Source organism: Nonomuraea spiralis (genome assembly GCF_014648435.1).
GTDB lineage: Bacteria > Actinomycetota > Actinomycetes > Streptosporangiales > Streptosporangiaceae > Nonomuraea > Nonomuraea spiralis.
Genome location: NZ_BMRC01000026.1, coordinates 1 through 57,135, shown reverse-complemented (window position 1 = coordinate 57,135; position 57,135 = coordinate 1). Strand labels below are relative to the sequence as shown.

At 71.4% G+C, this 57,135-nt stretch carries 52 protein-coding genes (1 of these 52 only partly in view); 25 read left to right on the top strand and 27 right to left on the bottom strand.

The annotated features are described in order from the left end of the window. A protein-coding gene (locus IEZ27_RS41535) for an MFS transporter (RefSeq protein WP_189652284.1) crosses the window boundary here: on the top strand, positions 1-268 show its 3' end. Its footprint begins 971 nt before the window's first position; the window shows 268 of its 1,239 coding nt (coding positions 972-1,239); the start codon falls outside the window, past its left edge; its stop codon occupies positions 266-268. On the opposite strand, the gene IEZ27_RS41530 is transcribed toward IEZ27_RS41535, so the two are convergent. From IEZ27_RS41530 to IEZ27_RS41520, 3 genes are read right to left on the bottom strand one after another with little or no spacing between them, the layout of a single operon-like run. Continuing rightward, positions 260-736, bottom strand: coding sequence for a hypothetical protein (locus tag IEZ27_RS41530; RefSeq protein ID WP_189652283.1), 477 nt, complete (start codon positions 734-736; stop codon positions 260-262). The two genes, IEZ27_RS41535 and IEZ27_RS41530, sit on opposite strands and share 9 nt — an antisense overlap. Positions 737-793: 57 nt before the next feature. After that, positions 794-1,948: an NAD(P)/FAD-dependent oxidoreductase gene (locus IEZ27_RS41525; protein ID WP_189652282.1), complete on the bottom strand. Its 1,155-nt coding sequence runs from the start codon at positions 1,946-1,948 to the stop codon at positions 794-796. A gap of 40 nt (positions 1,949-1,988) precedes the next feature. After that, entirely contained in the window at positions 1,989-2,630 is a 642-nt protein-coding gene (locus IEZ27_RS41520) for a hypothetical protein (RefSeq protein WP_189652281.1), read from the bottom strand. Between the two features lie 80 nt (positions 2,631-2,710). Here IEZ27_RS41520 and IEZ27_RS41515 point away from each other — a divergent pair, with 80 nt between their 5' ends. From IEZ27_RS41515 to IEZ27_RS41485, 7 genes are all read left to right on the top strand, one after another. After that, positions 2,711-3,340, top strand: coding sequence for a helix-turn-helix domain-containing protein (locus IEZ27_RS41515; protein ID WP_125647530.1), 630 nt, complete (start codon positions 2,711-2,713; stop codon positions 3,338-3,340). A gap of 77 nt (positions 3,341-3,417) precedes the next feature. Beyond that, positions 3,418-4,590, top strand: a complete 1,173-nt coding sequence (locus tag IEZ27_RS41510; RefSeq protein ID WP_189652280.1) for a homogentisate 1,2-dioxygenase — start codon at positions 3,418-3,420, stop codon at positions 4,588-4,590. Then, complete coding sequence (locus IEZ27_RS41505; protein ID WP_229824808.1) at positions 4,572-5,345, top strand: hypothetical protein; 774 nt, start codon at positions 4,572-4,574, stop codon at positions 5,343-5,345. The genes IEZ27_RS41510 and IEZ27_RS41505 overlap by 19 nt, the downstream gene beginning before the upstream one ends. Continuing rightward, entirely contained in the window at positions 5,342-6,445 is a 1,104-nt protein-coding gene (gene fahA / locus IEZ27_RS41500) for a fumarylacetoacetase (RefSeq protein WP_189652279.1), read from the top strand. The genes IEZ27_RS41505 and fahA overlap by 4 nt, the downstream gene beginning before the upstream one ends. Before the next feature lie 78 nt (positions 6,446-6,523). Further along, positions 6,524-7,663 carry a L,D-transpeptidase gene (locus IEZ27_RS41495; protein ID WP_189652278.1) on the top strand — a complete coding sequence of 380 codons (1,140 nt, stop codon included), beginning with the start codon at positions 6,524-6,526 and terminating at the stop codon, positions 7,661-7,663. 100 nt (positions 7,664-7,763) lie between these two features. After that, a complete protein-coding gene (locus IEZ27_RS41490) occupies positions 7,764-8,195 on the top strand; it encodes an NfeD family protein (RefSeq protein ID WP_125647518.1) in 432 nt (143 codons plus the stop codon). Between the two features lie 4 nt (positions 8,196-8,199). Beyond that, positions 8,200-9,285: an SPFH domain-containing protein gene (locus IEZ27_RS41485; protein WP_189652277.1), complete on the top strand. Its 1,086-nt coding sequence runs from the start codon at positions 8,200-8,202 to the stop codon at positions 9,283-9,285. A gap of 43 nt (positions 9,286-9,328) precedes the next feature. Here the strand turns inward: IEZ27_RS41485 and IEZ27_RS41480 are convergent, their stop codons facing one another. The 5 genes from IEZ27_RS41480 to IEZ27_RS41460 all read right to left on the bottom strand — a co-directional run bounded on the left by IEZ27_RS41480 (position 9,329) and on the right by IEZ27_RS41460 (position 15,244). After that, positions 9,329-10,498 (bottom strand): Gfo/Idh/MocA family protein, encoded by a 1,170-nt coding sequence (locus tag IEZ27_RS41480; RefSeq protein WP_189652276.1) that lies wholly within the window; start codon positions 10,496-10,498, stop codon positions 9,329-9,331. Positions 10,499-10,524: 26 nt separating this feature from the next. Next, positions 10,525-12,150: a type 2 periplasmic-binding domain-containing protein gene (locus IEZ27_RS41475; protein WP_189652275.1), complete on the bottom strand. Its 1,626-nt coding sequence runs from the start codon at positions 12,148-12,150 to the stop codon at positions 10,525-10,527. A gap of 17 nt (positions 12,151-12,167) precedes the next feature. Continuing rightward, positions 12,168-13,049, bottom strand: a complete 882-nt coding sequence (locus IEZ27_RS41470; protein WP_189652274.1) for a carbohydrate ABC transporter permease — start codon at positions 13,047-13,049, stop codon at positions 12,168-12,170. Further along, the gene (locus IEZ27_RS41465; RefSeq protein ID WP_229824807.1) at positions 13,046-13,957 is read right to left on the bottom strand and encodes an ABC transporter permease; all 912 of its coding nucleotides are present in this window, start codon (positions 13,955-13,957) and stop codon (positions 13,046-13,048) included. Before IEZ27_RS41465 ends, IEZ27_RS41470 begins: the two co-directional genes overlap by 4 nt. Before the next feature lie 153 nt (positions 13,958-14,110). Continuing rightward, positions 14,111-15,244 carry an ROK family protein gene (locus tag IEZ27_RS41460; protein ID WP_189652273.1) on the bottom strand — a complete coding sequence of 378 codons (1,134 nt, stop codon included), beginning with the start codon at positions 15,242-15,244 and terminating at the stop codon, positions 14,111-14,113. 169 nt (positions 15,245-15,413) lie between these two features. On the opposite strand from IEZ27_RS41460, the gene tdh reads away from it, so the two are divergent. The 4 genes from tdh to IEZ27_RS41440 all read left to right on the top strand — a co-directional run bounded on the left by tdh (position 15,414) and on the right by IEZ27_RS41440 (position 19,916). After that, a complete protein-coding gene (gene tdh, locus IEZ27_RS41455; RefSeq protein WP_189652272.1) occupies positions 15,414-16,442 on the top strand; it encodes an L-threonine 3-dehydrogenase in 1,029 nt (342 codons plus the stop codon). Beyond that, complete coding sequence (locus tag IEZ27_RS41450) at positions 16,442-17,614, top strand: glycine C-acetyltransferase (RefSeq protein WP_189652271.1); 1,173 nt, start codon at positions 16,442-16,444, stop codon at positions 17,612-17,614. Before tdh ends, IEZ27_RS41450 begins: the two co-directional genes overlap by 1 nt. A gap of 117 nt (positions 17,615-17,731) precedes the next feature. After that, positions 17,732-18,634: a LysR family transcriptional regulator gene (locus tag IEZ27_RS41445; RefSeq protein ID WP_189652270.1), complete on the top strand. Its 903-nt coding sequence runs from the start codon at positions 17,732-17,734 to the stop codon at positions 18,632-18,634. Between the two features lie 121 nt (positions 18,635-18,755). Next, complete coding sequence (locus IEZ27_RS41440) at positions 18,756-19,916, top strand: MFS transporter (RefSeq protein WP_189652269.1); 1,161 nt, start codon at positions 18,756-18,758, stop codon at positions 19,914-19,916. 65 nt (positions 19,917-19,981) lie between these two features. On the opposite strand, the gene IEZ27_RS41435 is transcribed toward IEZ27_RS41440, so the two are convergent. The 6 genes from IEZ27_RS41435 to lhgO all read right to left on the bottom strand — a co-directional run bounded on the left by IEZ27_RS41435 (position 19,982) and on the right by lhgO (position 27,562). Continuing rightward, complete coding sequence (locus IEZ27_RS41435) at positions 19,982-21,586, bottom strand: YfjP family GTPase (protein WP_189652268.1); 1,605 nt, start codon at positions 21,584-21,586, stop codon at positions 19,982-19,984. Beyond that, positions 21,583-23,340 carry a GTPase family protein gene (locus IEZ27_RS41430; RefSeq protein WP_229824806.1) on the bottom strand — a complete coding sequence of 586 codons (1,758 nt, stop codon included), beginning with the start codon at positions 23,338-23,340 and terminating at the stop codon, positions 21,583-21,585. The genes IEZ27_RS41435 and IEZ27_RS41430 overlap by 4 nt, the downstream gene beginning before the upstream one ends. A 109-nt stretch (positions 23,341-23,449) precedes the next feature. After that, on the bottom strand, positions 23,450-24,109 hold the full coding sequence (locus IEZ27_RS41425; RefSeq protein WP_189652351.1) for a response regulator transcription factor: 660 nt from the start codon (positions 24,107-24,109) through the stop codon (positions 23,450-23,452). Positions 24,110-24,192: 83 nt separating this feature from the next. Beyond that, entirely contained in the window at positions 24,193-25,605 is a 1,413-nt protein-coding gene (locus IEZ27_RS41420; RefSeq protein WP_189652267.1) for a sensor histidine kinase, read from the bottom strand. After that, the gene (locus IEZ27_RS41415) at positions 25,605-26,297 is read right to left on the bottom strand and encodes a response regulator transcription factor (RefSeq protein ID WP_125647483.1); all 693 of its coding nucleotides are present in this window, start codon (positions 26,295-26,297) and stop codon (positions 25,605-25,607) included. The genes IEZ27_RS41420 and IEZ27_RS41415 overlap by 1 nt, the downstream gene beginning before the upstream one ends. A gap of 17 nt (positions 26,298-26,314) precedes the next feature. Then, entirely contained in the window at positions 26,315-27,562 is a 1,248-nt protein-coding gene (gene lhgO / locus IEZ27_RS41410; RefSeq protein WP_189652266.1) for an L-2-hydroxyglutarate oxidase, read from the bottom strand. A gap of 15 nt (positions 27,563-27,577) precedes the next feature. Between lhgO and IEZ27_RS41405 the strand changes: the two genes are divergently transcribed. Beyond that, positions 27,578-27,949, top strand: a complete 372-nt coding sequence (locus IEZ27_RS41405; RefSeq protein ID WP_189652265.1) for a hypothetical protein — start codon at positions 27,578-27,580, stop codon at positions 27,947-27,949. A gap of 9 nt (positions 27,950-27,958) precedes the next feature. Here the strand turns inward: IEZ27_RS41405 and IEZ27_RS41400 are convergent, their stop codons facing one another. Both IEZ27_RS41400 and IEZ27_RS41395 read right to left on the bottom strand, forming a co-directional pair. After that, positions 27,959-28,966, bottom strand: coding sequence for a hypothetical protein (locus IEZ27_RS41400; protein WP_189652264.1), 1,008 nt, complete (start codon positions 28,964-28,966; stop codon positions 27,959-27,961). Between the two features lie 35 nt (positions 28,967-29,001). Further along, positions 29,002-30,273 carry an MATE family efflux transporter gene (locus IEZ27_RS41395; protein WP_189652263.1) on the bottom strand — a complete coding sequence of 424 codons (1,272 nt, stop codon included), beginning with the start codon at positions 30,271-30,273 and terminating at the stop codon, positions 29,002-29,004. A gap of 70 nt (positions 30,274-30,343) precedes the next feature. Between IEZ27_RS41395 and IEZ27_RS41390 the strand changes: the two genes are divergently transcribed. Next, positions 30,344-31,312, top strand: coding sequence for an aldo/keto reductase (locus IEZ27_RS41390; protein WP_189652262.1), 969 nt, complete (start codon positions 30,344-30,346; stop codon positions 31,310-31,312). Positions 31,313-31,421: 109 nt separating this feature from the next. Here the strand turns inward: IEZ27_RS41390 and thpR are convergent, their stop codons facing one another. The 4 genes from thpR to IEZ27_RS41370 all read right to left on the bottom strand — a co-directional run bounded on the left by thpR (position 31,422) and on the right by IEZ27_RS41370 (position 35,319). Then, the gene (gene thpR / locus IEZ27_RS41385; RefSeq protein ID WP_189652261.1) at positions 31,422-31,979 is read right to left on the bottom strand and encodes an RNA 2',3'-cyclic phosphodiesterase; all 558 of its coding nucleotides are present in this window, start codon (positions 31,977-31,979) and stop codon (positions 31,422-31,424) included. A gap of 66 nt (positions 31,980-32,045) precedes the next feature. After that, positions 32,046-33,287: an MFS transporter gene (locus tag IEZ27_RS41380; protein WP_189652260.1), complete on the bottom strand. Its 1,242-nt coding sequence runs from the start codon at positions 33,285-33,287 to the stop codon at positions 32,046-32,048. A 23-nt stretch (positions 33,288-33,310) separates the two neighbouring features. Next, positions 33,311-33,757 carry a MarR family winged helix-turn-helix transcriptional regulator gene (locus IEZ27_RS41375; protein WP_221762696.1) on the bottom strand — a complete coding sequence of 149 codons (447 nt, stop codon included), beginning with the start codon at positions 33,755-33,757 and terminating at the stop codon, positions 33,311-33,313. Between the two features lie 125 nt (positions 33,758-33,882). Then, a complete protein-coding gene (locus tag IEZ27_RS41370; protein ID WP_189652350.1) occupies positions 33,883-35,319 on the bottom strand; it encodes an NCS2 family permease in 1,437 nt (478 codons plus the stop codon). 90 nt (positions 35,320-35,409) lie between these two features. Here IEZ27_RS41370 and IEZ27_RS41365 point away from each other — a divergent pair, with 90 nt between their 5' ends. Further along, entirely contained in the window at positions 35,410-35,622 is a 213-nt protein-coding gene (locus IEZ27_RS41365) for a DUF2530 domain-containing protein (protein ID WP_189652259.1), read from the top strand. Positions 35,623-35,714: 92 nt separating this feature from the next. Next, a complete protein-coding gene (locus IEZ27_RS41360; RefSeq protein ID WP_189652258.1) occupies positions 35,715-37,175 on the top strand; it encodes an alpha/beta hydrolase in 1,461 nt (486 codons plus the stop codon). A 38-nt stretch (positions 37,176-37,213) separates the two neighbouring features. Here IEZ27_RS41360 and IEZ27_RS41355 read toward each other — a convergent pair whose 3' ends face one another. Both IEZ27_RS41355 and IEZ27_RS41350 read right to left on the bottom strand, forming a co-directional pair. Beyond that, positions 37,214-40,246, bottom strand: coding sequence for a sacsin N-terminal ATP-binding-like domain-containing protein (locus tag IEZ27_RS41355; RefSeq protein WP_189652257.1), 3,033 nt, complete (start codon positions 40,244-40,246; stop codon positions 37,214-37,216). Between the two features lie 86 nt (positions 40,247-40,332). After that, complete coding sequence (locus IEZ27_RS41350) at positions 40,333-41,145, bottom strand: DUF3027 domain-containing protein (protein ID WP_189652256.1); 813 nt, start codon at positions 41,143-41,145, stop codon at positions 40,333-40,335. 125 nt (positions 41,146-41,270) lie between these two features. On the opposite strand from IEZ27_RS41350, the gene IEZ27_RS41345 reads away from it, so the two are divergent. Continuing rightward, on the top strand, positions 41,271-42,779 hold the full coding sequence (locus tag IEZ27_RS41345) for an MFS transporter (protein WP_189652255.1): 1,509 nt from the start codon (positions 41,271-41,273) through the stop codon (positions 42,777-42,779). Here IEZ27_RS41345 and IEZ27_RS41340 read toward each other — a convergent pair. Together IEZ27_RS41340 and IEZ27_RS41335 are read right to left on the bottom strand one after the other, a co-directional pair. Continuing rightward, positions 42,776-43,171 carry a cold-shock protein gene (locus IEZ27_RS41340; RefSeq protein WP_125647446.1) on the bottom strand — a complete coding sequence of 132 codons (396 nt, stop codon included), beginning with the start codon at positions 43,169-43,171 and terminating at the stop codon, positions 42,776-42,778. The two genes, IEZ27_RS41345 and IEZ27_RS41340, sit on opposite strands and share 4 nt — an antisense overlap. Before the next feature lie 89 nt (positions 43,172-43,260). Then, entirely contained in the window at positions 43,261-43,869 is a 609-nt protein-coding gene (locus IEZ27_RS41335) for an HAD family hydrolase (RefSeq protein WP_229824803.1), read from the bottom strand. A gap of 112 nt (positions 43,870-43,981) precedes the next feature. On the opposite strand from IEZ27_RS41335, the gene IEZ27_RS41330 reads away from it, so the two are divergent. The 3 genes from IEZ27_RS41330 to IEZ27_RS41320 all read left to right on the top strand — a co-directional run bounded on the left by IEZ27_RS41330 (position 43,982) and on the right by IEZ27_RS41320 (position 47,678). Next, positions 43,982-44,371, top strand: a complete 390-nt coding sequence (locus IEZ27_RS41330; RefSeq protein ID WP_189652254.1) for a hypothetical protein — start codon at positions 43,982-43,984, stop codon at positions 44,369-44,371. Positions 44,372-44,405: 34 nt separating this feature from the next. Next, positions 44,406-45,056, top strand: coding sequence for a TetR/AcrR family transcriptional regulator (locus IEZ27_RS41325; protein ID WP_189652253.1), 651 nt, complete (start codon positions 44,406-44,408; stop codon positions 45,054-45,056). A 291-nt stretch (positions 45,057-45,347) separates the two neighbouring features. Continuing rightward, entirely contained in the window at positions 45,348-47,678 is a 2,331-nt protein-coding gene (locus IEZ27_RS41320; RefSeq protein ID WP_189652252.1) for a helicase-associated domain-containing protein, read from the top strand. Positions 47,679-47,703: 25 nt separating this feature from the next. On the opposite strand, the gene IEZ27_RS41315 is transcribed toward IEZ27_RS41320, so the two are convergent. Then, a complete protein-coding gene (locus IEZ27_RS41315) occupies positions 47,704-49,119 on the bottom strand; it encodes a hypothetical protein (RefSeq protein ID WP_189652251.1) in 1,416 nt (471 codons plus the stop codon). Between the two features lie 419 nt (positions 49,120-49,538). Here IEZ27_RS41315 and IEZ27_RS41310 point away from each other — a divergent pair, with 419 nt between their 5' ends. From IEZ27_RS41310 to IEZ27_RS41300, 3 genes are all read left to right on the top strand, one after another. After that, on the top strand, positions 49,539-51,014 hold the full coding sequence (locus tag IEZ27_RS41310) for an AMP-binding protein (RefSeq protein WP_229824802.1): 1,476 nt from the start codon (positions 49,539-49,541) through the stop codon (positions 51,012-51,014). An 88-nt stretch (positions 51,015-51,102) separates the two neighbouring features. Next, a complete protein-coding gene (locus tag IEZ27_RS41305; protein ID WP_189652249.1) occupies positions 51,103-51,456 on the top strand; it encodes a hypothetical protein in 354 nt (117 codons plus the stop codon). Between the two features lie 67 nt (positions 51,457-51,523). Further along, positions 51,524-53,176, top strand: a complete 1,653-nt coding sequence (locus tag IEZ27_RS41300) for a DNA repair helicase XPB (RefSeq protein ID WP_189652248.1) — start codon at positions 51,524-51,526, stop codon at positions 53,174-53,176. A gap of 222 nt (positions 53,177-53,398) precedes the next feature. On the opposite strand, the gene IEZ27_RS41295 is transcribed toward IEZ27_RS41300, so the two are convergent. Next, positions 53,399-53,734 carry a hypothetical protein gene (locus IEZ27_RS41295; protein WP_189652247.1) on the bottom strand — a complete coding sequence of 112 codons (336 nt, stop codon included), beginning with the start codon at positions 53,732-53,734 and terminating at the stop codon, positions 53,399-53,401. Positions 53,735-53,854: 120 nt separating this feature from the next. Between IEZ27_RS41295 and IEZ27_RS41290 the strand changes: the two genes are divergently transcribed. Together IEZ27_RS41290 and IEZ27_RS41285 are read left to right on the top strand one after the other, a co-directional pair. Further along, a complete protein-coding gene (locus IEZ27_RS41290; RefSeq protein ID WP_189652246.1) occupies positions 53,855-55,855 on the top strand; it encodes a HelD family protein in 2,001 nt (666 codons plus the stop codon). A 62-nt stretch (positions 55,856-55,917) separates the two neighbouring features. Further along, the gene (locus IEZ27_RS41285; protein WP_229824801.1) at positions 55,918-56,448 is read left to right on the top strand and encodes a YbhB/YbcL family Raf kinase inhibitor-like protein; all 531 of its coding nucleotides are present in this window, start codon (positions 55,918-55,920) and stop codon (positions 56,446-56,448) included. Positions 56,449-56,550: 102 nt separating this feature from the next. On the opposite strand, the gene IEZ27_RS41280 is transcribed toward IEZ27_RS41285, so the two are convergent. Beyond that, positions 56,551-56,877: a hypothetical protein gene (locus IEZ27_RS41280; RefSeq protein WP_189652245.1), complete on the bottom strand. Its 327-nt coding sequence runs from the start codon at positions 56,875-56,877 to the stop codon at positions 56,551-56,553. Positions 56,878-57,135: the final 258 nt, after the last annotated feature.

Below are 57,135 nucleotides of genomic sequence, written 5' to 3'. Positions count from 1 at the left end.
GTGCTTCGACGTGTTCGGCGTGTTGTGGCAGACGACGATGCAGCGGGAGGTGCCGCCGGAGTCGCTGTCGCGGGTCAGCTCGTACGACATGCTCGGGTCCCTGATGTTCGGGCCGATCGGGCTGATGCTGGCCGGTCCCGCGGCGAAGGTCTTCGGCACCGAGGGGGCGTTGCTCGGCTGCGCCGCCCTCGTCGTGCTGTCCACGCTCGCCGCGCTGCTCGCGCCCGGGGTGCGCAACCTGCGCGCGCCCGAGCCGGTCTCACGCTGACCGGAACCAGGCGTTCGCCCTCGGCTGGAACATCAGCGTCACGGCCCCGAGCACGGCCGTCAGATGCAGGACGCGGCTGATCGTGAAGAGCCAGGCCACCGCGTCGGCCCCGGCCGCGGCCTCCGCGATCGAGCCGCCGTGCAGCAGCCACTGGACGGGCCCCACGACCAGCGACAACGTGCCGAACACGCCGAGCGTGACGGCCAGCGTCAGCCTGGCCCAATTGCTGCCCCCGCGCATCCGCAGCGCCAGGAGGACCGCCGCGGTGAAGACGGCCACCCGGAGACCGGCGCCGGGCAGCAGGTCGATGACAGAGGCGCCCTCGCTCAGCTCCCTGCCGACCGCGAGCACGGTCTCGAACACCCCCGCCGCGACGGCGGACAACCACAGCAGTGCGGCGGCGTGCACGACGGGCGGCGGGCCGGACGGCTGAGGCCGGCGGGATTTCTGGTCGAGTGCGGTGGTCATGGCGGGCTCCCTGTTCGTTCGGTTACAGGGGAAGTCTGCGCCGCGCGACCGCGCGGATCACGCCCGCCGTCCCCCGAATCCTGGTGAGGCCGGCCCTACCCCGAGATCACCGCTCGTGCGCAGGCCGCGGGCGACGGCGCGCTCGTGGCCGAGCCCGAAGCGCGGCTCGGGCACGCGCTCGCCGTCGAGGATCGCGGCCACGTACGCGGCCAGGGCGGGGGCGTGCTTGAACCCGTGCCCGGAGTCGCCGCCGAGCAGCCACACGCCGGGCGACTCCTCGGCGATGATCCATTCGGCGTCGGGCGTGAGCGTGTACTGGCAGACCTGGCTGAACAACACCGGCGCGTCGGCCAGCGAGGGGAACCTGCGCCGCAGGTAGCCCCGGGCCTGCTCGACGGAGGAGGCGTCCACCACGCGGCTGCCGCCCTCCGGCTCGTACGGCCCCCCTTCCGCGTCGGACGTGGCCTTCATGCCCACCCCGTCCACGTCGCCGTGCCCGTAGGCGGAGGCACCGTAGTCCACCCAGGCGGGCGTCTCGGGGACCGACCACGCGGCGGGCACCGCGAAGTGCAAAGTGTCCTGCTTGGTCACCGCGACCGGTACGTCGAACAGGCCCGGCAACCAGGCCCCGCACGCCCACACGACCCGGTCGGCCCGCCGGACCTCGCCGTCCACCTCGACCGCGCTCTCCCCGGGCACGGGCACGGCCCGCCCCCTGACCAGGCGTACGCCGGCCGCGAGGGCCAGCCCGGCGGTCACCTGCGTGGCCCGCCTGGCCCTGAGCACGCCGGCGTGCGGCTCCCAGAGCAGGAAGCTCAGGTCGTCGCCGCGGTAGTCGGGGAAGAAGCGCCGGCCGTCGGCCGGGTCGAGCACCTCGCCGGGGATGTCCAGGTTCTTCAGCACCCGGGCGCTGGCGTGCTCCCATCCGTCCGGCCGGCCCGCGAACCACACCATGCCCGACTCCAGGAACAGCTCCTCGCCGGCCCGTTCGCCCAGCCGCCGCCAGCCCTCCCGCGCTTCCCAGGCCAGCCGCGCGTACCACTCGTCGTCGCCGTGCGCGCAGCGCAGGAGTCGCGTCTCGCCCGCGCTGGCCTGCCGTACGTGTCCGGGTTTGTGCTGTTCGACCAGGGTCACCTGCCAGCCGGTTTCGGCCAGCCGCAACGCCAAGGACGACCCCCATATCCCGGCTCCGACCACAATGACCGATTTCATGGAACCACCGTGACCGCAGAACCCGCGCCCGCGCAAGGGCTCAAATGATGATCAACCGCACCACGACGCCCGCGCAGTTGCCCGCCACGCAGATACGCACCGGCACCTCGGAGATGCCGGCCGCCTCGGGCACCCCGCCCACGTGACCGTCGGGGCCGATCGACACGCCCCCGGGCAGCTTGGCGTGGTCGGTCACGGTGAAGGTCGGGGTCACGCCCTGCGGGCCGCCGTTGACGCCGATCTCACCGTTGATCGTCGCGCCGACCCGGCCGGGGAAGGTCAGCGCGCGCGGCTCCCACGGCACGTTGCCGAACACGACAAGGGTGATGAGCTGCTCCTCGCACGACTCCCCGGCGCAGATCCGGACCGGGGCGATGAACGTGCCCACGCGCGAGGGTGTGCCGGTCAGGTGCCCGCCCGCGTCGATCCTGACCCCCACGGCGACGTAGCCGGCCCGGAAGGTCACCCCCTTGGCGACGGGCAGCAGCCACTGGCTCACCGAGATGCCCTGGGTGAGGTAGAAGGTGCCCTCGACCAGCCGCTCGCCCGCCGGGTCGGCCGGCGGGTCGATAAGGGTCTCCCTCGCCATGTACGCGAGTGGCGTCGTGAGCGACGGCACGGCCGGCGGCAGGGCGCACAGGGCCAGCCCGGCAACCAGGAACAGCCACCTTTGCCGCATCATTACCCCCCGACGCTTCTCGTCCCTACGTACCCCCTCACCGTGCTCTTTCACTGGCCGCCCGCCACTCCATAATCGATGCCATGGCCGCCGAATCCGCCCAGACCCTCGAACGCGGGCTCCGCCTGCTCCGCCTGCTCGCCGACGGCAAGGGCGGGCGCACCCCGACCGAGCTGAGCACCGAGTTGTCACTGAGCCGGCCGGTGGTCTACCGGCTGCTGACGACGCTGCTGAACGAGGGGTTCGTCCGCCGGGACGCCGAAGGGCGGGTGCATCTGGGGTTCGGGCTGCTCGTGCTGGCCCAGGCCGTACAGCCGTTGTTGCGGGCGGCGGCGGTGCCGACGCTGCGGCGGCTGGCCGAGCAGGTGGGGGCGACCGCGCACCTGACGGTGGCCGAGGGCGACGACGGGCTGGCGGTGGCGGTGGTGGAGCCGTCCTGGACCGACATGCACGTGGCCTATCGCGAGGGGTCGCGCCATCCGCTGGCGAAAGGCGCGGCGGGCCGGGCGATCCTGGCCCTGCGCGAGGGGCGCGACGAATACCTCGTGACGGAGGGGCAGTTGCAGGAGGGGGCGCGGGGCATCGCCGCGCCCGTGACCGGACTGCCGTGGCTGGAGGCCTCGGTGGGGGTGGTGACGTTCGGACCGCTGGAGGAGGAGACGGGACCGCTCGTGGTGGCGGCCGCCGCCGAGCTGAGCGCGGCCCTGGGTTGACATCTCCACACCGATGGCAGACGGTAGGTACGTATAGAGGACACATTCGTCCGTTAATCGGACACCATGGAGGGCGGATGCCGTACTACCGCGTCGTTGGAGAAGTGCCCCGCAAGCGGCACACGCAGTTCAGGCGGCCGGACGGCGGCCTCTACGCCGAGGAGCTGATGGGCGAGGAGGGGTTCTCGTCGGACTCCTCGCTGCTCTACCACCGCTACCTGCCCACCGCGATCATCAAGGCCGAGGCGGTCACGCCGCCTGCGTCCGGCACCCGGCTGGAGCCCAACCTGCCGCTGTCCCCGCGCCACTTCCGCACCCAGGAGCTGGCCGGCGCGGGTGACCTGGTGAACGGCCGCATCCTGCTCGCCGGCAACGGCGACGTCCGGTTGTCGTACGCGACCAGCGACCGGCCCAGCGAGCTCTACCGCAACTCCATGGGCGACGAATGCGTCTACGTGCAGCGCGGCTCGGTCCGCTTCGAGTCCACGTACGGGGTCATCGAGGCCGGCGAGGGCGACTACGTCGTCGTCCCGACCGGCACGATCCACCGCTGGGTGCCCGACGGGCAGGTCAACGTGCTGGCCATCGAGGCGTCCGGGCACATCAGGCCGCCCAAGCGCTACCTGTCCCAGTACGGGCAGCTCCTGGAGCACGCGCCGTACTGCGAACGCGACCTGCGCGGCCCGTCGCAGACCCTGCTCGTCGAGGGCGAGGAGGTGCCGGTCCTGGTCCGTACGCGGGGCGGCCTGACCAGGCTCGTCTACCGCAACCACCCGTTCGACGTGGTCGGCTGGGACGGCTACCTCTATCCGTACGCCTTCAACATCAACGACTTCGAGCCGATCGTGAAGAAGACGCACGCGCCGCCGCCGGTGCACCAGACGTTCGAAGGGCCCGGGTTCGTGGTCTGCTCGTTCTGCCCGCGGCCGCTCGACTACCACCCCGAGGCCATCCCGATCCCGTACAACCACCACAACGTGGACTCCGACGAGTTCATGTTCTACGTGGGCGGCGACTACACCGCGCGCCAGGGCTCGGGCATCGACGTCGGCTCGGTCTCGCTGCACCCGGCCGGTTTCACGCACGGGCCGCAGCCCGGCGCGGTCGAGGCGGTGATCGACGCGGTCTCGCGCGGGGTCACCACCACGAGCGAGATGGCCGTGATGGTCGACACCTTCCGCCCGCTCGACCTCGCACCGGGCGCCCTGTCCTGCGAGGATCCCGGCTACGCATGGACCTGGGCACGATGACCCTCTACACCGAACTGGTCGACGACGCCGGGCTGTTCCCGCCGACCTCGCTGCACATGGACGAGGCGCTGGACCGCAACCAGCGCGACCTGGAGCGCGGCGACGACGTGCTCACCCACCGGTTCCTCTGCCCGACCGGCCGGCTCGACCGGCTGCGCGCGCACGCCTACCGGCCGCGGCGCATCGGGCTGATCGTGGACACGCCGCAGCTCCCCGAGTTCGGCGACCTGCCGGTGGACTTCGTGGAGATCCGGCTCGACGACGACGAGTCCGTCGCCGACCTGGCCCGGCGCCTCGACCTGCCCGCCCACGTACGGCTGTTCGTCGAGGTCTCGCCGCAGAAGCGGATCACCGGGGTGCCCGACGGCGTGGGGCTGAAGGTGCGCTGCGGCGGGCTGAAGGCCGAGGCGTTCCCGGCGGTGGAGCACCTGGCGGCGTTCATCCGGTCCTGCGTCGAAGGCGACATCCCGTTCAAGGCCACGGCCGGACTGCACCACGCGGTACGCCACTTCGACCCGACCCTCGGCGTCGACCGGCACGGCTTCCTCAACCTGCTGCTGGCGGTCTGCGAGGCGGTCGAGGGCCGCGACCCCGCGCCCGTGCTGCGCACCACCGACGTCGGCCACCTGGTACGCCTGGCCGAGGCCGTGACGGAGGAGACCGCCAAGCGGGCACGGCGGCTGCTGGTCAGCTACGGCTCGTGCAGCACCAGCACGCCCATCGAGGACCTGCGGACACTAGGAGTGATTCAGTGAGCTGGGGAGTGGACAACCTGCCCTACGGAGTGTTCTCCCGCCAGGGCGAGCCGCCGAGAGTGGGCGTCAGGTACGGCGACAAGGTGCTCGACCTGGCCGCCGCGCTGCACGACGAGGTGTTCGCCGCCCCCTCGCTCAACCCGTTCATGGCCAGGGGCCGTACGGCCTGGCACGACACCAGGGTGCTCATCCAGAACAAGCTGACCGGCGACTCCTCGGTCACCGAGAGCCACCTGATCCCGCTCGACCAGGTGCGGCTGCACATGCCGTTCGAGGTGGCCGACTACGTCGACTTCTACTGCTCGCTGGACCACGCGAGCAACATCGGCCGCATCTTCCGCCCCGACTCCGAACCGCTGCTGCCCAACTGGCGTCACCTGCCCGTCGGCTACCACGGCAGGTCGGGCACGGTCGTCGTGTCGGGCACGCCGGTCCGCCGCCCCCACGGGCAGCTCAGAGCCGGTGTCTACGGGCCGTGCGCCAAGCTCGACATCGAGGCCGAGCTGGGGTTCGTGGTCGGCGTGCCGTCCGAGCTCGGCTCGCCGGCCGGGGCGTTCGAGGACCACGTGTTCGGGGTGACGCTGGTCAACGACTGGAGCGCGCGCGACATCCAGGCGTGGGAGTACGTGCCGCTCGGCCCGTTCCTGGGCAAGTCGTTCGCCACCTCGGTCTCACCGTGGGTCACGCCGCTGGAGGCGCTGCCGAGGATCCCCGGCCGTCCGCAGGACCCGGCGCCGCTCGACTACCTGCGCAGGCAGAGCGACTGGGGGCTGGACATCGCCGTCGAGGTCGTGCTCAACGGCGAGGTGATCTCGCGTCCGCCGTACCCGAGCATGTACTGGACGCCCGACCAGATGCTCGCCCACATGACCGTGAACGGCGCCTCGCTGCGCACCGGCGACCTGTTCGCCAGCGGCACGATCTCCGGCCCCGAGAGCGACGAACGCGGCTCGCTCATCGAGCTGACCTGGAACGGCGCCGACCCGATCAAGCTGCCGGGCGGCGACACCCGCACCTTCCTCCAGGACGGCGACACGGTGACGATCCGAGCCACCGCCGGCACCCTGACATTGGGCGAGGTGACCGGAAAAATCGTATAGGTAACTCAAGGTGCTCAAGCCGTCGCTCACCGCTACCCTGGGAACTCCCCTTCCCTCGGAAAGCCCTCGGAGAGTGACATGCGGCGGGCCGCGATCGTATGTGTCGCCTTTCTCCTGGCCTGCTGCGGTTGCGGTCCCGTCTCGGAGTCACCGGGCGCGCCCGCCGTCGTGCACGTCTCCCCCGCCCTCGACTCCAAGCACGCCCGTCCCGACAAGGGCCTGGTCATCACGGCGCAGGGCGGGCGGCTGACCCAGGTCCTGGTCTACGCGGGAGGCGAGCACGTCCCGGGCCGGCTCGACGCCTCCCACACCACCTGGCGCTCCGACTGGGCGCTCAAGCCCGCGACCGAGTACACGGTGACCGCCACGGCCGCGGGCGAGAACGGCCCGTCCACGGTCGCCATGGGCCGCCTGCGCACCCGCGCCGCCGAGCACACGTTCGGGGTGGCCTCCTTCGCGCCGCTGCCCGGCGAGACCGTCGGCGTGGGCATGCCGGTCGTCCTCGACTTCGACAGCCCGATCCAGGACAAGGCGGCCGTCGAACGCGCGCTGGAGGTCACCACGAAGGCCCCGGCCGAGGGCGCGTGGCGGTGGACCAGCGACACCCAGGTGGTCTACCGCACCCGGCGGTTCTGGGCCTCCGGCCAGCAGGTGATGGTCAGCGCCCACCTGGCCGGCGTGCACCCCGCGCCGGGCGTCTACGGCACCCTCGACTCCACCTTCGCCTTCACCGTGGGCCGCAGGCAGACCAGCACCGTCGACACCAGGTCACACCAGATGGTCGTGCGCCGCGACGGCAAGGTCGTGCAGCAGATGGCCATCAGCGCCGGCATGGCCACCACCCGCGAATACACCACGACCAGCGGCATGCACCTGACCATGGACAAGGGAAACCCGGTCCGCATGATCTCGCCAGGCCGTTCCAAGGGCGACCCCGGCTACTACGACCTGCTGATCGAGCACGCCGTACGCATCTCCAACAGCGGCGAATACGTGCACGCCAAGGACAACGTCTGGGCACAGGGCAGGGAAAACGTCAGCCATGGCTGCATCAACGCCCGTCCCGACCAGGCGACCTGGTTCTACGCCGGTTCGCTGCGCGGCGACCCCGTCCTGATCACCGGCACGTCCCGCGAGCTGGAATGGGACAACGGATGGGGTTACTGGCAGCTCCCGTGGGACAAATGGCTCCTGGGAAGCGCGTTGCGCGCCCCCTGAGAGGGGGTGACGGGTGCCGTGACCGAGATTCCGGGATTACGGTGGTAAGGGGGAACCAGGCCCGTACACAGGCCCGTTATACCTTCAGGAGGGCCGGAGCATGGATGAATGGATCATCTGGGTAATCCTCGCAGTCGTCCTCGGCGTGGCCGAACTGTTCACTCTCACGGCGGCGCTGGGGCTCCTGGGCGTGGCCGCTCTCCTGACCGCCGTGACCGCCGCCATCGGGCTGCCCGTTCCTCTGCAGATCCTCGTGTTCGCCCTGTCGTCGGCGGCCGGCATGGTAGTGCTCCGCCCGCTCGCCATCCGCCACCTCCAGCAGCCTCAGTTGCCGCGCTTCGGCGTGGAGGCCCTCGTCGGCAAGCCCGCGTACGTGGTCTCGGAGGTCACGGGCCGCGACGGGCGGGTCCGCATCGGGGGTGAGGAGTGGTCAGCACGCGCATATGACGAGACCCTGGTGATCCCCGCCGGGGCGACCGTCGACATCATCGAGATCGAGGGCGCCACGGCCCTCGTGTATCCACGGGAGTGACCACATGGACCCGTTGCTGATAGTCGGACTGCTGATCATCCTTTTCGCCGCGTTCACCGTGCTCAAGGCGGTGCGGATCGTGCCGCAGGCCCGTGCTCGCAACGTGGAGCGGCTCGGCCGCTACCACCGTACGCTCAAGCCGGGTCTCAACTTCGTCATCCCGTACGTCGACCGCGTCTACCCGATGATCGACCTGCGCGAACAGGTGGTGACGTTCCGCCCGCAGCCGGTCATCACCGAGGACAACCTGGTCGTCGAGATCGACAACGTCCTGTACTTCCAGGTCACCGACCCCCGGGCGGCGGCGTACGAGATCGCCAACTACATCCAGGCAATAGAGCAGCTCACGGTCACCACCATGCGTAACGTGATCGGCTCGATGGACCTGGAGAAGACGCTCACCTCGCGCGACACCATCAACAGCCAGTTGCGCGGCGTGCTCGACGAGGCCACCGGCAAGTGGGGCATCCGCGTCAACCGCGTCGAGGTCAAGGCCATCGACCCGCCCAAGACCATCAAGGACGCGATGGAGAAGCAGATGCGGGCCGAGCGCGACAAGCGGGCCGCGATCCTCAACGCCGAGGGCCAGCGCCAGTCGCAGATCCTCACCGCCGAGGGTGACAAGCAGAGCCGCATCCTGCGTGCCGAGGGCCAGCGTTCGGCCGCCATCCTGGAGGCCGAGGGCCAGTCGCGCGCCATCGACCAGGTCTTCCAGGCCGTCCACCGCAACGACCCCGACCCCAAGCTGCTGGCCTACCAATACCTCCAGGTGCTGCCGCAGCTCGCCCAGGGCAGCGGCAACACGTTCTGGGTCATCCCGAGCGAGGTCACCTCGGCGCTCCAGGGCGTCTCGAAGGCGTTCACCGAGGCCCTGCCCAAGTCGGCCGCCACCCGCGAGGAGGAGCCGCGGCCGTCGGAGGAGCTCGACAAGGAGATCGCGGCGGCCTCGGAGGCGGCGGCCGAGGCGGTCGCCGACGCGCAGGACGCCGAGGGCCACAAGGGCCCGCGCCAGCTCACCCAGGCCGTCGACGAGCCGTCCCCGTTCCCGGGCATGGACCGCGAGCGCGACCGCAAGGACGCCGAGCGCTGATCCCGCCGGGCCGCGCGGGTTCCCCCGCGCGGCCCGCGGCGGCTCAGCGCTGGCCGTTGTCGAAGTACGCGGCCAGCTCCGGGTCGAGCGGCGGCACGTCGTACGGCATGCCGCCGTCGCGCAGCGACATCGTGGCCATGTACCCGGCGGCCACGCTCATCCTGGCCGCCACGGGTGAGGTGTCGGTCGCGCCGCCGTCCCTGACGAACCTGCAGAACTCGTCCATGACCTGCGTGTCGGCGCCGCCGTGCGAGCCCTGCGCGGCCGGCACCCGGTAGGCGATGTCGCAGTCGTCCCGGTAGGAGGTGGGGCCGGTGTTCCACACCTTGACCGTGTCCCCCGGGCCGTCGCCGAAGTTCTCCAGGCGCCCCTCCGTGCCGATGACCGTGTAGTTGCGCACGTAGTCGGGGCTGAAGTGGCACTGCTGGTAGGCGGCGATGACGCCGTTGTCCAGGCGCATGTTCATGACCGACACGTCCTCGACGTCGATCACGTGGTGCAGGTTCTCCCGCTTGGTGGGCGGCCACTCGAACTCCTGCAACCAGCCCTCCGGCCGGGGCGTCCCGGGCGCGCGGCGCGGCAGGTCGCCGTAGAGCATCAGGTCGCCGAGGGCGTTCACGCGGGTGGTGTAGCCGCCGGCCAGCCAGTGGATCACGTCGAGGTCGTGCGCCGCCTTCTGCAGCAGCAGGCCCGTGGTACGGGTGCGGTCGGCGTGCCAGTCCTTGAAGTAGTAGTCACCGCCGTAGGACACGAAGTGGCGCACCCAGACGGTCTTCGGCTCGCCGATGACGCCCTTGGTGATGATGTCGCGCATCAGCCGTACGACGCCCATGTGGCGCATGTTGTGCCCCACGTACAGGCGGGTGCCGCTGTCGCGGGCGGCGCGCAGGATGTTGTCGCAGCCCTCGACGGTGATGGCCATCGGCTTCTCCAGGTAGACGGCCTTGCCGGCCTGGAGTGCGTCGATCGCGAGGCGCTCGTGCGTGTCGTCGGGGGTGTTGACGACGATCGCGTCGAGATCCGGCCGGTCGAGCAGTTCGCGGTAGTCCCCGGTCAGGAACTCCGCCTCGAACCGCCCTGCCTGCTTCTTGAGCGCTGCCGGGTCGGAGTCGCACAGCGCGGTCACGACCGAGCCCTTGCCGGGCCGGTTCGCGGCTACGGCGAGACTCGTCCGCAGCCCCAGGCCGATGACTCCGATGCGCAGGTCTTCCACAAGTGTCCTTTCAAACGGTAGATCGGTCAGCCCTTGGCGATGGAGGCCTCGTACTCGGCCCGCATCGCCTCGCCGCCCTTGCTCAGCCACTTCTTGACGAACGCCGGCCAGTCCGACATCGACTTGCGGCCGGTCACGATGTCGTCGACCATGTCCTTGCCCATGGTGCTCAGCTCGCCGTTCTTCTGGGTGTAGGCGTCCGAGAAGTGGCCGGTGGTGACGCGCTCCTGAAGCATCGGTGCGACCTTGGTCTCGAACTCGTGGATGAGCTTCGTACGCTCCGGCTGGCCGGGCAGGAAGAGCGCGGACGGCGACCCGATCACGAACGAGAGCGGCTGCTGCGTGGTCGGCACCTCGGCCGTGCCCTTGTCGGTGAAGGCGAGGTCGCCGTCCTTCTTGGTGAAGTGGGTGCCCTCGACGCCGAAGTTGACGAGCTGGTACTCCTCCGTGCCGAACGGCGCGGTCAGGTAGTTGAGCACGCCGAGCAGGGTCTCGATGCGCTTGGGGTCCACCTTCTTGCTGATGGAGGTGAAGCCGACCGAGCCCAGTCCGGCGTTGTAGACGGGCTTGGACGACGGCGTGGCCGCGAAGGGCACGATCGCGCCCAGGTTGTACTTCTGGGTCTTGGCGTCGTTGAGGAAGCCGGGGAACGACTCGACGTACGCGCCGATCTGGCCGTTGGCGACCTTGTCCTTGATGGTGGACAGGGCCGGGTCGGGCCAGAACAGGTTCGCCTTGAAGCACTTGACCGCGAGCTCCAGCGCGGCCTGGTACTCCGGCGTCTCGAACTGGTGGGTCAGCTTGCCGCCGGCCAGCCGCCAGGTGTTGGGGGCGCCGTACCAGTGGCTGAACATGTGCACGTGGTTGTAGTAGGACGGTTCGAGCGGGTAGTTGTTCTTCTTCACGTCGAGCAGTTGCTTGGCCTTGTCCAGGAAGTCGTCGGCGCCGGTGAACGCCGTGCCGCCGACCGGCTGCCAGTAGTCCTGGTTGACCAGGAACACCTGCCCGAACCTGCTGTACGCCACCGCGACGCCGTACAACTTCCCGTCGGTGACCGCGGACTTCCAGGTCACGTCGCCCAGGTTCGCCAGGTTCGGATACTTCTTGATCGCGTCGCCGCTCAGGTACGAGGTCAGGTCGTGGAACTTGGCCTCCAGCAGCTCGGGCACCCGCTGCAGGCCCTGGTTCGGCGGGAACCAGACCAGGTCGGGCAGGTCGTCGCTGGCGATGATGGCGTTGAACTTGTCGGGGTAGCCGTCGCCGACCACGATGTTCATGCTCCACTCGGAGCCGAGGGCCTTGCCCAGCTCCTGGAGGTAGGTGTTCTGGCCGGGCGCGGGCGGCGCGACGTCCCAGGTCTGGGTGAGCGAGGTGATCTTCTTGCCGTCGCCCGGCGCGGCGGCGACGGACTTGACCAGCTCGTTCGGGTACTTCAGGTACGCCGGGTCCTGGCCCGCGTCGATCGGCAGGTCGGGCGTGGGGATCTTGGCAGCCGTGTACGTCGGCAGCACCAGCTTCTTGGACAGCTCGGCGCCGCCCTTCTTCACGCCTGCGGCGCCGCCGCCTTCACCTCCGCAGGCCGACAGCCCGGCGACCGTGACGCCGGCGAGCGCGAGTCCGAGGAATCCACGACGGGACATGATGGATGACATTTGGTGCTCCCGGGTTCTCAGCCCTTGATGGCGCCGGTGAGGACGCCCTTGGTGAAGTACTTCTGGAGGAAGGGGTAGGCGAGCAGGATCGGTACGAGCGCGATGATGAGCACCGCCATCTGCACCGACGAGGCGGGCAGGTCGCGCACGATCGCGACGTCGGAGCCCGTGGCCGAGGTGCCGCGGAAGATGAACTGCCGCAACACGACCTGGATCGGATGCTTGGTCTGGTCGTTGATGTAGAGGATCGCGTTGAAGAAGGTGTTCCAGTACGAGACCGCGTAGAACAGGCCGACGACGGCGATCACCGCCTTGGACAGCGGGATCGCGATGCGCCACATCATCCGGAACTCGCCGCACCCGTCCATGCGGGCGGCCTCGAACAGCTCCTCGGGCAGGTTCTGGAAGAACGACCTGACGACGACCACGTTGAACGCGTTGACCAGCACCGGGACGATGAGCGACTGGTAGGTGTCGATCATCCCGAGTTCCTTGACCATGAGGTAGCTCGGGATCATGCCCGGCGTGAACAGGAACGTGGCCAGCACCATGAGCAGGATCGGCTTGCCGCCGAGCATGCCGCGCCGGGACAGCGCGTAGCCGAGGAAGACCGTGCAGATCAGGCTGAGCGCGGTGCCGGTGAGCGTGATGCCGATGCTGATCAGCACCGACCGGGTGACCGCGCCGCCGGACAGGATCAGCGAGTACGCCTCGAACGTGGGGTGCGTGGGCCAGAGCACGTAGCTGCCGCCGTTGGCGATGCTCTCCGCGCGTCCCATCAGGCTCGTGCCCACGGCCAGCCCGAACGGGTACAACACGACCACGGTGATCGTGGTCAGCACGACGAACTTGAGCGTGCGCCCGGCCACGGTCGGGCGCTCCATCCACGGCGGCCTCATCGATAGATCCCCTGCTCTCCGAAGCGGTGCGCGAGCTTGTTCGCCGCGTAGATGAGGGCCGCGCCGATGAGGCCCTTCATGAGGCCGGCCGCGGTGCTCATGCCCCAGTCACCGTCACGGATGCCGTGGTAGTAGACGTAGGTGTCGATGACCTCGGCCGCTCCGGCGCCGACGGCCTCCCGTTGCAGGACCATCTGCTCGAAGCCGACGGACAGGATGTCGCCCAGGCGCAGGATGAGCATCATGAGGATGACCGAGCGGATGCCGGGCAGCGTGACGTGCCACAGGCGGCGCTTCCAGTCGGCGCCGTCGATCGCGGCGGCCTCGTACTGGCTCATGTCGATCGCGGTGATCGCGGCCAGGAAGATGATCGTGCCCCAGCCGCAGTCCTTCCAGATCACCTGGGCGGTCACGAGCAGCTTGAACGTGTCCGCGTTCGACATCAGGTTGCCGATGGTGATCCCGTGCGAGTTCAGGAACGAGCTGACCGTGCCGGCGCCACCGATGACCTGCTGGAACATCGCGACCACGACCACCCACGACAGGAAGTGCGGCAGGTAGACGACGGTCTGGATGAACCGCTTGATGCGATGGCCGATCAGGGAGTTCAGCAGGAGCGCGAGCGCGATCGGGGCCGGGAAGTAGAGGACGAGCTGGAGCGCCGTGATCTGCAGGGTGTTGCCGACCGCGCTCCAGAACTCGGGCTCCTCCAGCAGCATCACGAAGTTGTCCAGGCCCACCCAGGGGCTGCCCGCGATGCCGAGGAACGGCGCGTAGTCCTTGAACGCGATGACGTTGCCCAGCAGGGGCACGTAGAAGAAGGCCACGAAGTACAGGACGCCGGGCAGGCACAGCGCCAGCAGGGTCCAGTCGCGCTTCAGCCGCTCAAGCAGGGTGACAGCCGCCACACGCTCACCTCCAGTCGGGTCGGGATGGCTGGAGGCTAGTACCGATTTATGCAAATAACTAGCTTAAAGCGATCAGATCTGAGCATGACTGCTGGATCGATGTCGCTCAGCGACATGGCCGTGACAGAACGGTTACCTAATTAACCAAGTCGTCTACGTAAAAAGCAGGCGATCGGCCTGGTCGAGGGCGAAGCGGACCGCGCCCAGGGTGATGCACTCGCTGCCCAGCCCCGACGCCACCACCTCCGGCGGGTAGAGGCAGTACTCCTCGAACAGCTCGCGTACCGGCTCGACCAGCAGGTCTCCGGCCGAGGACAGGCTGCCGCCGATGACCACCATGTCCGGGTCGAGCGGGTTGACCACCGTGATCAGGCCGGCCGCCAGGCCGCGGGCGAACTCCCTGACCGCCTGGCCCGCCCGCTCGTCCCCGGCGCGGGCCCGGGCGATCGCGAACTCGGCGCTCTGCCGGCTGGAACGCAGCTCCCCCGGCTCGACGGCCATCGCGTACTCCAGGACGTGCCGGAAGGCGATCCAGTTGTTGTGCGGCTGGGCGCCGATCTCGCCCCCGGCCGCGTGCGCCCCCCGGTACGGCCGCCCGCCGATGAGCAGGCCCATGCCGATGCGGTCGCCGGTGAACAGGTAGACGACGTCGTCACGGCCCCGGGCCGCGCCGCGCCAGTGCTCGGCCAGGACGGCGAGGCGCATGTCGTTCTCGACGAGGACCGGCACCGGGATACGCGCCGACAACTCGCCCTGGAGGTCGAGGCCCGTCCAGTCGGACAGGGCGATGCTCTTCACCACGCGCCCCGAGCCGTCGACCGTGCCGGTCGTGCCCACGCCGACGGCGGTGACGTCCGCGAGGGCCAGCCCGGCCTGGGCGGCGGTGGCCTCGGCCAGCGCGACGACCGCGTCGAGCCGCTCGGAGGCCGGCATGTCACGGTGGTTGGGCGCGCGGCGGGTGGCCGTGATCGTGCCGTTCAGGTCGGCGACCATCGCGCGCAGGCTGGACCCGCCGATGCCGACGCCCAGCACGTGGCCGGACGAGGCCCGGAACCTGAACCGCTTGGCCGGACGCCCCCGCTGGCGGTCGCCGGCCTCCTCCTCGCACTCCTCGGCCCAGCCCTCGGTGACCAGGTCGTCGACGATGACCTCGGCCGTCGGCCTGGACACGCGGGCCGCCCTGGCCAGCTCGGACAGCGTGGCCACGTCGGCCCCGCGCAGCACGCGCAGGACGGCCGCCGAGTTGAGCTTGCGCAGAAGGGAGGCGTCGCCGCTCTGCTGTCGCACCAATACCTCCGAGTCGACTGCCAGGTCATCTTCAAGCTTATTTCGTAATTGTGCCTGGTCCCGCTGTCGCGTGAAGCTGAGCTGTGGGGGCACTTAAGAATCCCTCGATGGACAGGTCCGGAGGGGAGCGGGCACAGTGCGTTAGGTTCGGAACAGGGGGAATTGAACGATGAAAGCGCTGGTCAAGCAGAAGGCCGAGCCCGGCCTTTGGCTGGTGGACGTGCCGGAGCCCGAGATCGGTCCGGGCGAGGTGAAGATCCGGGTGCTGCGTACCGGCATCTGTGGCACCGACCTGCACATCCGCAAATATGACGACTGGGCGCGGCACACGCTGAAGCTCCCGCTCGTCGTCGGGCACGAGTTCTGCGGCCACGTGGTCGAGGTCGCGCCCGGCGTGGAGGACATCTCCGTCGGCGACCTGGTGAGCGGCGAAGGCCACATCGTCTGCGGCAAGTGCCGCAACTGCATGGCCGGACGCCGGCACCTGTGCCGTAACACGGTCGGCCTCGGCGTGAACCGGGACGGCGCGTTCGCCGAGTTCGTCACGCTGCCCGCCTCGAACGTCTGGGTGCACCGGGTTCCCGTTCATCCCGACGTGGCGGCCATCTTCGACCCGTTCGGCAACGCCGTGCACACCGCGCTGTCGTTCCCGCTGGTCGGCGAGGACGTGCTGATCACCGGCGCCGGCCCGATCGGGCTGATGGCGGCGGCCGTGGCCGCGCACGTCGGCGCCCGCAACGTGATGATCACCGACGTCAGCGACGAACGCCTCGCCCTGGCCGGCAAGCTCGGCGTCTCGCTCGCGCTCAACATCTCCAGGTCCTCGATCGGCGAGGGCATGAGCCAGCTCCGCATGCGCGAGGGCTTCGACGTGGGCCTGGAGATGTCGGGTAACCCTGATGCCATGCGCTCCATGATCGCGAACATGACGCACGGAGGGAAGATCGCGATGCTCGGCCTTCCCGCCGAGGAGTTCCCGATCGACTGGGCGACCGTCGTGACCTCGATGCTCACCATCAAGGGCGTATACGGGCGCGAGATGTTCGAGACCTGGTACAACATGTCCGTCCTGCTGGAGAAGGGCCTCGACCTCTCCCCGGTGATCACGGACCGGTTCCCGTACCACGACTTCGACGCCGCCTTCGACACGGCCGCCAGCGGCCGTACGGGCAAGGTCATCCTGGATTGGAGCGCTTGATGTTCACGAACGTGCGCGAGCAGCTGCGTACGACGCTCGACGAGATCACCGAGGCCGGGCTGCTCAAGCCCGAGCGGGTGATCACCACCCCCCAGAGCTCGCAGGTCGGCGTGGCCGGCCACGAGGTGCTGAACTTCTGCGCCAACAACTACCTGGGCCTGGCCGACAACCCCGAGGTGGTCGAGGCGGCCAAGCAGGCGCTCGACCGCTGGGGCTTCGGCATGGCCTCCGTACGGTTCATCTGCGGCACCCAGGAGGTGCACAAGGAGCTGGAGTCGCGCCTTTCGGACTTCCTGGGCATGGAGGACACCGTCCTCTACAGCTCGTGCTTCGACGCCAACGGCGGCGTGTTCGAGACCCTGCTCGACGCCCAGGACGCGGTGATCTCCGACGCGCTCAACCACGCGAGCATCATCGACGGCATCAGGCTCTCCAAGGCCCAGCGCTTCCGCTACGCCAACCGCGACATGGCCGAGCTGGAGGCCAGGCTCAAGGAGGCGTCCGACGCCCGCCGCCGGCTGATCGTCACCGACGGCGTCTTCTCCATGGACGGCTACCTCGCCCCGCTGCGCGAGATCTGCGACCTGGCCGACCGGTACGACGCCATGGTCATGGTGGACGACTCCCACGCCGTCGGCTTCGTCGGCCCCACCGGCCGCGGCACGCCCGAGCTGCACGGCGTGACCGACCGGGTCGACATCATCACCGGCACCCTCGGCAAGGCGCTCGGCGGCGCCAGCGGCGGTTACGTCGCGGCCCGCAAGGAGATCTGCGAGCTGCTGCGCCAGCGCTCGCGGCCGTACCTGTTCTCCAACTCCCTGGCCCCCGTCATCGCCGCCGCCTCGCTGCGCATCCTCGACCTGCTGGAGACCTCCAGCGAGGCCCGCGAGCAGCTTCGCGCGAACACCGCGCGGTTCCGGAGCGCGATGACCGAGGCCGGGTTCGACATCCTGCCGGGCGAGCACCCGATCGTGCCCGTGATGATCGGCGACGCCGCCGAGGCCGGGGCCATGGCCGAACGCCTCCTCGGCCTGGGCGTCTACGTGGTCGGCTTCTCCTACCCCGTCGTGCCGCACGGCCAGGCCCGGATCCGGGTGCAGCTCTCGGCCGCCCACTCGGCCGAGGACGTCGACCGGGCCGTGGCGGCGTTCGTGCAGGCCCGCCGAGGTTGAGTATTCTCCCCCGAGAAGGTGCCGTCGCCTGAAGCAGCGGCGGTGGCGAGGCGCCCTGAGCGGGGGAAGGCGGCGGCGGATGGCGAGCGAGGCCGCCTCACGCGGTGAGGGACGCGCGTGATCGACCCGCGGCGGTTGCGGACCCTGCGGGCGGTGGCCGACCACGGCACGGTCACCGCCGCCGCGGCCGCGCTGCACCTGACCCCGTCGGCGGTCTCCCAGCAGCTCGTGGCGCTGGAGCACGAGGTGGGCCACCGGCTGTTCACCCGCGACGGCCGCGGCGTGCACCTCACCGCCGTGGGCAAGATCATGCTGGGCCACGCCAACGAGGTGCTGGCCCAGCTCGAACGCGCCGAGGCCGAGGTGGCCGCGTACACGACGGGCGAGGCCGGCGAGGTGACCGTGGCCTGCTTCGCCACCGCGATCAGCGCCGTGCTCTCCCCCGCCATCGCCGTCCTGCGGGCCACCTCGCCCCGCCTCCAGGTCCGGGTGCTCGACGCCGAGGGCGACCACAGCCTCGCCATGTTGCTCGACGGCAGGGTCGACCTGGCCGTGACGGTCGAGTACCGGGGCGGCCCCGACGTCGCCGACCAGCGGCTGTCGCGCATCCCGCTCTACGCCGAACCGTTCGACCTCGTCCTGCCCGAGGGGCATCCGGGGGCGGAGTCGGCCACGCTGGTGTCGCTCGCCGCCGACACCTGGATCGGTCCCTACCCGGGCAATCCCGTGCATGACGTCATCACGTTCGCCTGTCAGCAGGTGGGCTTCACGCCCAACGTCGTCCACTGCTCCGACGACTTCCGCGCGGTGGTGGCGCTGGTGGGGGCGGGCGCGGGGGTGGCGCTCGTACCTCGGCTCGCGCTTCGGGACATGGCGCTGCCGGGCGTCGTGGTACGCCACACGCAGGGGCCCGACCGCCGCGTCTTCGCCGCGACCCGCCGAGGCTCCGAAGCCCACCCGCTGCTCCGCCCACTGCTCGCGACCCTGCGCACAGTGGCCACCACCCTCGCCCCCACCTGACCTCGGCACCTCCGCGCACATAAGCGGTCCCCCTCGCCCCCGCCTGACCTCGGCAGCCCTGCGTGTGTGAGCGGGGTCGAGGGTGGGATCTTGGGGTAAGCGTGGGGTTATGGGATGGAATGTGCCATATCGTGCGCTGGTTCGGCTGCCCGGCGTGGGCCCGCAGGCCGTGTTCGGCTTTCTGTCCCAGCTCACCCAGCAGGTCGCGCCCGTGGGAATGGTGCTGGTCGTCCAGGCGGCGACCGGGTCGCTGGCGCTCGCGGGCACGTGCGCGGCGGCGTTCTCGGTCGGCGCGGGTGCGGCCAGGCCCGTGCAGGGGCGGCTCATCGACCGGCGCGGCGCTCGGGCGGTGCTCGCGACGACGGCGTTCCTGCACGTCGCCGCACTGATCGCGCTGGTCGCCGGGGCGGCGGCCGGGTGGCCGGTGTGGGCGTACGTGGTGCTGGCCGGGGTCGCGGGGGCGGGGTTGCCGCCGATCTCGGTGAGCATGCGCGTCGAGTGGGGGCGGCGGGCGGCCGACGCCGGTCGCACCGCCGTCTACAGCCTGGTCTACCTGGTGCAGGAGCTGGCCATGCTGGTCGGGCCGCTGCTGTTCGGGCTGGTGATCGCGGTGGCCTCGTCCTCGCTGGCGCTGGGAGTGGTGGCGGTGGCCACCGGGGCGGGCACGCTGGCCTTCTCCCGGGCGCTGCGGGTGGGCGGGGCGGCTCCCGTACGGGAGGGCGGTCGGGTGTTCGGGGACCGCGGGATGTTCGTGTTGCTGGCCGTGGTGTTCCTGCTCGGCGGGACCATCGGCGCGCTCCAGGTGGGGGCGCCCGCGCTGGCCGCGGCCCGGGATGTGCCCGCCGCCGCCGGGCTGCTGGTGGCGGCGCTCTCGCTGGGCGGCATCGCGGGGGCGGCCGGGTACGGGGCGCGTACGTGGGCGTCCTCGCCTGGGGCGCGGCTGGTGGGATTGATGCTGGTGCTCGGGGTCGTCCTGGCGCCGCTGGCGGTGGCCGGGTCGTTACCGGTGTTCTGGATGGTGCTCTTCGCCGGCGGGCTGGTGCTGAACCCGGCGCTGACCACGTCGTCGCTGCTGGTGGACCGGTTCGCGCCGGGGGCGCAGGGGGAGGCGTTCGGGTGGTTGTCCACGGCCGTGGGGATGGGCGCCGCGGCCGGGTCGGGGGTGGCGGGGGTGGCCGGGCAGCGGTTCGGGGAGTCGGCGCCGTTCCTGGTGGGCGCGGGGTCCGCCCTGCTGGGGGCGCTGCTCGCGGCCCTGCTGCTCACCCGCGACCGGGCGCGGTAAGGCGAGCCCAACAGCGGGCGGACGCGGTGAGGTGGGTCAGGAGCGGGCCGGTGCGGTGAGGTGGGTCAGGAGCGGGCGATGGTGACGGCTTCGGTGAAGCGGGTGTAGCGGGCCAGTTCGGCCGCCACCGGGGCGAGCACGTACTCCTCGCCGACCTGGCCGATCGCGGCGCGCAGGGCCCGTGCCGTACGTCTGGCCCGGCGCCGCCCGCCCGCCCACGCGGCCAGGCGGGACAACATCGCGATCAGCACCCCGGCCAGCGCGCCGCCCGCCAGCAACACGGTCGGCCACGGCACCGCGCCCACGGTCGGGAGCGGCGGCTGCGGCAGGCGCAGGTAGTCCATCCCGAACAACACGCCCAGCCACAGGGCGCCCGCCGCCATGGCGGCGAAGACCAGCCATTGCAGCACGTTCACCATCCGCCACCAGCGCGGCCGGCGGGTCGCGCCGGTGGCGGTCCGGCCCACGGCCCGGTCCACCGCGTCGGCCAGCTCCGGGGAGCGCGAGCGCGCCGCCTGCCGCACCGCCGCCGCCCACGGGCCGGGCAGGTCCACCGCGGCCGCCTCGCCGACGTCCCTGATCGCCGTATCGACCTGCGCCCGCTGTACGGCCGACGCCGCCGGCACGGACGTACGCCCCACGATCTCCTTGTCCGGCTTCCCCACCCCGATCCTGAGCCTGCGCAACGGATCGGGACGGAACCTGCGCAACCACCGGGTCACCGGCCAGCCGGTGGCGACCACGGCCCGGTGCCGGTGCCCCTTGGCCACGGCCTCCAGGACGAGCGGCACCCCGGCGGCGGCCGACAACGCGCCCGTGAGCCGCCGGTCCAGCCCGGCCGCCTGCTTGACGGGAGCCGTACGCGAGCCGTCCACGGCCAGGTGCCCGGCGGCGGTCGTGACGTCGGCGGCCAGGCGGGCGGCCCACGACTCGCGTTCGGCGACCCGGTCGGCCAGGATCGAACGAAGCTCCGGCACGCCTGCGCCCGTCCTGGCCGAGACCGCCAGCACGGGCACGCCCGTGAGCCCGTCCTCCTCCAGCAGGCGGCGCAGGTCGGCCAGGCAGCGGTCCACAGCCTGTGGAGGCAGGCGGTCCACCTGGTTGAGCACCACCAGCATCACGTCGCGGTGTGCGGCCAGCGGGCGCAGGTAGCGCTCGTGCAGCGCCGCGTCGGCGTACTTCTGGGGGTCGACGACCCAGATCAGGAGGTCGACCAGCGCGACCAGGCGGTCCACCTCCAGGCGGTGGGAGAGCCGGATGGAGTCGTGGTCGGGCAGGTCGAGCAGCACGAGACCGGACATCCCGGGCGCTTCGGGTGCGGAGTGGCGGAGCGGCACGTCGAGCCAGTCCAGCAGCGGGCCGGCTCCCTCCCCGTCCCACAGGGCGGCCTGGGCGGTGGAGGTCGTGGGCCTGGTGACACCCACGGCGGCCAGGTCCTCCCCGGCCAGGACGTTGTACAACGAGGACTTCCCGCTGCCGGTCGCGCCCGCCAGGGCGGCCACGGTGTGGTCCACCGAGAGGCTGCGGCGGGTCCCGGCCCGTTCCGCGACGGACCGGGCGGCGGACACGTCCTGCTCGGGCAGGCGTCCCTCGCCCAGTTCGGCGGCCTCCAGCAGGGCGGCCAGCCGGGAGTCGAGCGAGGGCCCCTCCTTGCGGCGCAGCAGCTTCACGCCTCCTCCCCGAGGTCGGGAGCGGGCAACTCGACCGTGGGCGCGGTGGGGGTCGGGAGTTCGGTACGGCGGTCGCGGACGGCGTGGGCCGCGGCGCGCAGGGCGTCGGCCGTGCCCCGGGGCGGTTCGACGGTCTCCAGCCGGGCGGTGAACCGGGCGGCCTCCTCCTCCAGCAGCACCCGTACGCGTTCCCGCAGGTCCTCGCGGGCCCGCGTGGTCAGCGAGCGCACGGCCTGATCGCCGAACACGGCCTCCAGCAGCTTCTGCGACAACACGCTCGTGCCGCCCGCGATGCCGACCTCGATCCCGGTCAGCCCGCCGGTCGAGGCGAACACGGCCAGCATGAGCAGCAGCCCGGCCCCGTTCACCCCGAACGAGGCGATCCGGGCGGTGGTGCGTTTCTCCGCCCCCTCCTCGCGTACCAGGTCGAGGACGAACTCCTGCCAGCCGCGCACCGCGGCCTCAGCCCGTTTTCCCAGGTCGGGCGAGGCGCGGCCGAGCCGCGCGGCCTCGACGGCGCCGATCCGGTCGAGCAGCCCGCCCCCGCCCGGCGCGGCGGACCAGCCTTCGAGCGCGCGTTCGGCGGCGCCGTCGGCCGCGCCCCTGATCAGCGACTCGACGCCGCTCTCCAGGGCGTCCTTGAGCTCGGCGGCGGGGGCGCGGCCGGTGAAGAAGCCGACGATCCGGTCACGCAGCCATCCCACCCGGCTCTCCAGGGAACGCATGAGGTCGCCGGTGCCGATGAAGTCCTGCCAGCGGGCCAGCACCTCGCCGCGCAGCAGCGACCCGTCGCGCATGCCCTCGTCGAAGTCGGCCATGCCGCCCGCGTACGCGCCGGTCACGATCGTCCGCAGCCCGTCGAAGGCGGCCTGCTGGCGCTCGACGGCCGTGGCCAGCGCGGGGACGCGGGTGTCCAGGCTGTCCAGGGCGCCCGACAACGTCTGGCGTACGACCCGGGAGCGTTCGGCGGCGTCGGCGGCCAGCCCCGTGAGCCAGGAGACGATGGGCCGCACCGACTCCTCCGGCAGCCGCGCCTTCTCGTCGGGCAGCGCGGCCTCGGGCACGGTGAACAGCCGGGTGCCCGACAGGCCGTTCTCCGCCAGGAGGCGGTCGAGGTCGCGGGAGACGGGCTCGACGGCCTCGGGCGCGATCCGGTCGAGGACGACGGCGAGGGCCGTGCTGCGTTCGCGGGCCGAGCGCAGGAAGCTCCAGGGCACCTCGTCGGCGTACCGGGCGGCGGTGGTGACGAACAACCACAGGTCGGCGGCGGCGAGGAGCTGGGCGGCCAGCTCCCGGTTCGCGGTCACCACCGAGTCGATGTCGGGCGCGTCGAGCAGCGCCAGCCCGGCGCCGAGCGCGTCGGAGGCGACCACGCGCAGCGCGCCCGCTCCGCCCGGCCCGCCGGTGCCGCGGGACAGGCCGGGCAACACGTTCTGGCCCACGAACCAGTCGCGGTCGGCCGGATTGACGACGAGCGTGGGCACCAGCGTGGTGGGCCGCAGGACGCCCGGCTCGGCCACGTCGGCCCCGACCAGCGAGTTGACCAGCGTGGACTTGCCCGCTCCGGTGGACCCGCCGACGACGGCGAGCAGCGGCGCGTCGATCGCCCGCAGCCTGGGCAGCAGGTAGTCGTCGAGCTGACCGGCCAGCTCGCGCAGCGCACGCCGGTCGGCCGCGGCCTCGCCGATCGCCAGCGGGAACAGCTCGCGATCGAGCGGGCGGCGCAACGACTCCAACGCGCCCAGCAGATCCATAGGTGCCAACCCCGCTTCCCGCGGTACGCCGCTCGACACCTGCGGCCCGCAGGTCCACGCTACGGTGAGTGCCCGGGACGGTCCACAGGGCGTGACCGCGAGTCGGGCTCTAACCGGCGGGCGGGGGCTCCCTGAGCACGTACCCGACGCTGCGCAGGGTGTGGATCAGGCGGGGTTCGACGTCGTCCACCTTGCGCCGCAGGTAGGAGACGTACGACTCCACGACGCCCGCGTCGCCGCCGAAGTCGTAGTTCCACACGTGGTCGAGGATCTGCGCCTTCGACAACACCCGGCCGGCGTTGACCATGAAGTAGTGCAGCAGCTTGAACTCCGTCGGCGACAGCCGGACCTGGCGGCCGGCCCGCCACACCTCGCGGGCGTCCTCGTCCAGCTCCAGGTCGGCCACCTTCAGCCGGCTCGCGGGCGCGCCCTCGGTCCTGGTACGCCGCAACACCGCCCGGATCCTGGCCTGCACCTCCTCCAGGCTGAACGGCTTGGTGACGTAGTCGTCGCCCACCCGCAGCCCGGCGATCTTGTCCTCGGTGGCGTCACGGGCCGTGAGGAACAACACGGGCGCGTCGATGCGCTTGGCCACCTCGAACCCGTCCAGATCGGGCAGCATGACGTCGAGCACCACCAGGTCGGGCGCGGCGCGTTCGGCGACCTCGACGGCCTCCTGCCCGTCGGCGGCGGTCAGCACCTCGAACCCGGAGAAACGCAGGCTGGCGGAGAGCAGGTCCCTGATGCTGGGCTCGTCGTCCACCACCATGATCAGCGCCTCGCGGACCTCGCGGAGCTCGGGTTTCGTCACACACCCAGAGTGACGCAGGCACCTGAGGGTTAGCTGAAGGGTCACTCCAAGGCGAGTGGGAGTTCGACCCTGAAGGTGGAGCCCTCCTCGGGCGAGCTGGTCAGCGTCACGGTCCCGCCGTGGGCCTGGACGAGCGCCTGCACGATGGCCAGGCCGAGCCCGCTGCCGCGGTCCTCGGAGGAGCGGCGGCGGCTGCGCGCCGAGTCGGCGCGGTAGAAGCGTTCGAAGACCCGCTCGACCTGGTCGGGGGTCAGGCCGGGGCCGCTGTCGGCGACCTCGGTGAAGACCGTGTCGTCGGTCGCGCCGGCGCGTACGACGATGGGGGTGCCGGGCTCGGTGTGGACGATCGCGTTGGTCATGAGGTTGCTGATGACCTGCCGCAGGCGTACCTCGTCGCCGGAGACGATGAGGGCCGCGCCGCCGAGCACATCCAGCTTCACCGTACGGTCGGGCGCGAGGATCCGGGCGTCGTGCACGGCGTCGGCGACCAGGGCCAGCATGTCGACCGGGCGCATCCGCAGCGGGCGCTGCTGGTCCACCCTGGCCAGCAGCAGCAGGTCGTCCACGAGCAGGCTCATGCGTCCCGCGGCCTTCTCCACGCGCTGCATCAGCTCGGCGGGGTCGGCGCCGGGGTTCTGGCGGGCGTACTCGGCGAAGCCGCGGATCGAGGTCAGCGGGGTGCGCAGCTCGTGGGAGGCGTCGCCGACGAACTGGCGCATGCGGTCCTCGGAGCGGCGGGCCGCCTCCTCGGACGCCGAGCGCGCGGCGAAGGCGGTCTCGATCTGGGCGAGCATGCCGTTGAGCGCCCTGGCCAGGCGGCCCACCTCGGTACGGGGGTCGGCGTCCGGCACCCGGCGGCCCAGCTCGCCGCCCGCGATGGCCTCGGCCGTACGCTCGATCTGGCCGAGCGGACGCATGCTTCGGCGCACGATCGTGACGCCCGCCACCGCCAGGATGAGCAGGATGCCGCCGCCGCCGAGCAGCTCGATCAGCACGAGCCGCCGGGTGATGGCGTCCACCTCCTCCAGGTCCACGGCGACGACCAGCGTGCGCCGCTGGATGACGCTCTGCAGCACCCGCCACTCGCCGTCGCCGCCGACGGCCGGCGCGGTGTAGGCGTCGGTCCCGGGTGACTCACGCAGTACGGGCTTGGGCTTGACGTCCACGTCGCGGTCGCGCAACATCGGGACGAACTGCTCGCCCGGCTCCTTGACCAGCGCGATCGCGTCGGACTCGATGAGGATCGGGCGGTCCGGGGTCTCCCGGTCCCTGCGCCAGTCGCTCACGACCTTCTTGTGCATGCGCACGCTGAGCAGGTTGAGCTGGCTGTCCACCCGGTCCATGAGGTAGCCGTGCAGCACCGAGACGCTGACCAGGCCGACGAAGGTCATGCCGCAGCCGAGCAGGGCCAGCATCGCCGCGATCAGCTTGACCCTCAGCGGCAGGGCTCTCATCAGGGGCTCGGCGGCAGGCGCAGTACGTATCCGACGCCCCGCAGGGTGTGGATGAGCCGGGGGCTACGGTTGTCGATCTTCCTGCGCAGCACGGAGACGTACGACTCCACGATGCCCACCTCGCCCCTGAAGTCGTAGTCCCAGACGTGGTCGAGGATCTGGGGCTTGGACAACACGCGCCCGGCGTTCGTCATGAAGTAGCGCAGCAGCTTGAACTCGGTCGGCGAGAGCGAGACGGCGTTGCCTCCGCGCCAGACCTCGTGGCTCTCCTCGTCCAGCTCGATGTCGGCGAAGGTCAGCCTGGGCGGCGCGGCCTGCGCGTCCCCGCTCGTACGCCGGAGCACCGCGTGGATCCTGGCCACGACCTCCTCCAGGCTGAACGGCTTGGTGACGTAGTCGTCGCCGCCGATCGTGAGCCCGCGGATCTTGTCCTCGGTCTCGTCGCGGGCGGTCAGGAACACCACGGGCGTGTGCAGCCCGCCGCTCCGCATCCGCCGGACGATCTCGAACCCGTCCAGGTCGGGCAGCATGACATCGAGCACGACGAGGTCGGGCCGGTGCCGTTGCACGGCGCTGACGGCGTCGAGGCCGCTCTTGGCCGTGGTCACGTCGAAGCCCGCGAACCTCAGGCTCGCGGCGAGGAGTTCGAGGATGTTGGGGTCGTCCTCGACGATCAGCAGGCGTGATTCCATCACATCCAAGGATGCCCTCATCGGGAGAGTGCTGGAACAATTCCGGCAATATGCCGGGCAATTGCCAGACTTGAGGTCGCCGCCGGCGAGGGCGCGTTGCGGACCAGGACGACGCCGCCCTGGACGTCCACCACGAAGTCGTCGACCAGCCGGCCGTCCCTGGCGACGGCCTGGGCGCGTACGCCGCCGCCGGTCCTGACGAGGTCGACGGCGGTGAGCTCGGGCACGTAGCGGCGGGCGGCCTTGACGAAGGCACTCTTGACGAGAGAGCCGTAGACCTCTTTGATCCCGGTACGCCAGTGGGTGCGAGCCATGCGAAGCGTTCCCGGCCAACGCACAATTTGACCGAAATTTCGTATATTTCGCCATGTGTAGCCTTCGTAGGCCAGGGCCAGCACCGCGTTCGGCCCCACCAGCACCTCGTCGTCGATGTGCCGGGTCAGGTGCACCCCCAGGAACGGGTATCGCGGGTCCGGCACCGGATAGATCAGCCCGCGTACCAGCTCCCTGGCCGCCCCCGCCAGCGCGTAGTACTCGCCCCGGAACGGCACGATCCGTACGTCCCCGGGCGCCCCGGCCATCCTGGCGACCGCGTCCGTGCCGAGCCCGCCGCAGACCACGAGCCGGTCGAAGGTGAACCTCTGGCCGCCCGCCAGCACCTGGACGCCCCTCGACGTCTCGCGGATCGCCCTGACGGGGTGCGACAGGCGTACCGAACCGCCCAGTTCCGCCACGTCGAGCGCGAGCGCGCGGGCGACGGCGGGGAAGTCGGCGATGGCGGTGTGCGGCGAGTGGATCGCCGCGACGCCGACCGCGTGCGGCTCGATCTCGCGCAGCGCGAGGGCGTCCAGCTCGGCGACGCCCGGCACGCCGTTGGCCCGCGCCCGCTCGGCCAGCGCGCGCAGCGGCGCGCGCTCGGCCCGGGTACTGGCCACCACCAGCTTGCCGACCTCACGGTAGGGCAGCTTGTGCTCGGCGCAGTACGCCTTGAGCAGCGCCACGCCCTCCCGGCACAACCTGGCCTTGAGCGAACCCGGCGGGTAGTAGATCCCGGCGTGCACGACGCCGCTATTGTGCCCGGTCTGGTGCGCGCCGACGCGGGCCTCCTTGTCCAGGACGGTCACCTCCGCGCCCCTGGAGGCGGCGAGCTCGCGCGCCACGGCCAACCCGACGATCCCCGCCCCCACGACACCGATTTTTTCCGTCACACACCTGATTTTCCTGGTAAAGGCCCCCCTGCCGCCATACCTCCGAGAATCGAACATGAGTACGATGGCCCCATGTACGTCCCGCCAGAGTGGCCCGCCGAGGTCCGCCCGCCCAGCGTCCCCGACTGGGAGACCTCGGCGGTGGCCTGGCTGCTCGACGCGGTCCCGCCCGACTACCGGTCCTACGAGGTGCTCAGGCGCCACCCGGTGGCGCTGGCCCGCATGGCCAGACACCACGTGCGGTCCGCGGTCGAGGCGGCCAGGGCGGGTTATCGCGGCGCGGCCGTCGACCTCAAGGGCCATCTGCCGCCGCACGCCATCGAGGCCGTGCTCGACACCTACCGCGAGGAGGGGCCGCGGCTGGTGCGCCTGTCACGCTCGATCGACGTGGTCGAGCGCGCGCTGCGCGGCGACATGTTCACCGCCACCATGCGCAACCCGTGAGACCCCGGCTCAGCGGGTGCGGCGGGCGATGAAGGTGATCACCCCGGTCGCCCCCGCCGCCGCGGCCAGCCAGATCAGCACGTCCTTGGCGGACAGGCCGCCCCCGTCGGTGGTGTCGGACGGGCGCGCGCTCTCCTCGGCGGCGACGGGCTTCGGCGTGGGGGTGCGCGTGGCCTGGGCCCGTTGGGGCAGCGGCACACGGTAGACCGGGCTGTTCGGGCCCTCCGAGCCGACCAGCAGCGCCTTGCCGTCGGCGGTGTAGGCGATCGACTCGGCCTGCCGCAGCTCCGGCATGGTGACCCTGGCCAGCGTCTCCCCCGAGGGGCGGAAGAGGGTGGCCGAGAAGTACGTGCGGATGACGTAGGAGGAGCCGTCGGGGGCGTAGGCGGCGTCCGTGGCCATGATCGGGGCCGCCGCGACCCGGCGCAGCACGTTGACCTTGGTGGTGCTGAGCTTCTTGGGCGCGGCGTAGACCGATCCGGAGAACTCCTTCGACACGACGTACAGGCGGCCGGTGCGCGGGTTGATCATGATGCCCTCGGCGTTGCGTCCGCCGCCCGCGTACCGGAATCGGTAGCGGGTGGCCGGCAGCGTGGCGTCCTTGAGCGTGCGGGGCTCGGTCACCTTGTAGATCGACACGTCGGGCCAGGCGCCGTCGAGGTTGTCGCCGATGTCGGCGAACCAGAGTGTGCCCTGACCAGTGGCGGGGTCGCGGCTCGCGGCCATGGCCTCCCAGTCGCGGGCCTGGGCGCCCCGCAGGTGGAAGGTCGCCTTCGTACGGCCGTCGCCGCCGACCGCGTAGAAGACGGGGGCGGCCGAGCTGTCGTTGTGGGTGTAGTAGACGTTCGCGTGGGTGGGCGAGACGGCCAGGCCGCTCGACTCGGTGATGTCGCGGTCCTTGAACGTGAACAACTTCTCCGGCCCGTCGTCGTCCGCCCACGCCGGAGCCGCCGGCAACGCGGACAGCGCGAAAGTCGCCGCCACTGCGGCCAGAACCCGGAACACGACATCCCCCACCTCGCCATCATGCCCCACGACTCCGCCCGGAACGCTCAGGCCGCCGCCTCGGCCACGCCCACGCGGGCGCTGTGGCGGTGGAACCCGGCTCCCTGGAGCACCACGAGCAGGATGTTGGCCACCGCCATGGCCACCCAGAGCCCGGTGATGCCCCACGTCCGCGCCACCGGTACGGCGGCCGCCAGCAGCCCGCCGTAGCCGAGGACGAAGTAGGCCAGGCTCGCCCCGGACCGCTTGAGCGCGGTGAGCCCGATGCCCTGCACGGCCTGCGCGGCGTCGGCCAGCGACGACAACAACATCAGGGGCAGCAGCCCGAGAGCCCGCTCGCGTACGGCCGCGTCACCGGTGAACAGCCCGAGCACCTGCTCGCCCAGCAGGAGCAGCACCAGGGCCCCGGCCAGCGTGCCGGCGACGGCGAGCAGCGCGGCGGTGCGGTTGGCCCGCCGCGCCCCGGCCACGTCCCGGGCGCGGGCCACCTCGGGCACCGACGCCTGCGCCACGGACAGGGAGGCCAACATGAGGAGCCCGGTGAGCGTGGTCAGCACCGCGTGGGCGGCGGTGTCGCGGGCGCCGGTGGTGCTCGCGGCGAACGTGACCACACCGAGCACCCCGAACTTGATCAGCACGGTCGCCGCCAGCGGCACGCTGACCCTGGCCAGGCGGACGATCTCGGGTACCCGGGGCCGCGCCTGCCCGATCGGCCGCCCGAGCGCCCTGCGCAGGTTGACGCTCGCCACGCCCGCGGCCGTCACCCCGGCGACCACCCAGGCCACGCCCACGCCGTCGAGGCCGAGCGGCGGCACCAGCACCACGGTCAGCGCGCTCAGCACCAGGCCGAAGACCAGGCTCGGCCAGAGCACGGCACGGCTGCGCCCGAGCGCCACCAGGATCGTGCTCGCGCCGCCGGTCGAGGCGAAGACCAGCAGGTAGGCGGCGAGACACCAGGGCAGCAGGCCCAGCTCGCCGACCACCTCGCCGGGCACCCCGCTGACCCGCGCGAGTACGGGCACGCAGACCACCGCGACCGCCCCCAGCGTGCCCGTGATCAGGCTGAGCCAGCGCGCGTCACGTACGACGGGCACCGCCGCGCCCGGATCGTCCCGGTACGGCGCCACGAACGGCCCCAGCCCCCGCAACGCGCCCTGCACGGCGGCACTGGCGGGATTGAGCACCGCGGCCATCACCGCGAACGCGGCCAGCGCGACCGTGTCGTGATTGCCGAGCACGGACGTGACGACCAGCGTGCCGACCATGCCCGTGACCATCGCCAGGAAGAGCGGCACCGCGGCCCGGAGCAGGACGATCACGACGACCCCGCGGAGATCATGGTTCCAACCTATGGCCTGGAGCGCGCTCCAGGTATTTAGTGTGGACCCCATGGACTATGTCAACCTCGGGCGCAGCGGCCTCCAGGTGAGCCCGCTCTGCCTCGGCACGATGAACTTCGGCCCGCTGACCTCGGAGGAAGACTCCTTCGCGATCATGGACAAGGCCCACGAGCTGGGCATCAACTTCTTCGACACCGCGAACGTCTACGGCTGGAAGAAGGGCGAAGGGGTCACGGAGAACATCCTGGGCCGCTGGTTCGCCCAGGGCGGAGGCCGCCGCGAACGTACGGTAATCGCGACCAAGCTCTACGGCGACATGGGCGACTGGCCCAACGAGCGCCGCCTGTCGGCGCTGAACATCCGCAGGGCCTGCGACGCCTCGCTGAAGCGCATGCAGACCGACTACATCGACATCTACCAGGCCCACCACGTGGACCGGAACACGCCCTTCGAGGAGTTCTGGGAGGCCATGGAGATCCTGCGCCAGCAGGGCAAGATCATCTACGTCGGCTCGTCCAACTTCGCCGGCTGGCACATCGCGAAGGCCCAGGAGACGGCGGCGCGGCGTGGCACGTTCGGGCTGACCAGCGAGCAGAGCCACTACAACCTGCTCACCCGCGCGGTGGAGCTGGAGGTGCTGCCCGCCTGCGAGGACTACGGCATCGGCGTGATCCCGTGGAGCCCGCTGGCCGGCGGCCTGCTCGGCGGCGTCCTGCGCAAGATCGACAAGGGCCGTTCGGCCTCCGACACCATGGTCAGGGAGCTGGACAAGCACCGGGACAAGATCGAGGCGTACGAGAAGCTCTGCGACGAGCTGGGCGAGGACCCGGCGTACGTGGCGCTGGCCTGGTTGCTCAGGCAGCGCGCGGTCACCGCCCCGATCATCGGCCCGCGCACGCTGGAGCAGCTCGAAGGCAGCATGCACACCCTGGAGATCGACCTGGACGAGGCCACTCTGGCCCGGCTCGACGAGATCTTCCCCGGTCACCGCACCGCGCCGGAGGACTACGCCTGGTGATCCCGCACGCGGGCGTCAGGTCAGCAGGGCGCCGAGGACGACGATCAGGAGCAGCAGGCCGAGCACGACGGGCAGCAGCCAGGGGCGAGGACGGTCCACGCCCTGGAGCCTAGTCCCGCTTCACGGGTGCGAGCGCCCATTCTCCGAGTGACTCGTACCTCACCTGGGGGCCGGTGTGGCTGCGGAACAGCTGCAGCCGCTCGGCCTGCCAGGGCGTCCCGGCGAACCCGGCCAGCGACTCCACCAGGTCCCGCAGGTCCAGGTCCGTCCGGGCCCTGGCCAGCGTGAGGTGCGGGTGGAACCGTTTCTCGTCGGTCTGCACGGCCCCCGCGCGGCGGCCGGCCGCGCGGGCCGAGTCGGCCAGCCGGGTCAGCGGGTCGCCCGTGACCCCGGCCCACAACACCCGGGCCCGCCGCGCGGAGGAGAACGCCCCGGCTCCGGCGAGGGCCACGTCGAGCACCGTGTGCCGGTGGGCGGCCCGCGCCAGGCGCGTCTCCAGGTCGGGCAGCGCCCGCTCGGGCACCTCGCCGTAGAAGGCCAGCGTGAGGTGCCAGGTCGGGCGGCCCGGCCAGCGCAACCCGGGCACCTGCCCGACGTACGGCGCCACGGCCCGCTCGACCTCGTCGAGCACCTCGTCCGGCGGGACCACAGCCGCAAACAGCCTCATGTCAAGCGATTGTCCCCGGCCGCACCCCGGATCACGCCCCGGATCACGTTCTGGATCACGCCCCGGTCATGCCATCGCCAGCGCCGGCCTGGCCATCCGGTTGCCGATCAGCCTGGTCATCAGCACCGCGAGCCCCGTACCCACCAGGACGAGCACGCCCGACAACAACACGCCCGTACGCGGCCCGCCCAGCTCCGACAACCACCCGATCAGCGGCGCCCCGACGGGCGCTCCGCCGGTGAAGACGAGCATGTAGATGCCCATGACCCGGCCCCGCATCTCGGGGGACGTGGCGATCTGCACGCTGGCGTTCGCGGCCGTGTTGATGGTGATCAACGCGATCCCGGTCGGGATGAGCAGCAGCAGATAGACGGGGTAGAAGGGGGCCAGCCCGGTCAGCACCTGGAACAGCCCGAACCCGATCGCCCCGGCGAAGAGCACCTTGCGCGAGAGCCTGGCCCGCCGCGCCGCGAGCAGCGCGCCGCCCAGCGCGCCCACCGCGAACATGCTGGACGCCAGCCCGAACGACGACGCCCCCGCGCCGAACTCCTCGCGGGCCATCAGCGCGATCGACATCGAGAACGACTGCGAGAACATCGACACGAAGGCGATCAGCAGGATCGGCATGAGCAGTTCCTGCCGCCCCAGGACGTACCGCAGCCCCTCCCGGAGCTGGCCCTTGGCCCGCGGCACCGGCTCGGACAGGTTGAGCTCGGACTTCCGCATGAAGATCAGACTGGAGATCACCGCGCCGAACGTGAGCGCGTTGATCAGGAAGATCGGTCCCGTGCCGCCCAGCACGGAGATCAGGATTCCGGCCAGCGCCGGGCCGACCACGCGGGCCAGGTTGAAGATGGAGCTGTTCAGGGCGATGGCGTTGGGCAGGTCCTGCCGCCCGACCATCTCGACCACGAACGCCTGCCTGGTCGGCACCTCCACGCAGGAGATCATGCCGAGCAGGAACGCCATCACGAACACGTGCCAGACCTGCGCGGTGCCGGTCATCGTCAGCACGCCGATGGTGAGCGCGAGCACCGCCATCATCGACTGGGCGGCGATGAGGATGGGCCGCTTGGGGTAGCGGTCGGCCAGCACGCCGCCGAAGAGGCCGAACAGCAACATGGGCAGGAACTGCAGCGCGGTCGCCAGGCCGAGGGCCGCCGCGCTGCCTCCCGCGCCGTGCGGGCCCTTGGTCAGGTCGAGCACCAGCCAGTCCTGGGCGGTGCGCTGCAGCCAGGTGCCGACGTTGGAGACGGCGCCACCTGCCGCGAACATGCGGTAATTGCGAACCTTGAGCGACCGGAACATCCCGGTCTTGGGTTGCTCAGGTTCTATATCCTGCTGAGCTTCTCCAGGATCGGCGCCGCCTGCCGCAGGATCGACCGCTCCTCCGGTGAGAGCTCCTTCAGCCGCTGTGTCAGCCACGCCTCCTTGCGACGGCGTTCCTCCTTCAGCAACGTCAGGGCGGCCTCGGTCACGGTCACGGTCACCTGGCGCCGGTCGGTCGGATGCGGGGTGCGGGCGACCAGGCCGCGTTCCTCTAGCGTGGCGATCACGCGCGTCATCGAGGGCGGCTGCACCTTCTCTAGCTCGGCCAATTCGCCGGGGGTTATCCCGGAATGCCGTTCCACGGCGGCGAGCGTCGCGAACTGGGTGGGCGTCAGCGAGTGCGCCGCCGCCTGACGCCGGAGTCGCCTGGTCAGCCTTGCGTTCGACACGCGCAGGGCTGAGGCCAGGCCCGCGTCGCTGCGCAGGTCCATCTTGGGCTGGTTGTTCATTAGCACGTCTCATTACCTTTGCTAACTATATGCGAAGGCAAGATATTTCCCTAGGTCGGTTCGTCTCACTCCTTGATACCCAGAAGCCGCCCCACTCGCGCGGGGCGGCTGCTGATTTCCGGAGATCAGACTCCCAGCGCGGCCCGGATCGGGCCGATGGCGAAGTAGACGACGAACAGCGCGGTCACGCCCCACAGCAGCGGGTGGACCTCGCGCGCCTTGCCCCGTACGACCTTGATCAGCACGTAGCTGATGAAGCCGGCGCCGATGCCGTTCGAGATGGAGTAGGTGAACGGCATGACCACGATGGTGAGGAACGCCGGGATGGCGATCTCGAAGTCGTCCCAGTCGATGTCGCGGATGGCGGTCATCATCAGGAAGCCGACGACGACCAGCGCGGGCGTGGCGGCCTCGTACGGCACGACGGCGACCAGCGGCGCGAAGAAGATGGCCACCAGGAACAGCACGCCGGTGACCACGCTGGCCAGGCCGGTCCGGGCGCCCTCTCCGACGCCGGCGGCCGACTCGATGTAGGTGGTGTTCGAGGAGACCGAACCGGCGCCGCCGGCCGCCGCGGCGATCGAGTCGACGAGCAGGATCTCCTTGGTACGCGGCAGCGTGCCGTCGGCCTGGACCAGCCCGGCCTGGCGGCCGACGCCGACGATCGTGCCCATCGTGTCGAAGAAGTCGGTGATCAGCAGGGTGAACACGAACAGCACGGCCAGCAGCACGGAGATCCGGCTGAAGGCGCCGAACGGGTCGAACTCCGTGAACAGCACGAGCGGGTTGTGGAAGCCGAAGATCTGGTCGGCGGCGGGAAGGGCGGGGACGTTGAGCTGCCAGCCGCCGGCGTTCTCCGGCGAGGCCGCGCCCACCTTGGTCAGCGCCTGGACGACGATCGCCAGCACGGTCGAGCCGACGATGCCGATCAGGATCGCGCCCTTCACCTTCCGCGCCACCATGGCCGCCGTGGCCAGCAGGCCCACGATGAACACGAGAACGGGCCACGAGGTGAGCTGGCCACCGATGCCCAGCTCCAGCGGCGTGCCCGCGGCCTTGCGCACGAACCCGGCGTCCACGAAGCCGATCAGCGCGATGAACAGGCCGATGCCGACACTGATCGCGGTCTTGAGCTGGGCCGGGATGGCGTGGAACACCGCCGTGCGCAGCCCGGTCAGCACCAGGATCGCGATGATGACGCCTTCGAGGAAGACCAGGCCCATCGCCTCCTCCCAGCTCATCACCGTGGCGATGTTGAAGGTCACGAAGGCGTTCAGCCCGAGCCCGGCGGCCATGGCGAACGGCACCCGGCCGACGACGCCCATGATGATCGTCAGGACGCCGGCCACGAACGCCGTGCCCGCGGCGACCAGCGCCACCTGCGGCGTCGTGCCGTCACCGATGACCTCACCGTCGATGTCCTTGCCGGTGGCAATGATGATCGGGTTCAGCACCACGATGTAGGCCATGGTGAAGAACGTGGCCAGGCCGCCACGTACCTCACGGGAGATCGTCGAGTCTCGTTCAGAGATGGCGAAGAAACGGTCTATTGCGTTACGCATGTCACTCACGCGCGAAGAGTGACAGTAGTGGTGAAATGGGAAAAGTGTCCGCAATCGGATCGAGACCCGATTGGAAGCTAGGCTGGACCCGTGAAGCAGCAGTGGCACCCCGATCCCGAGCCGATCAAGACCAACGACACGGCCGCCGTCGGGGTCGGCACCGCCCTGTGGGCCGTCGCGCTGATCGTTCTGCTGATCTTCCGTCCGGCCCCCGAGAACACGTGGTGGATCTGGACCTGCGCCACCGGGGTCGCCTTCGGCCTGTTCGGCATGTGGTTCGTCCGGCGCGCGCACCGCGGTTGACATTCATCATCTTCCGGACATCTCCGAAGTCATCAGATACCGATGTCTCTCCCCACTACCTGGGCGAACGCCGTCCCACGAGGCTGGTCAGCATGAAGAAGGCCGTGTTGACGATCCTCCTGGGCGCCGCCGTACTCGCGGGCTGCGGCACCACGGGCGAGCCCGCGAAGCAGGCCGGCCCCGGCAAGGGCGGCGTCGCCTGGAGCCGGTGCACCGGGCTGACCGGGCCCGACGGCCGGCCGCTGCCCGCCGACGCGGCGATCCAGTGCGGGGCCGTACAGGTGCCTCTGGACTACGACGAGCCCGGCGGCCGGAAGATCGACCTGGCGCTGATCCGGGTCAAGGCCACCGGCGACCCCCTCGGCTCGCTGGTCTTCAACTTCGGCGGGCCGGGGGCGTCCGGCGTGGACACGCTGGCCATGGCCGCCAAGGCGTTCGGCAGCCTCGGCACCCGCTACGACCTGGTCAGCTTCGACCCCCGCGGCGTCGAACGCAGCTCGGGCGTCAAGTGCGGCGGCGAACTCGACGCCCTCCTCGCCGCGCCCACGGGGGCCGACGGCGACGCGATGTCGAAGAAGTTCGCGGCCGCCTGCGAGAAGGACTCGGGCGAGATCCTGCCCCACGTGGGCACCGTGAACGCCGCCGAGGACCTCGACCGCATCAGGGCCGCCCTCGGCGACCGGCGGCTCAACTACTTCGGCTTCTCCTACGGCACCCACCTCGGCGCCGTCTACGCCACCCGTTTCCCCGCGAACGTCGGCCGCTTCGTCCTCGACGGCGCCTTCGACCCCACGGTCACCTACGAGGAACGCGCCGTCACCCAGGCGACCGGCTTCGCCCACGCCTTCGACGCGTTCGCCCGAGACTGTGTGGCGCGGACCTGCGACCTCGGCACGGACCCGGCCGCCGTACGCGGCGCCGTCGAGAAGCTGCTCGACGGCCTCAAGAGCAAGCCGCTCGACGTCGGCGGCCGGCAGCTCACGTACGGCCTGGCCCAGCTCGCCGTCATCACCCCGCTGTACGCCAAGGCCGCCTGGCCGGTGCTGGAGCAGGCCGCCGCGGCCGGGATCAAGGGCGACGGCACCGCCCTGCTCACCCTGGCCGACTCCTACACCGGACGCCGCCCCGACGGCACCTACTCCACCGCGATGACCAGCATGCAGGCCATCACCTGCGCCGACACCACCGAACGCCCGACCGCCGCCGACATGGCCCGGATCGACGACAGGATCAAGAAGGTCTTCCCGATCCTGTCCGCGGACGGCACCGCCACCGCCTGCGGCCACTGGCCCGTGCCCGGCGACGACGCCGCCAAGCGCATCGACGCCACCGGTTCGGCGCCCATCGTGGTCGTCGGGGGCAAGGGCGACCCGGCCACGCCGTACGAGTGGGCGACCCGGCTCAACGCCAAGCTCAGGACCGGCGTGCTCCTGACGTACGAGGGCGAGGGGCACGGGGCGTACCTGAGCGGGGACGGGTGCGTGACGCGCACGGTGGACGCGTACCTGCTGAACGGGAAGGTGCCGGCCGCCACGACCTGCCCGGCGGCCTGACCGAGGGGCCGCCCCTGCCAGAGGGCGGCCCGCCGGACTCAGGACAGGTCGGCCTCGGCCAGCAGCAGCGGCACCGCCTCCGGGTCGCGCAGCAGCGCGGCCACGGCCAGCCGGTCGTTCCACTGGCCCGTCGCCCAGGCCAGCCCCCGGGCCAGCCCGTCGACGCCGGTGCAGTGGACCGCGCCCTCGAAGAACCGCCACGTGCAGGCGACCCCGTCGACCAGCAACTTCTCGTGCTCCACGTACGTCTCGGGAGCCGCCGGCAGCAGCGAGCGCACCTGCGGCGGCACCTGGCGCACCTCGCCCTGCGAGGTCACCTCGCCGGTCGCCAGCTCACCGGCCAGCGGCAGGTCGAGCAGCTCCGTCAGCGCCTCGGCCAGGTCGTACGGGGCCAGCACCAGCGGCCGGTCGGTGACGAGCTGGAGCAGGTCGGGCGCCTCGACCACCACCGCGTCCTCGGCGGCGGCCACCACGATGTCGCCACCGAGCACCGCGCGCACCCGCGCGGGCGGCTCGACCCGGGCCGGGTCGACGGCGGCCAGCGCGATCCACAACGCCCGGAGCTGCGCCCGGTCGACCTCGATCGCCGGGTCGGCCATCAGCTCCAGCAACTCCTCTGGACCGCCGTGGGCGGCCAGCAGCTCGGCGAGCGTGGTGCGTACGCCGAGCATCGACAGCGCGGCCTCGTCGAGCCCGGCCGGCGCGTCGGCGTAGAGGCCGTGCAGGAGCGGGTCGGCGCCGGGCAGCCGCAGCTCAAGCGGCTTGCGCCCGCCGAGCACCGGATGGTTGGCCAGCCACCACGCGGTGTAGGAGGGCACCTCCACGCCCTCGACCCGCAGCGGGTGCAGCGCGGCCCGCAGCGGCGGCCTGGTCAGCAGCGTGAGCGCGGCCTCCCAGTCGGCCACCAGCTCAAGGTCGCGCACCGCCGCGAACTCGGCCACGACCGGCGGCACCGCGAGGTCGGGCAGCAGGTCGAGCACGTGGTCGAGCCATTCGTCCTCGCCGTCGAGGTCGTGGTCGCAGTCGTCCTGGTCGAGCAGCACGTCGGAGTCGTGCGCCACGGCGAACCCGTCGAGCACGCCCGCCGCCGCGAGCACCCGCGGCCCGTAGGTCTCCACCAGCTCGGGCGCGGCCACCCCGAGGTGGCTGTCGGGGGCGAGCAGCCCGGCCAGGGCCCCGTCGGCGAGCATCAGCTCACCGGCCGGGTAGAGCTCGCCGTCAGCGCCGCGCAGCGCCAGCTCGGCCAGCCACGGCGCCTCGCCGGCGACCAGCCCGGACGCCGCCACCAGCGACAACACGGCCCGCGCGACCGGCTCGGGGTCGGGGCTGTCGAGCGACTGCGCGACAGCGGCCTTGGTCAGCGGGTCTTCGAGCACCGTGCGGGGCGTGGCCTCGGCGGCGCCCAGCCTGAGCAGCGCCTGATGGGCCGCCTCCGGATGCACGATGCGCAGCCCGAGCGGGGTGAGGTCGAGGTCGGCCCCGCCGTCGGTCAGGATGAGCGTGCCGCGCGGGCCGCGTACCAGGCGGCCGTCGGTCAGCGGCACCGGCAGCGCGCCCAGCGACTCGGGGTCGTCGGCGGGCAGCACCTCGTACAGGGAACGCCACCAGGACGGCTCGCGCGCCTCCACGGCCTCGCCGGACAGCAGGTCGACCACGTCGGCCAGCTCGACCCGGCGCACGCCCAGGGCGACCATGGCGGGATGCCTGGCGGGCCACCCGGCCGGCAGCAGCCCCGGCACGAAGTCGGCCACGGTGGTCAGCAGCTCGGCGGTCGCGCCGGCCACGACGGCCGCCTCCCGGCCCGCCACCACCCAGCCGTCACCTTCCGGCTCCCGCGCCGGATGCTCGACCTGCCACTCGGCGTCGGGCTCGTAGACCTCGGCCTCGGCGAAGGAGGGGGTCTGGACCGCGGGCGCGGGCGCCGACAGCGCGGGCAGCAGCGGCGCGGACGGCAGGCGTTCGAGCACGGCCCGCCGGACGCGGGCGTCGAGCTCGCCCTTGCCCATGAGGGAGGGCACCAGGTCGAGCAGCCTGGACGTGCGCGGCAGCTCGCCCAGCAGCCGGACGTAGGCGTCGGCCACCCGCTCGACCAGGAAGTCGGTGAGTGGCCCCTTGGCGACGTGCCGCCGGTCGGTGGCCATCGGGAAGGACGCGATCAGCAGCGCGGGCAGGTCGATCGGCTCGTCGCTGGGCGTCGGCGCGTGCACGACGGGCGGCACGGCGGCGGGCAGCGGGCCGGGCTCGCCGGTGCCGGTGACGGGCACCGCCCAGCGCAGCGACCAGAAGGGACGGGCCCGTTCCTCGGTCGGCCGGTCGGCGAACAGCCTGGCGACCTCGTCGGGGGTGAACTCGCCCGACTCCGACACGACGTGCCAGCCGTCGGCCACGACCGTACGGGTGGCGCCGTCGAGGTCGATCTCGATGGCCTCCAGCGCGGGCAGGCCGAGCAGCAGCGCCGGACTGGTCTCGGCCAGCATCGCGCGTACGGCGTCGACCGCCGCGGCGTCGCGCAGCGGCAGCCGGACGAGCGTGTCGAAGCCCTCCGGCACCTCCAGCGGCGGCGCCTCGAACGGCAGCCGGAGCAGCGGCACGTGGCCCGCCCGACCGGCCAGCTCACCGGCCAGCACGGGGACGCCGGCGACCAGCTCGGTGGTCTCGGCGCGCGACCAGCGCACCGCGTCGCCGCCGCGCGAGCCGATGGCCGGCTCGTCGCAGACCGAGACGACGGCCGCGAAGCCCACGCCGAACCTGCCGGCCGCGCCGATCTCGTCGCGCTTGCCCGACACGCGCAGCGTGGACAGGCCCTCCACGCCGGTCGCGTCGAGCGGGGCGCCGGTGTTGGCGGCCGTCAGCACGTCGCCGCGCAACGTCAGCCGCAACACCCCTGGCACCCCCGCGCGCAGCGCCGCGTCCGCGGCGTTCTGGGCGAGCTCGACGATCAGCCGGTCGCGGTAGCCGCCGAGCGCGAAGTCCTCCTCGGCGTTGGCGTCCTCGCGGAAGCGGGCGGGCGAGGCCGTCCACGCGGAGAGGACGGCGGCTCGCATCCGGTCAGTGCCAAAGGTGTCGGTCATCGATCACGATCCTGGTCGAGTGAAGAGGGGCCAGGGTAGGTTAGCCCCCCTGACCGACGAAACCGCCGTTCCGCGCTCGTGCCTCGTCAGGAGTGGCCGGGCTCGTCGTCGGCGGACACGTCAGCGGATGCGTCGGCCGAGCCCTCCTCCTCTTCGATCAGGTCGTAACCCAGGTCGTCGAGGATCGGGATGGCCTGTTCGGCCGGCGGGGGCAGCACGGCCGCCTCCGAGTGGGCGCCGCAGCCGTGGTCGGCGGCGACGACCCTGCCGTCGTCGGGGGCGTACTCGTTGGTGCAGACGCCGAACGACAGCCGCAGCTCACCGGAGAGCAGCCAGTAGAACCCGCAGGTGGAACACTGCGCGGGCGCGGCGTGTGCGATCGGAGTATGCGGCCCGTGCTCGCCCGCGTGCCAGCGTCTGGCAGCCCGGTCTCTGCCGATGGCCGAGAGCACACGGGCTCGACCCAGGCCGTACTCGAAAACCATCTGACGATCGGCGTCTTCGTCGAGCTCGGTGAAACCGGGCGCGAGCCTGTCGTCGTCGTCGGGGGTCGGCAGCAGGTCGCCGACGCCCAGGTCACCCGGTCGCAGCCGCTCGCTCCACGGCAGCCACTCGGGGGCGAGCAGCGCCCCCGCGCCGGGCAGCAGCACCGCCTCGCTGACCGTGACCTTCTTCGCGCGCGAGGCGCGGGTGACCGTGATGGCCCACCGCCAGCCGCGATAGGCCCGGTCGAGGCAGGCGAAGTAATGGGTGACGATCCGGTCGCCCTCGCTCTCGAAGCCGAGGTGCTCGCCGGGCTCGCCCGGGTGCGCCAGCTCCTGCGCCGCGGCGCGCGCCAGATCGACTGCGGCGACACAGGCCTGGTCGGGAGCGGGGACGCGGGCCCGGGTGCGGCTCATCGGACCGCCTCCGCCTGAAGGTGCTGTTCGCTCACACTTCATTCTCACCCATGGGCGGACCGGGCAGGCCCATAACCACCGATCCGGGGCTGAGAACAGGGGTGAATCGGGTAAGACTGGTAGGCGTGGGGGGCGGCTGGGAACAGGCTCGGGACATCTCGCGGCGGGTGGCGCACGCCATCGCCGGCGCGGGCCGGGCCGGCGTGCGCGCGAGCCGGGCCGGCGCCAACGGCACCGTCCGCGCGGGCCGCGCCACCGCCAGGGGCGCTCACAAGGTGGGCAGGGCGACCCGCCGGCTCACGTACGCGGGCGGCGCGGGGCGTACCGGGCTCGGCCGGCTGATCGAGTTGTCGGCGGGCAACAGCGCCGCCGACGCCCTCGTCACGGTCGCCCTGGCCAGCACGGTGTTCTTCGGCGTGCCGGTCGGCGAGGCGCGCGGGTCGGTCGCGCTCTACCTGGTCATCACGATGTTGCCGTTCGGGCTGCTCGCGCCGTTCGTGGGGCCGATCCTCGACCGGTTCAGGTCGGGCCGCCGGTACGTGATGGCGGGCACGCTGTTCGGCCGGGGGCTGCTCTGCTTCGCGATGGCCGCCGGCGTGGGGGCGGGCGACCTGCCGACGTTGTTCATCGGCGCGCTGGGTGTGCTGGTGTTGTCGAAGGCGTACAACGTGTCGCGGGCGGCGATCATGCCGAGCGTGTTGCCCGCCGACATCACGCTGGTCTCGGCCAACGCGCGGGTGGCGCTGTTCACGCTGGTGACGGCGGGGGCGGCGGTGTCGGCCGGCGCGGGCCTGACCGCGTGGCTGGGCAGCGCGGTGGTGCTGCGCGTGGCGATGCTGGCCTTCCTGCTGCTCGGCGTCCTCGCCGTACGGCTGCCGCGGCACGTCGACTCGCCCGACCAGGAGGAGGAGGGCGAGGCGCCGCGCTGGCGCACCCTGCTCAAGGTGGGCCCGGCGGTGGCCGAGGCGGTCTGGGCCAACCTGGCGCTCCGGATCTTCTCCGGGTTCCTGGTGTTCTTCCTGCTCTTCCTGGTCCAGGACAAGGCGGTGCCGTGGCTGGCCCAGCCGGTGGCGGGCCTCTCGTTCTTCGACGTGCCGAAGACGATCGGGCTGCTCGCGCTCGCGGCCGGACTGGGCGGCCTGATCGGCGCCGCGGTGGCCAACTGGACGCGCAACAACGCGCCGCAGGTGATCGTGCTGGTCACGCTGGCGGTGACGGCCGCGACCACGATCGCCGCGGCGGTCTTCTTCGGCCTGTGGGCCGCGCTGGCGGTCTCGCTGGTCACGGCGTTCGCACAGGAGCTGGGCAAGCTCGCCCTCGACGCGATCGTGCAGCGGGAGATCGGCGAGGAGGTGCGCTCGTCCACGTTCGGGGTGGTGGAGGCGGTGTTGCAGCTCGCCTGGGTGTTCGGCGGCCTGGTCGGGCTGGTGTTGTCGCTGACCCGCAGCGCCCTGGCCGGGTTCGTCGCGCTGGCGGTCGTGCTGACCGGCGCCCTCGGCTGGCTGCTGGTCACCCGGCGGGGACGGGTGCGGGCGGCCAACGCCAAGCTGGCCAGGCAGCGGGCCGAGGCCCCCGATCAGCAACGGACCGAGACCCCCGACCACACCAAACCCCTGACGAACCCCAACGGTTAGGCGTCGAGGTCGTCCGCGACGGCCCTGAGCACCTGGGCGATCTTCTTGGCGTGCGCCGCCTCGGGCTGCTTGCCCCGCTGGTACGAGGTCGAGACGCCGTCGAGCAGCTTGATCAGGTCTTCGACGATGACGACCATCTCGTCGGGCTTCTTCCGCTTGCCCTTGGGCTTCGTCTTGGCCAGGGTCGGCGGCTGTTCCAGGATCCTGACCGACAGCGCCTGCTGGCCCCTGCGTCCCTCGGCCACGCCGAACTCCACCTTCTGGCCTGGTTTGAGCGGCCCGGCGTTTGTGGGAAGCGCGGAGGAATGCACGAAGACCTCACCGCCGTCGTCGCGGGTGAGGAAGCCGAAACCCTTGTCGGCGTCGTACCACTTGACCTTGCCACTCGGCACAGGAGGACCTCGTTCAAACAGTCGAAAAGGATGAATGGATGTAGGTTATGCCCCGAAGCGCGCCGAGGCGACCGGGAAAATACCGGCAATTACCGTAGTTCGTCGCGCGTACGCCATCCGACGAACCAGTCCGCGAATTCGGTCAGGTCGCCGAGCGCCACATCGGCTCCGTGCTCACGCAGCTCTCCCACCGTGTAAGGGCCCGTCGCGACGGTCACGCTCATGGCGCCGCCCGCGCGCGCCGCCTCGATGTCGGCGACATGGTCACCAACATAAGCCGCCGCGCCGAAGCGCGCGAGTGCCGATCCCTTGGCGGCGCCGAACACCGATCCGACCACTTCGTCCACCTCAAGGCCGAGCAGTTCGACGGTTCCCGCGGCGTCGCGCGGGTTCTTGCCCGTCACCACGATCACCCGGCCCCCGCGGGCCCGTACGGCGGCGATGGCCTCGTACGCGCCCGCCATCGCGGTGTGCACGGGAACGCCCACGGCGGGATAGATCTCCCGGAACAACGTGGCCGCCGCCGGAATGGCCTCGGCCGGCATCCAGTTGGCCAGCTCGTACTCCAACGGCGGCCCCAGCCGGGTGATGATCTGCCCGCTGTCGATGGGCAGGCCCAAACGGCTTGACAGCTCGTCGTAAACAGCCGCGATGCCGGATCGTGTGTCGGCCAATGTCATGTCCAGGTCGAAACCCACCGAGGTACTCACCCGTGCAGGATGCCAAACGCCGCTTCGATGGCGGTAACGACCCTTGTTGCGGGACTCCGGGAATGGGAAGAAAGGAATTACTTATCGGAGAGGAGTGTCCGTGTCAGAGACCCCCGGGACACCCGGCACACAGGATCGGCTCGTCGCCGCCGCTCCACGCCCCCACCGGCCCGCCCGGCCGGGCGGCACGCCGGTCACGGTCTGGCGGCGCGTGGTGGCGTCCGTGGCGTACGTGGTCCGGGTCGCGTCCAGGACGGCCGCGCTGGCCCTGGCGCTGTATGCCCTGTTCACGGTCTTCCGGGCGAACCCGGCCAACGCCTGGTACCAGCTCGTCGAGTCGCTCGCCACGTGGTTGTCGCTGGGCCTGGCCAACCTGTTCCAGCTCGCCGACCCGCGCTGGACCACGCTCGTCAACCTCGGGCTGGCCGCGGTCGTGTGGCTCGTGGCGGGTTCGGCGTTGGCGAGCCTCATCAAGCGTGCCGCGCCCTAACGACTACTCTCATTGCGGAGGTATCTGCATAGACATGACCAGATCGACCCGTGAGCGGATCATCGACGAGGCCCTGCGGCTGTTCGCCGAGCGTGGCTACTCCGCCACGTCCGTGGCCGAGATCGAGGCCGCCTCAGGGCTCTCTCCCGGCGCGGGAGGGCTCTACAGGCACTTCAAGTCCAAGTACGAGGTGCTGGCGGCCGCGATCAACGAGCATGCCACCCGTACGAGGAGTCAGGTCGCCGAGAGCCTGGCCGAGCTGAACACCCTGGAGGCCGCCGCCGGCCTGGAGGAGCGCCTGTCGCTCGTGTGCCGGGCGGGCCTGGCCAAGGTCCGGGAGGAGTCGGAGCTGACCCGGGTGTTCTTCCGTGACCTGAGCCAGTTCCCCGAGCTGGTCGCGGTGGTGCGCGAGGGGCTGCTCCAGCCCATGTTCGACGCGATCACCACCTGGTTCCGTGCCCAGCCCGAGTACGCCGACTCCAAGGTCGACTGGACGGGCATCGCCGCGGTGCTCGGCGGCTCGGTGGTCCACTACCGGCTGTTCCAGGAGACCGTGGGCGAGATGCCGGGCCACGCGGAGAAGGACCAGTTCGTCGCCGCCTGGGTACGCCTGGCCGTCGGCCTGCTCCCCAGCCTCGGCTCGGCCGCCTGGAGCCCGCCGGCCAGCACGCCGCCGGCCGCGTAGCCGAACAGCGCCGGCACCCGGAAGATCGCCACGGCCGGCAACCCGAACGGCACCAGCAGCGCGACGGCGGCCGGCTCGCGAGGATGCTCCCTGAGTACGGTCCTGGTGTCCCCGCCGCTCGGTCTCGATCCCGGCCCGCAGCCGCCGCGCGAAGTCGAGCCGCTGGTCGGGCCTGAGCACGCCGTGCGCGGCGTCGGCCGCCTTGCTGACGTAGTTCAGGACCAGTTGGTCCGCGCGCTCTATCACGTCTGGCAATGCTGCCCCGATCAGGGGGGACATACCATGGCAACGATGGAGTTCACGGAGTGGATCAGGGGGCGCACCGACGAACAGCTTCGGGCGCTCGTCTCCGCGCGCCCCGAGTTGATCACTCCGGTGCCCGCGCATCTTGAGGGTCTGGCCGTACGCGCCGCCAGCCCTTCGGCGATCGGCAGGGTGCTCGACCGGCTCGACCGGTTCACGCTGGCGGTCGTCGAGACGATGGCCGTACAGGAGGGGCCGGTGACGAAGGCGGCGCTGCGCGGCCTCGTCGGACGGGCGCTGGCGGCGGGCCGCCCCGAGCCCGCGCTCTCCGCGGCCCTCGACCGGCTGCGTGACCTGGCCCTGGTCTTCGGCCCCGACAACGCGCTCGACCTCGGGCCGGGCGTGCGCAAAGTGCTGGAGGAGCCCGCCGGGCTCGGGCCGCGGGCGGTCGAGGTGTTCCGGCACCACCCGCCCGAGCAGCTCGACGAGATGGCCGACGACATCGCCCCCGGCTCCTCCGGGCCCGGCAAGGAGCGGCTGGCCGCCGCGCTGGCCAGCCCGGCGGCCCTGGTCGAGGCGGTCTCGCCCGAGGCCAGGGGCGCGCTCGACCAGCTCGTGTGGGGGCCGCCGACCGGCCGGGTGCCCAACGCCAGGCGCGAGGTGCGCGTGGCCTCCGCGCGTTCGCCGATCGAGGAGCTGCTGGCGCGCGGGCTGCTCGCGGCCACCGGCGAGGAGAGCGTGACGCTGCCCCGCGAGGTGGGTCTCCACCTGCGCGGCGGGCGCGTCCACCGTGACCTGCTGGCCGTGCCGCCCGCCCTCGCCGGGACCGCGCGCGACCACGAACTGGCCGACCGTACGGCGGCGGGCCAGGCGTTCTCGTTCGTCAGGTCCGTGGAGGAGCTGTGCGAGCGGTGGAGCGTCGATCCGCCGGGCGTGCTGCGCACCGGCGGGCTCGGCGTACGTGACATGAAGCGCACCGCGACCGAGCTGGACCTGCCCGAATGGGCGGCGGCGCTGGTCGTCGAGGTGGCGCACGCGGCGGGGCTGATCGCGGCGGGCGGCGGCGTCGACGGCGAGTGGCTGCCCACCTCCGGCTACGACCTCTGGCGGGTCAGGGCCACCGCCGACCGCTGGGTGACGCTCGCGGCGACCTGGCTGCACATGGACCGCGTGCCCGGCCTGGTCGGCGAGCGCGACGACCGCGACCGGCCGCTCAACGCCCTGCACACCGACCTGCGCCGGGCCTCCGCCCCTGGGGTGCGCACGGCCGCGCTCGGCGTGCTGGCCGCCGCGCCGGGCCTCGCGCCCGCCCGCGACTCCGTGCTCGAACGCCTGGCCTGGGAGCAGCCGCGCCGGCGCGGGCCGCTGCGCGAGCAGCTCACCGACTTCGCGCTGCGCGAGGCCGAGCAGGTCGGCATGACCGGGCTCGGCGCGCTGTCCGGCCACGGGCGGGCGCTGCTGGAGGGCGGCGACGCTGCGGGGGTGCTCGCGCCGCTGCTGCCCGAGCCCGTCGACCACGTGTTGTTGCAGGCCGACCTCACCGCCGTCGCCCCCGGGCCGCTGACCAGCGAGCTCAACCGCTGGATGACGCTCACCGCCGACGTCGAGTCCAAGGGCGGCGCGACCGTCTACCGGTTCGGCGAGAGCTCGATCCGGCGTGCCCTCGACGCCGGGCACGGCGGCGAGGAGCTGCTGGCGATGCTGGCCCGCCATTCGGCCACGCCGGTGCCGCAGGCGCTGTCCTACCTGGTGACCGACGTGGCCCGGCGCCACGGGCGGATCCGGGTGGGCACGGCGAGCGCGTACGTGCGGTGCGACGATCCGGCGCTGCTCGACCAGATCACCGCCGACCGCCGCTCGGCCGCGCTGCGCCTGCGCCGGCTGGCCCCCACGGTGATCGCCTCGCGCTCGTCCAGGGCGGCGCTGGTCGACTCGCTGCGGGCCATGGGGTACGCCCCCGTCGCCGAGTCGCTCGACGGTGACGTGATCATCTCCCAGCTCGACAGCAGGCGTACCGAGGGGGTGGCGCCCGTACGCGCCGTGGCCTCGGTCAACGGGCTCGATCCCGAGGTCGCGTCGGCGGCCGTACGCGCGCTGCGCGCGGGGGACGCGGCCCACCTGGCGCGGCGCGAGCCGGTCGACGCCCCTGGCGGTGCGGTGCCCCGGGGGCCCGCGACGGCGACGATCTCGGCCCTCCAAGATGCCATCAAACAGGGCGTACGGGTGTGGATCGGCTACCTCGACTCCCAAGGCAACGCCACCTCGCGCATCCTGGAGCCGGCCCGGATGGAGGGCGGCTACCTGACCGCGTACGACGAGACCAGGGCGGCCGTCCACCGCTTCGCCCTCCACCGCATCACCGGCGTCGCCGGCCTCTGACGACGACTCCGCCCTGCCGGGGCGGTCAGTGTTCCGAGGTGAGGCGGCGCATCGTACGGGCGTGCTCGTCGTCGCGCTCGCGTGCCTGCGCCGCCAGCAGGGTGAGCGCGCGGGCGGCCACCCCGGCAGCGGGCCCCTGGCCGGCGGCCAGCCGCCACAGACGGCTCACCGCGTCGGCCGGGTAGCGCAGGGACAACCCGCCGCACAACGCCACCGCCGCCGCGACCGCCCGCGGGTCCGCCGGGTCCCGCGACCAGGCGAGCGCGAGCCGCAGCGCCTCGGGGGCGAGGGCGTCGTCGGCGCACATGTACGACAACGCGCAGCCCGCCGCCAGCCGCTCGTCCGGCCCGCCCTGGGCCCACACCTCCAGGAACTCCTGCTGCGCCTCCCTGAGCGAGCAGGCGGCCAGCAGCGCCACCCCTTCGGCCGCCCCCAGCCGTACGCCGGGCTCCTGACCGGCCAGCGAGCGCACCCATTCGCGCAGCGGCTGCCACAACCAGAAGCCGTACCGGGCGACGAGTTCGCCGAGCACCTGGGCACGGTGGTGCGGCACGCGGAAGACGGTGTCGCCGTCGCGGACACCGATCAGGGGGTGGGGCGCGCCGGTCGGCTGCGGTCCGGCCTCGTGGGCCTGCCAGATCCGCTCGAACCCGGCGAGCTGGCGGGCGAACTCCGGCTCGGGCAACCCGTGCGCGAACACCAGCGCCGCCACCGCGCGTACCTCGTGCATCGGCGGTTTGGTGTCGAACCAGGCCGGCACCTCCTCGCCGACCGGCTCGTCGTCGCGTACCAGACGGGTGGCCAGGCGGACGACCTCGGCGGGGGTGGGCAGCGCCAGCGCGCGGACCCGGGCGGTGGCGGCCCCGGCCGGGACGCTGCGACCGCCGAACGAGCTCAGGTACAGGTCGAACAGGTCACCGGGGTCGGGGGCGCGCCACGGCTGTTCGACCTCGACCGCCTGCGAGGGGGCGCCGCTCCTGGTGATCACCAGGTACGAGCCCAGCTCGGCGAGCTTGCGGGCCAGGTTGAGCAGCTCGGTCCGGTCGGTGCTCCCGGCGATCCAGTCGTGCAGCAGGTACGCCCGCCCCGGCCCGTACTCGGTCCTGGACAGCAGGTCGGCGGCGCTGCCGGCCGGCGAGAGCACGGTGATCCTGCCCTCGGCCAGCGACATGCGCGACAACAACGCGATGGCCCCGAGCCGCCGGCCCATGTCCTCCTCGCCCACCAGTACGAGCAGGTGGCGTACGGACAGCCGGCGCACCGCGTCGGGGAAGCCGGCGGGCTCCAGGTAGGAGCGCAGCAGGGTGTCGGCCGCGCGCCGGTCGAGGTCGCGGGTGACCGGGTGGGCCACGGGCCGGAGCTGTTCGGTGATGGCGATGATGCTCTCCGTGAACGATTTGTCGTCGAGGTCGGCGGCGCCCGGTTCAGGCGTGTCGGTCACGAAGTCACCTCGGGCCTTACTGGAAAGTTTTCTTCGGAAGATGTTTTTGCCGGAACCTTTTGTCCGGCGAGTTTCCGCGGCTTATGCAGTGAGCGTGCGTCGCTCGGTCGCCGCCGTTCTGACCAGGTGTTCCTCTCGATGCTCGCGGCAATGGCCGCCGGCGCGCACATGTCGATCATGTCCTCCATCGCTCTCGGCGACGAGCCGGTAACAAAACCGAAGGGAACGGTCAGGCAGCACGAGATCTTAGTTCTCCAACCATTACACGACTTCGCGCCACCCGAAAACTCGAATGATCCTCTAGGTTGAAATAGGGTCATTTACCGGGCATGAGAGCATCAGCCACAATCCTTAGTCAAGACCAGTCGCGGGAACATGCAGGGTTGACTGCGCGCGGCCACTCCCCTCAGGTTGTGCATGTGACCGAGCAAACGCTGGGCCAGCTGGCCGAGGAGTCCTGGAACCGCTTCGACGACCACGAGTCTGTGTTCTACGAAGGGGTCTGGCACCGCAGCCACACACTCGCCGAACGCGCGCGCCGGATGTGCGGCGGATTCGTCGAGGCGGGGATCAGGCCCGGCGACCGGGTGGTCGTGATGATGGCGACCTCTCCCGAGGTCCCGATCGTCTACCAGGCGTTGTGGGCGGCGGGCGCGGTGGTGACGCCCGTGGTCTTCCTGGTGGGGGTCGAGGAACTGCGGCACATCCTGGCCGACAGCGGCGCGTCCGCCGTCGTCACCTCGCCCGAGCTCGCGGAGACCGTACGGGCCGCCGCCGCCGACGTCCCCGTCTTCGTGGACACCGCCGGGCTGGAGAGCGCCGCCGAGCACGGACGGGTTCGCAGGGACCCCGGCGACCTGGCCGCGCTCATGTACACCGGCGGCACCACGGGCGCCGCGAAGGGCGTCATGCTGAGCCATCACGGGTTGTGGCAGGTGGCGAAGGACGCCTACACAATGTCCCACCAAGACGGGAAAAATCGTGCAATTGTGCCCGTGCCGCTTTCGCATGCGTACGGGTTGATCATCACTGTGGCCGGCATGCACGCGACCGAGCCGCAACAAGCCGTGCTCATGCGCTGGTTCGAACCGGAGGCGTTCCTGAAACTGGCCGCCGAGCAGCACGTCCAGTACGGCACCGTCGTCCCCGCCATGATCCAGATGCTCCTCGCCCAGCCGCTGGAGTCCCACCCGCTCCCCGACCTGGCCTACCTCACCTGCGGCGCGGCGCCGCTGGGCCGCGAGGCGCTGGAGGAGTTCGAGCGCCGGATGCCCGGCGTACAGATCCTGGAGGGCTACGGCCTGACCGAGACCAGCGCCGTCACCACCTTCAACCCGCCGGGCAGGCGCAGGGCCGGCAGCGTCGGCCTGCCGCTGGCCGGCTACACGATCACCGTCCGCGACTCCGAGGGCGAGGCGGTGGAGGCCGGTGACGTCGGCGAGATCTGCGTCGCCGGCGACTCCCTGATGCTCGGCTACTGGGGCGAGCACGAGCCCGACCCCGAGGGCACCGCGCTGGTCGGCGGCGAGCTGCGCACCGGCGACATCGGCTGCGTGGACGACGACGGCTATCTCTACATCGTGGACAGGAAGAAGGACCTGATCATCCGCGGCGGCTTCAACGTCTTCCCCCGCGACGTCGAGGACGCCCTCAACCAGCATCCCGACGTGGTCATGTCCGGCGTCGTCGGCCGTCCCGATCCGCGTGTGGGCGAGGAGGTCGTGGCGTTCGTGCAGCTCAGGCCGGGGGCCGAGGCGAGCGCCGAGGAGCTGGCCGAGTGGGCGCGCGACCGGGTCGGGCGGGTGAAGTACCCGCGCGAGGTGCGGTTCGTGGAGTCGATCCCGGTCACCAGCGTGCTCAAGCTCGACAGGAAGGCGCTGCGCGGCCGGCTCTGACGGGCCCCACGCGATCCGGCCCCGGCGCGCGCACCGGGTCAGCCACGTCTGCATTCCGTGATAAACGTTGACGTGTCTGGAGGTGAGCGTGAGTCAAGAGGACCCGGCGGGTTACCCCCACCTGCCCTACGGAGCGCCCTACGGCGAACAACCGCCTCCGCAGTACGGCTACGGCTACGGCCCGCCGCCGCGGCGCGACGAGGGCCCGCAGACCAGCGCCATCGTCGCGGTCGTGCTCAACTTCCTGTCCCTCGCCTCCTGCTGCAACGTGTTCGGCCTGCCCGGCGGCATCCTCGCCACGGTCGCGCTGACGCGGGCCCGGGAGCGGCCGGCCAGCGCGCGTTCGCTGCTGCTCTGGAGCTGGGTGTTGTTCGGCTGCGGGCTCGTCCTGAACGTCGCGCTCTTCCTCTTCCTGGGGCTCACCGGCCGCCTTGACGACTGATCGATTACCCGTTCCGGGACTGTTCCTGCCCTCGTGTGTGTTGGATAAGGGTCAACCGTAGGAAGGGATGTCCGTGAACGACGGCCCGCTCATCGTCCAGTCGGACAAGACACTGCTGCTCGAGGTCGACCACGAGAAGGCCGACGCGTGCCGCAAGGCGATCGCGCCGTTCGCCGAGCTCGAACGCGCGCCCGAACACGTCCACACCTACCGCGTCACGCCACTCGCCCTGTGGAACGCGCGGGCCGCCGGCCATGACGCCGAGCAGGTCGTCGACGCGCTGATCGGCTTCAGCCGCTACCCGGTGCCGCACGCGCTGCTCGTCGACATCGCCGAGACCATTGCGCGCTACGGCCGCCTGCGCCTGGAGAAGGACCCGGTCAACGGCCTGGTCCTGACCTCGACGGACCGCGCGGTGCTCGAAGAGGTGTTGCGGTCCAAGAAGATCCAGCCGATGCTGGGCGAGCGCCTCGGCGCCGACTCTGTCATCGTGCACCCGAGCGACCGCGGCAACGTCAAGCAGGCGCTGCTCAAGCTGGGCTGGCCCGCCGAAGACCTGGCCGGCTACGTCGACGGCGAGCACCACCCCGTCAAGCTGCTGCAGGACGGCTGGGAGCTGCGCCCCTACCAGCGCGAGGCGGCCGACGCCTTCTGGCACGGCGGCTCCGGCGTGGTCGTGCTGCCCTGTGGCGCGGGCAAGACCATCGTGGGCGCGGCGGCCATGGCCCACGCGCAGGCCACCACGTTGATCATGGTGACCAACACGGTCAGCGCCCACCAGTGGAAGACCGAGCTGCTCAAGCGCACCTCGCTGACCGAGGACGAGATCGGCGAGTACTCCGGCACCAAGAAGGAGATCCGCCCGGTCACCATCGCCACGTACCAGGTGATGACCACCAGGCGGAAGGGCGTCTACAGCCACCTGGAGCTGTTCGACGCGCGCGACTGGGGCCTGATCGTCTACGACGAGGTCCACCTGCTGCCCGCGCCGATCTTCAGGATGACCGCCGACCTCCAGGCCCGCCGGCGGGTGGGCCTGACCGCGACGCTCGTGCGCGAGGACGGCCGCGAGGGCGACGTGTTCTCGCTCATCGGTCCCAAGCGCTACGACGCGCCCTGGAAGGAGATGGAGAACCAGGGCTGGATCGCGCCCGCCGACTGCGTCGAGGTCAGGGTCACGCTGACCGACGAGGAGCGGCTGGCGTACGCGATGGCCGAGTCCGAGGAGCGCTACCGCTTCTGCGCGACCACGCCGTCCAAGACGTACGTGACCGAGGCGCTCGTCCGCCGCCATCTGGGCGAGCAGGTGCTGGTCATCGGCCAGTACATCGACCAGCTCGACGAGCTCGGCGAGCACCTCAACGCGCCGGTCATCAAGGGCGAGACCAGGGTCAAGGAGCGCGAGCGCCTCTACCAGGCGTTCCGCGACAAGGAGATCCAGGTCCTGGTGGTGTCGAAGGTGGCCAACTTCTCCATCGACCTGCCCGAGGCGGCCATCGCGATCCAGGTGTCGGGCACGTTCGGGTCGCGGCAGGAGGAGGCCCAGCGGCTCGGGCGGGTGTTGCGGCCCAAGGCCGACGGCGGCGGCGCCCGGTTCTACACGGTGGTCAGCAGGGACACCGTCGACCAGGAGTTCGCGGCGCACCGGCAACGTTTCCTGGCCGAGCAGGGGTACGCCTACCAGATCATCGACGCCGACGACGTGCTCGGCGGGGTGTGAAGGCCGAGGTTGATTGCCCGGCCGCTCGTTCCTGAGCGGCCAGGCACGGCGTCACGTCACGTCCACGAGACTCCACGGGTCGTCGACATCGAACCACCCCCCTCACCTGCGTACTATCACGCCGCCTGCGACATACCCTCATGATCCGACAAACGCACCTGAAATGCCCGACTTTTTCGGTATTCACAGGTTCACTACCAGTCACGGATTTTGCCGGGTTCGTCAGCGCACCAGCAGGCCGCCGAGGAACAGCACTCCCCCGGCGACGACCCACGAGGCGACCCCCGCGCCCATGACCCGGCCGAACGTGCGCGGGTCGTGCCGGAAGGCGGGGAACAACCAGGCGGCCACCGTGGAGCAGACGGCCAGGACGGCGAACAGGCCCGACACCGCGGAGACCGTACTGAGGCGCCGGGAGCACGTCGTCGGGGGCTCGCCGCCCGCGCAGAACGCCTCCAGCCCCCACCCGGCGAACACCGACAACCCCCAGAGAGCCGCCAGCAGGAAACTCGCGACCGTGGGGATGATCGGCGAGAAACCGAAGCGAAGCCGCGCCACCTTCCGTCCTTACCCCGCCGCGCCTCGGGAAATGCTTTGGAGCCACCGGAGGGTGGCCGTTAAACTAGTCGATTCGCTGCCTTGACCACCTCCGTTTCCGACCATGGGAGGCGCTTTCGCATGCCCGCACACCAACTCGCTCCCGACATACCCTCTGACGTGCTCGCCGCCGAGCAGACCCACCTGGCCGAGTCCAGGGCCGCTCTCAAGGCGATGCGGGCCCACGCCCAGTCGTTGTCGGCCGACGCGGCCGGCGACTGGGTCTCGCAGCAGATCCTCCAGTCGCTGCTGGACCAGCGCGTGGCCGCCCTGGCCGACCACCCGGACACGCCGCTGTTCTTCGGCCGGCTCGACCGTGAGGCGGGCGACGACCTGCCCGTCACGATCTACGTCGGCCGCCGCCACGTGCACGACGGCACCAGCAGGCCGCTGGTCATCGACTGGCGCGCGCCGGTGTCCCGCGCGTTCTACCAGGCCAGCCCCGCCGACCCCATGAGGGTCGTACGCCGCCGCCGCTTCGGCTACCACGGCGGCGCGCTGACCGCGTTCGAGGACGAGCCGCTCGGCGAGGGCTCGGAGGTCGGCCCGTCGAAGATCCTCACCGAGGAGATCGAACGCCCGCGCACCGGCCCGATGCGCGACATCGTGGCCACCATCCAGCCCGACCAGGACGAGATCGTCCGCGCGACGCTGGCCCAGACCGTGTGCGTCCAGGGTGCGCCCGGCACCGGGAAGACCGCCGTGGGGCTGCACCGGGCGGCCTATCTGCTGTTCACCCACCGCGAGCGGCTGGCCAGGTCGGGCGTGATGATCGTGGGGCCCAACCGGGCGTTCCTGTCCTACATCTCCTCCGTCCTGCCCGCGCTGGGCGAGGTCAAGGTCGACCAGACCACGGTGGCCGGGCTGCTCGGCGAGCACGCCGCCGAGGAGGACCCGATGGTCGCCGCGGTCAAGGGCGACGCCAGGATGGCCCCGGTGCTCGAACGGGCGCTCTGGATGCACATCGTCAAGCCCGAGGAGGGCCTGGTGTTCACGAAGGGCGCCTACCGCTTCCGGGTGGCCGACTACGAGGTGCGCGAGATGGTGGCGTCCCTGCGCGGCACCACCCGCTACCTCCCGGGGCGGGCGGCGCTGGCCCAGCGCCTGGCCCACCAGGTGCTCGTCAGGATGGAGCAGCGCGGCGAGTCCCCCGACGACCGGGTCCAGGACGCCGTTGCCCGGTCGAAGCCGGTCAAACAGCTCGTCGAAACGGTGTGGCCGAAACTGACGCCCGAACAGGTCCTCCACCGACTTCTGTCAGACCCGGAATTCCTCCTAAAGGCCGCCAAATCCGATTTGTCGCCTGACGAGCAAGAAATGCTGCTTTGGCGGAAGCCATATCGGAGCTGGAAATCCGCCAAATGGTCAGCCGCCGACGCCGCGCTCCTCGACGAGCTGCGCGACCTCATGGAACGCACCCCGTCCCTGGGCCACCTCGTCGTGGACGAGGCCCAGGACCTGTCCGAGATGCAGCTCCGGGCGCTCGGCCGGCGCTGCCGCAACGGCTCGGCCACCGTGCTCGGCGACCTGGCCCAGGGCACCACGCCGTGGTCCACCAGCTCGTGGGAGACCGTGCTGAAGCACCTCGGCCAGGACGAGGGCGAGGTGACCGAGCTGACGCTCGGCTTCCGCGTGCCGCGCGAGGTGCTCGACTACGCCGCCCGCCTGCTGCCCTCGATCGCCCCCGAGCTCGCGGCCCCGCGCTCCCTGCGTCCCGGCGCGGGCTCGCTCACCGTACGGGCGGGCGGCACGGTCGCCGAGGCCGCCCGGCAGGTCCTGGCCAGGGAGGGCTCGATCGGGGTCATCGTCCCCGACGCGATGGTGGCGGCGGTCTCCGAGTCGCTGTCCGGCCTCCCGCACGCAGTGCTCGACCCCGACGCGACGCAGGAACACCGCCTGCTGATCGTGCCCGCCACCCTCGCCAAGGGTCTGGAGTACGACCACGTGATCGTCGTCGAGCCGGCCGACATCGTCGAGGCCGAGCCGCGCGGCCTGGCCCGCCTGTACGTGGTCCTGACCCGAGCGGTCACCTCGCTCACGGTCCTGCACGACAGGCCGCTCCCGGCGCAGCTCGGCGCCTGAAGGAAGGCGGGCACGGCCACTCCTAGGATGGCCTGAAGGAGCTGTCAACCTAGGAGGATGCCGTGCCCGCACCGCTTCCGCATGAACACCTGCCCTCCGTCCCCGCGCTCGTGGTGGAGAGCGACGACATCCAGGACGGCGAGCGGCTGAACGACCTCCACGTCTTCAACGACTGGGGGATGACCGGCGGGAACCTCTCGCCCCAGCTTCGCTGGTCGGGCGCCCCGGAGGGCACCCGCGGCTACGCCGTCACCTGCCACGACCCCGACGCCCCCACGGGCAGCGGTTTCTGGCACTGGGTGCTGTTCGACCTGCCCGCCGACACCGCCGGGCTCCCGAGGGGCGCGGGCACCGGCCCCGATTTCAAGGGCCTGCCCGCCGGGGCCGTCCACGCCCGCAACGACTACGGCACCAAAGACTACGGCGGCGCCGCTCCCCCGCCCGGCGACCCCCACCGCTACGTCTTCACCGTGCACGCGCTCGGCGTCGACAAGCTGGGCGTCGGCAGCGACGCGAGCCCGGCCGTGGTGGGCTTCAACATCACCGCCAACACGCTGGCCCGCGGCCACGTCATCGCGCACTTCGGCGTCTGAGGCCGGCACAACACCGCGGCGAAGGCGCCCCGCTCGCGTACGGGGCGCCTTCGTCGTGGTGCCGCGTCGGGTTTCCTACGCCCGGTGCGACCTCGACGAGGTTCAGCCGTTCCCCTGCACCACGTCGTCCGACAGCGTGATGTCCCCGGGGGCGTCCGACGACAGGTCCCCACGCGCGTACGGCGACGCGCCCTCGAAGGCGTCCGACAGGTCCCCGCGCTCGTCGGACGACGTCGACCTCGACGGTGAGGCGCAGAGGTCGCGGTCGTACAGCTCCAGGTAGCCCGTGCAGTAGGGCACGTCCACGTATTCCAGGGCCTCGTCCAGATAGCCGTGATCGTCATCGGCCTGGGCGGGCAACGTCATCGCGGCAGCCGCCGCCAGGATGACTGCGCCGAGCCCGAGAACGCGCGCGGTGCGGGAATTCATGTAACTACTCCTTTGTGAGGTGAATCGTTCACTTCATGTCGTTACTTTCCGTAGTCAATATCTACTAAACGTAATCGGATCCGGACACAACAAAAGGCGGCCGGATCCTGAGAGATCCAGACCGCCTTCTGATGCGTCAGCGACCAGGCGGAGCCTAGAAGTCCATGTCGCCGCCGCCGGGCATGCCGGCCGGAGCAGCAGGGGTCTTCTCGGGCTTCTCGGCGATGACGGCCTCGGTGGTGAGGAAGAGCGCCGCGA

Bases quoted from the DNA above. Each gene is read 5' to 3' on its own strand.
- IEZ27_RS41300 (WP_189652248.1), top strand. From the start codon at position 51,524: ATGTCCGTGAACGACGGCCCGCTCATCGTCCAGTCGGACAAGACACTG.
- IEZ27_RS41425 (WP_189652351.1), bottom strand. From the start codon at position 24,109: ATGGTGGTGGACGACGAGCCCAGCATCAGGGACCTGCTCTCCGCCAGC.
- IEZ27_RS41505 (WP_229824808.1), top strand. From the start codon at position 4,572: ATGGACCTGGGCACGATGACCCTCTACACCGAACTGGTCGACGACGCC.
- IEZ27_RS41280 (WP_189652245.1), bottom strand. From the start codon at position 56,877: ATGAATTCCCGCACCGCGCGCGTTCTCGGGCTCGGCGCAGTCATCCTG.
- IEZ27_RS41350 (WP_189652256.1), bottom strand. From the start codon at position 41,145: ATGAGCCGCACCCGGGCCCGCGTCCCCGCTCCCGACCAGGCCTGTGTC.
- IEZ27_RS41375 (WP_221762696.1), bottom strand. From the start codon at position 33,757: ATGAACAACCAGCCCAAGATGGACCTGCGCAGCGACGCGGGCCTGGCC.
- IEZ27_RS41420 (WP_189652267.1), bottom strand. From the start codon at position 25,605: ATGAGAGCCCTGCCGCTGAGGGTCAAGCTGATCGCGGCGATGCTGGCC.
- lhgO (WP_189652266.1), bottom strand. From the start codon at position 27,562: ATGTTCGATTCTCGGAGGTATGGCGGCAGGGGGGCCTTTACCAGGAAA.
- IEZ27_RS41475 (WP_189652275.1), bottom strand. From the start codon at position 12,150: ATGTCATCCATCATGTCCCGTCGTGGATTCCTCGGACTCGCGCTCGCC.
- IEZ27_RS41325 (WP_189652253.1), top strand. From the start codon at position 44,406: ATGACCAGATCGACCCGTGAGCGGATCATCGACGAGGCCCTGCGGCTG.
- IEZ27_RS41430 (WP_229824806.1), bottom strand. From the start codon at position 23,340: ATGGATCTGCTGGGCGCGTTGGAGTCGTTGCGCCGCCCGCTCGATCGC.
- IEZ27_RS41390 (WP_189652262.1), top strand. From the start codon at position 30,344: ATGGACTATGTCAACCTCGGGCGCAGCGGCCTCCAGGTGAGCCCGCTC.
- IEZ27_RS41355 (WP_189652257.1), bottom strand. From the start codon at position 40,246: ATGACCGACACCTTTGGCACTGACCGGATGCGAGCCGCCGTCCTCTCC.
- thpR (WP_189652261.1), bottom strand. From the start codon at position 31,979: ATGAGGCTGTTTGCGGCTGTGGTCCCGCCGGACGAGGTGCTCGACGAG.
- IEZ27_RS41490 (WP_125647518.1), top strand. From the start codon at position 7,764: ATGGATGAATGGATCATCTGGGTAATCCTCGCAGTCGTCCTCGGCGTG.
- IEZ27_RS41415 (WP_125647483.1), bottom strand. From the start codon at position 26,297: ATGGAATCACGCCTGCTGATCGTCGAGGACGACCCCAACATCCTCGAA.
- IEZ27_RS41380 (WP_189652260.1), bottom strand. From the start codon at position 33,287: ATGTTCCGGTCGCTCAAGGTTCGCAATTACCGCATGTTCGCGGCAGGT.
- IEZ27_RS41360 (WP_189652258.1), top strand. From the start codon at position 35,715: ATGAAGAAGGCCGTGTTGACGATCCTCCTGGGCGCCGCCGTACTCGCG.
- IEZ27_RS41485 (WP_189652277.1), top strand. From the start codon at position 8,200: ATGGACCCGTTGCTGATAGTCGGACTGCTGATCATCCTTTTCGCCGCG.
- tdh (WP_189652272.1), top strand. From the start codon at position 15,414: ATGAAAGCGCTGGTCAAGCAGAAGGCCGAGCCCGGCCTTTGGCTGGTG.
- IEZ27_RS41495 (WP_189652278.1), top strand. From the start codon at position 6,524: ATGCGGCGGGCCGCGATCGTATGTGTCGCCTTTCTCCTGGCCTGCTGC.
- IEZ27_RS41510 (WP_189652280.1), top strand. From the start codon at position 3,418: ATGCCGTACTACCGCGTCGTTGGAGAAGTGCCCCGCAAGCGGCACACG.
- IEZ27_RS41320 (WP_189652252.1), top strand. From the start codon at position 45,348: ATGGAGTTCACGGAGTGGATCAGGGGGCGCACCGACGAACAGCTTCGG.
- IEZ27_RS41470 (WP_189652274.1), bottom strand. From the start codon at position 13,049: ATGAGGCCGCCGTGGATGGAGCGCCCGACCGTGGCCGGGCGCACGCTC.
- IEZ27_RS41370 (WP_189652350.1), bottom strand. From the start codon at position 35,319: ATGCGTAACGCAATAGACCGTTTCTTCGCCATCTCTGAACGAGACTCG.
- IEZ27_RS41405 (WP_189652265.1), top strand. From the start codon at position 27,578: ATGTACGTCCCGCCAGAGTGGCCCGCCGAGGTCCGCCCGCCCAGCGTC.
- IEZ27_RS41530 (WP_189652283.1), bottom strand. From the start codon at position 736: ATGACCACCGCACTCGACCAGAAATCCCGCCGGCCTCAGCCGTCCGGC.
- IEZ27_RS41515 (WP_125647530.1), top strand. From the start codon at position 2,711: ATGGCCGCCGAATCCGCCCAGACCCTCGAACGCGGGCTCCGCCTGCTC.
- IEZ27_RS41450 (WP_189652271.1), top strand. From the start codon at position 16,442: ATGTTCACGAACGTGCGCGAGCAGCTGCGTACGACGCTCGACGAGATC.
- IEZ27_RS41520 (WP_189652281.1), bottom strand. From the start codon at position 2,630: ATGATGCGGCAAAGGTGGCTGTTCCTGGTTGCCGGGCTGGCCCTGTGC.
- IEZ27_RS41525 (WP_189652282.1), bottom strand. From the start codon at position 1,948: ATGAAATCGGTCATTGTGGTCGGAGCCGGGATATGGGGGTCGTCCTTG.
- IEZ27_RS41290 (WP_189652246.1), top strand. From the start codon at position 53,855: ATGCCCGCACACCAACTCGCTCCCGACATACCCTCTGACGTGCTCGCC.